This window comes from Streptomyces sp. CC208A (assembly GCF_030010625.1).
Classification (GTDB): domain Bacteria; phylum Actinomycetota; class Actinomycetes; order Streptomycetales; family Streptomycetaceae; genus Streptomyces.
The window spans coordinates 1-57,671 of record NZ_JASCXN010000036.1; the positions used below are offsets into that span (position 1 = coordinate 1).

Below are 57,671 nucleotides of genomic sequence, written 5' to 3' on the forward strand. Positions count from 1 at the left end.
CGACACCACGGACATCGACACCGGCCGAGGGCGGCGAGTCCGTGTGGCGACCGCGGACGGCCGCATCGACAGCGAGCACGCGATGTTCGGCATCCAGCTGAGCCTGCTCGCCTACATGGCCGAGCTGGAACACGCCCTGATCCTGGAGCGCACCCTGGGCGGCCGGGAGAAGAAGCTGGCCGCAGGCGGCTGGCCCGGGGGAGTGGCACCGTTCTGGCTGGCACTGCCGGCACGGGGCTCCAATGAGGCGCCGACCCTGCGGGCTCAGGGGGTGGAACTGCTCGAAGTCGCTGCGTGGCTGATCGCCGACGAGCAGCAGATCGCCGCAGAAGCCGCGCAGAACCTCAACGCTCTCGGGTATGTGACGGCGCGGGGCCTGCCGTGGACGGGGAAAACCTGAGCCGGGTGTTCCGGCAGACGGCCTTGGACGGCTGCATCGTCTTCCGCTTCAGCCGGCAGCCCAGCACTCGTAGGGACCTGAACGCAGCCGACGGGACGCTGACGCGGGCTGTGCCGATTTCCGTGCCGGTGCCGCTCCCCGCGGACCGTGTCCAGCAGGTGCGCCGGGTGCTTGCCCGCCTCTCATCCGAGAGGGGCGAGCAGAAGGACTATTTGCTGTCCGGCCGGGTCGTCTCGCAGTGCGGGCATCGCTACACCGGAGCGCACCGGGAGGATCGCGGCCGTACGGCCTATCGCTGTAACGGACGTCGCTCCGATCCGCCGTGCAGGTGTCGCGAGATCCTGGCCCGCCCGCTGGAGGACATGGTGTGGACCGAGGTCACCAAGCTCCTCGTCGACCGCGTCCGGATTCGGGAAGTGGCTGCGGAGTGGCTGGGTCTGGTTCCAGGCGAGACGCGGGAGCCCGACCAGCGCCTCGCAGCTCTCGATGCGCGAATCGCGCGCAGCCGCCGCGTGAGGAAGAACAAGCTCGTCGCGCTTGCCGCAGCCGTCACGGCAGGAGAGGCCGGCGACGCATGCATCGAGGACGAGCTCCTGGCGGCCCTCGCCGAGATCAGGGACGACTTTGCCGCCAGGGGCCAGCGGCTGCGTCACCTACGTGATGCAGCCGCGGACCGCCTGGCGGTCGCGCGGCAGCAGGAGACCTGGGTGAAGCAAGCCCTGGAGAAAGGCTTGGATTTGGAGTACCGCTTGAACCTGCTGGCCATGGAGCAACGCTTCGAGCTGTTGGACCTGCTCGGCGTCGAGGCGCGGATCGTAACGGACGTGCCTGGCGCGGTGCGGGGTGCGGGATGCCTGTTCCAAGCGTGGTTCGACGAGCATCACCGTGCTGTGCCTCCGCCGCTGACAGATCAGCAGTGGGCCGAGCTGGCCGCATGCTTTCCCCCACCGCGGAAGACGTCGCGTGTGGTGCCCCCGCGGGTGGCCTTCGAAGCGTCGCTGTACAAGGTGCGCCACGGCATCCGGTGGGATGCTCTCCCCGAGCGGGTGCTGAATGGGCAGCGTGCGCAGAGCGTCTACCAGCGTGCCCTCGGGTACCTTCACGGCGGGCATTGGCAGCGCGCGGTGTGCGCGCTGGGGGACTATGGGGGCACCGCGCTGCCGCCACGGTACGTGTTGCCGGACATCGACATCACGTGCACCTTTGATCCGGATCTCATGACCGTGTCCGCAGATGCGTTGATCGAATGATGGCTTGCTGTGCCGGGCCCGGCGCAGTGCGACGCTACCCTCGCTGGGGGCCCATGTCCCCAAGGTGGCATGACTGACAGTCACGCAAAAGTCTCAGAGAGTGAGAGGCGTGATCAATAGAGTCGATCCAGCCACACCATGAGCCGCCATGATGAGACCCACGGCCAGCCTGATCAGCCGGAACTTGCGTCGAGCCAGGCTCCGGAGCATGACCAAACGCTCAGCCTCGGCGTGAAGTTGATGCAGCTCGTCCAAAGATCGGATCCACTCGAGGACAACAGGCGTGGTGTCGATGTCCTCCTCCCTCTGAACGTATGGGTCACATCGCCAGCCGAGTGCCGGGCGTAGGGCCGTCAGTAGCGCAAGGACCGAGGCCATCAGTAACAGGAACGTGACCCCCAAGGGGGCGAGGAGCGGCCAGCCGGCCCGGTGGGCGTTGTTCGACAGTGCGCAGGCCACCGCGGCCGCGAAGAGACCGCCGGCCACTCCGAAGAGCGCGGCCGCTTTGGTGTCCGCCCGCTGTACCTCGACGAACATCTCTGCCGAGCGGAGCCTGAGGGTGTCCAGGGCGCCTGCTGGCGCCTGCCCGTGAACGTGCTGACTCGAATGCACAATGCCTCCAGCAACGGACGTCGTGGTGATGCAGTCACTGTCCCGCCATCACCGAGCCGATGGTGCCCAACGCCTGGCCGTGAGCGTGCGTACCGGGCCACACCAGAAGAACCGACGGCGTAGCAGGGCGGTCGCCGCCACCGACGGCCCGATCCGCGCGCGCCTGCGTGCCGAGACCGGGATGCGGCCTCGGCAGGCTTCAGCAGCAGCGACTCTGCGGCCTCTCCTCGCGATGGTCCGGACAGCGGTGCCAGACACCGCCGGAGAGCAGCAGCGTCTCCCCGCGCCCCAGCCGGTGACCCCGGCCGTCGGCCTCCACCTCCACCGCGCCGTCCGCCATGTGCATGAGCTCGTCGTCGCGGTGCCGGAACTCGCGGTCCGCCTCGTGCTCGCCGGTGAACTCCATCCCATGCAGCTGATAGCGGCCGCGCACCAGTGGTCGGACGCGCGCCTTCCGGTCGAGCCCGCTGTCGTCGTCGGCGTGCACCAGCATCGACCGTGCGGGTCGCGTCGGAGGCTGCGAGAACACGCCACCGGCGGTTCCTTCTGCAGGTCACCCCATTTCCAGGCCCCGGCCGCGTGCTGATGAGCACGGCACCCCCTGGAGTCGACGCTCAGGTCCCACGTGATCGCACCTTCCGCGTCGGCCAGAGACTGGCGCCGGGTGAGGATCCGGTGCCAGGTGCCGTTGCGCTGCCACTGGCGGAACAAGTCGTAGACCCGGCTCCACAGTCTGTACTCGACCCATCACGTGGAGTGCGTCGCCATCCTCGAACCGGCCGCGAAGGGCTTCTGACCTGCGGTTTCGCGCGTGCGCATTATGTGCGTTGTGGACGTTGCGGGCGATATCTTGACGCTGAAGCGACGCTCGTGACGCTCGTTCTGATGGAGCGTCACCTGGCTGATTATGCAGGTCGGGCCGGGCGGAGGGCGCGTTGCCGCGGGCTGTCCTTGCGGGAACTTGGGGAAAATTCGGCTGCTTCCGGGCCCTCAGTAGGTGGGTCCGTAGGGGCTCCAGTGCCCGAGGAAGGGCCTTAGGTCGTCGGCTCGCGGCTCGGGGACGTCGGGCAAGCGGGGCGGCGAGCTCAGCGGGTCGAGGCGCTCGACGGTGGCTGCTGCCCAGCTGATCCATGCCTCGGCTTCGGTTCTGGTCCGCCCCGGAGGCATGGCGTCGACTCGCGTGCGTACAGCGTTCACGTATTCGGTCAGTCGGGTGGCGTGGCGCCATGACGCTTCCTGGGCTTCGAGGTCTCTGACGCGGTACGCCTCGGCGTACCGGATGCGGGCTTCTTCCATGGCGGCTTCCCAGCGGATGCGCTTCTGGCGTGCCGCTTCGATCTCGTCCTGGCGTCTGCGTTCGGCGGCTTCGCCGCGGAGGGTGACCTCTTGGGCGATCTCGGCGAGCTGGTCTTCGAGGGTGCGGCCAGGGGTGTCGGCCCATTCGCTCGCCCGGTGCGGCTGGCCGCCGCTGAGGGCGAAGCGGAGGCGTTCGGACGGGGTGTAGTCGAAGCGGGGGATCCTGATCCAGGAGTTCTTCTTGGCTTCGGCGAGTTCCTTCTCGGTGGCGATGTGCTCGGTCCGGTCCTGCTCCTGGAGGACGAGGAACCCCACTGTCTGGCCCTGTGCGGTGATGGTGAAGTGGGGAGATGCCCTGCGGCGGCGAAGAGACGGGGGTGCGGAGCCGGTCTGTCCTGCCGAACTGGAATGTCCTTCGGCCTCGGCAGCGGTGATCAGTGCCTGGACGAGTCGGAGGGCACGCCCTTGGACGGGCTTCGTGAGGCCCAGTGGCTGTTGTTCGTTCTGCATGGCCCGGACCACGGCGTGGGGCCGCGTGAGTCGGGAGGGAACGGGGACGGGTTCGAGGACGGCGAGGCGCCAGGCGGGGATGTCGACGAGCTTGATCTCGTACCCGCCACGGCACCAACCCCCGTACAGCTCCTTCGTCTCCGGGATCCTTCCGGACCTGCGTGCCGCAGCGACGCGGGACGGCCACTTCTCCAAGTCCGGACCGCTGCCGCTCTTGACGATCCGGCCGCCCGCCTGCGCGAGCTCTTGCAGCAGCTGCTCCGTGAACGTCACGCGAGGCTGTGATGGAGGGCTTGGCTTCCGCCCGGCGGCCGGGGCTTCCTGTGCTCGAGCGGACGGGGGTCGCGGAGCAGCGGCCTGAGTCTTTCGCGGGCGTGACCCGCGGGGAGGGTACGTGCCGTGCGCCAGATAATGCTGGCCGGCGCTCGTCAGAGCGACGCTCCACTGCCCGCCCTTCCGGGAGACCGTGACCAGGCCCCGGTTCTGCAGTGCCTGACACGTGGTCTTGTAGGAGGTGGACTCCCAGACGCCGGCAGGGCACCCGGCTCCCACCCACTCCAGCACTGAGAGCTGCCGCTCATTGACCTGCCGTTCCAATGGCCCGCCTTCGACTCGTGCTTGGTCTCGAGGGGCGGATGTTGTCAGCGTTCGTGGTGAGCGGTGGGTATTTCGCGAAGGATTCGCTCGAAAGAGCGGCCGATTCCGGCACCCCGTGGAGCGTGTGCCACCGGGGAGGGCGGGGAGGGCGCGCGGTGTGTGCGCCCTCCCCTTGTTTTGTCGCGTCAGGCCGTCCGGCCGCGTCGGACCAGGCCGACGATCACGTCCACCGCCAGGAAGGCGAGCAGCGTGCAGCCGAGGACGGGCAGGGCCCAGCATAGTGCGGCGACGGCCGGGATGCCGATGACGAGGGCCGGCAGGGGCAGGCGGCGCCAGGTGCCGCGGGCGGGGGCCTTGCCCAGGAGGGCCGAGCGGTCCTCGCGGGTCGGGCGGCGCTGCCACCACATGCGGTAGCCCCAGAAGGTGATCAGGATCAGGCCGAGGGCCACGGCGGCGAGCACGATCTGGTTGGCGATGCCGAAGAGCACGCCCATGTGGCCCTGGACGCCGAGCTTGGTGAGCTTGGCGAGGAGCGGGTAGTCCGCCCAGTGGGTGTGGGCGGTGACCTCGCCCTTGGCGATGTCCACGGCGACCTGGTCGTAGTGGACGGGCCAGACGTTGTCCTTCTGGGCCACGACCCAGGCGCTGGAGGCGTCGGCGGGCGGCGTGAGTTGGACGGTGCCGCCCAGGCCCGTCCTGCGGGCGGTGGCGAGGGCCGCGTCGAAGGCGGCCGGATCGGGGTCGGCGGGCTCCGCGTGGCCGCCGTGCCCACCGTGTCCGGCGTGCCCCGCGTGTTCGCCGCCCGCCTCCTCGGCCGGCGGCTGCGCGCCGGGCAGCAGGGTGTCCAGCTTCGGCGCGTGGCCCTTGGCAGCGTCGAGCAGCTGTCCGAAGCGCTCGCCGGAGTACTGGGACCAGGTCAGGCCGGTGGCGCTGAGGAAGAGCAGGCCGAGGGCGAGCCAGACGCCCGTCGCGGCGTGGAAGCCGCGCGTCCGCCGTACGCCACGGGCGGTGCGGTCGGGCAGCAGGACGCCCCGCGCGGACTTCGCGCGCCGGCCCCGGCTGCGGCCGAGCCACAGGACGAGGCCGCCCGCGACGAGCACCCACAGCCAGCTCGCGGCGACCTCGGAGTACAGGCGGCCGGTCTCGCCCAGCTGCAGGTTCTTGTGGAGGTCGCCGAGCCAGGTGGTCAGGGGCGTCGATCCCCACGACGTGGTGAGTTCGCCCCTGACCTTCGCGGTGTACGGGTCGACGAACACCGTGCGCTGCTTCTCGCCCAGCTCGGGAACGGACAGCACCACGCGGGTGGTGTCCTCCGGCTCGGCGGGCGTGATGACGGAGGACAGGGTGCCCTCCGGGTGAGCGGCGCGGGCCGCGGCGATCTGCTCGGACAGCGGACGGGGCTGGTCGCCGACCTGTGCGACGCGCAGCTGGTCGCCGTAGACGAGCTGGTCGAGCTGCGGGGCGAAGGTGTAGGCGAGGCCGGTGAGCGCGGCGACGAGAAGGAACGGGGCGACGAACACCCCGGCGTAGAAGTGGAGCCGGACCAGCAGGGCGCGTATCCCCTGCCAGGACCGCCCGGCCGTTGGCTGCCCGGCGGATGACTGCCCGGTGGGCGCCGCCTCCATTGCGGAGGCCGTTCTCTGCGGGTCCTGATCGATGGCTGAAGACATGAGTGTTCCCCAAGCGGTGCGCGCGGCGTCTCGACGCGAGCGCGTACGACGAAGCCGATAAGTGGTGATGGGAGCCGCCACGAGGGCGGGTGTCGTGATCGCGTACGGGCGATCAGGCCGGGATCACCAGGGGAGGGCCTCGTCGCGGGCGGCACCGGGCCAGGAGCACACGGAGCCGGACGTGGCCGGCCGTGAACGGCGCCGGCGCCCGACGCGCGGGCGGTACGGGGCAGGGCGCGAGGACGGCGAGGCCGAGGCGTGGCAGGAGCAGGGCGGCAAGCCGCAGCAGGATCCGTTCCCCGTAGCCGACGCACAGCGCGGTTCCCAGCGTGGCCAGGGCGTGTGCCACCGCCATCGGGGCGGTCATGGCGTGCGCGGAGCCCGAGTGGGCCGTCTCCGCCATCTGCATGTGCATGTGCGCGTGTGCACCGGGCTGGTGCCCGGCCATGGCGTGCCGGTCCTCGCCGCCCGCGAGCGGCATCATCGACAGCCGGTGGAGGGCCAGGTGGAGTCCGAACTGGGTCGCACCCAGGACGGCGGTGGTCACGTCGAAGCGCCGTCTGCGGCCACCGAAGAGGATGGTGCCCAGCACGGTCAGGCCCGTGAAGACGAGTCCGAGTTCTCCTGCGCCCGGCAGCGACCCGCCGGCGGCGACGTGGCTGACCGCGCCCAGAAGCAGGCAGGCGGAAGCGCAGAGCAGACCCTTCGAAGTCCGCGTCAGCCAGCTGTCTCGTCCGTGCACCGGCACAAGGTATCCAGCGTGCGGCGCGCCCCCGGTGTCCCGCCCGAGGTGACGCTCTCCGGAGGGAGAAGACCGAGCCCGTCCGGCGCGCGGTCATCAAGCCTATGGCGGACGGGTGTTGCGATGTACGCCCTACGCGCAGCGGTCCTTCGAGTCCGGGAGCAAGGCATCAGGGTGGGCGGAATCACAGCGGAGATAAAAGGGGTGGAGCGGGTAATTCCGGGTGGTTGCGGACAGGACGTGCAGTCGTGTGGCGGCCCTGTCCGGTTCCCCGGGATGCAGGTGCTTTTCCTCACGTGTTGGGTTGGTTTGGCCGGTCTCGGCTGCTGGGCAGCCTTGACGTGCCGGAACGACCACGAAATCCCGAAACGGCGAGGTGGCGCACATGCCCGCGACGAGTCCGGAACCGATCGCGACCTTCTGTGGAAAGTGTGACTGCGGGTGCCCGCAGCTCTTCGTGGATGCGGATGCCCCCGAGGACAGGCGCGTCCGTATCACCGACGACTTCGGACAGCATGTGCAGATGAGCGAAGAACAGTTCGTCGACCTCGTGGCCCAGGCCAAGGCCGGCGCGCTGGACCGTCTGACTGCCCCCGGGGCTCTCGCCCCGGCTCCGTCCTCGGCCTGACACACGCGGCCTGACGTACGCGTCCGCCGACGGCTCGCCTCCTCGTTCGGAGCCGGGCGGGCCGTCGGCGTTCGCTTCGCGTCACCGCGTGCGGCGGCGCGGCGCCGTGGGGGGCTGCCAGGCGCGCAGTCGGAGGCTGTTGCCGACCACCAGGATTGAGCTCGCCGACATCGCCGCGGCCGCGAGCATCGGGTTGAGCAGGCCCAGCATGGCCAGGGGTACGGTCACCATGTTGTAGCCGAAGGCCCAGGCCAGGTTGGCGCGGATCGTGCCCAGGGCGCGCCGGGCGAGGCGTACCGCATCGGCCAGGGCTTCGATGTCGTCTCGTACGAGTGTCACGTCCGCCGCCCCGATGGCGACATCCGTGCCGCTGCCCAGGGCGATGCCCAGGTCCGCGGCGGCGAGCGCGGCGGCGTCGTTCACCCCGTCGCCGACCACGGCGACCCGGTGTCCCTTCTCGCACAGCGCGCGTACGAGAGCCGCCTTGTCCTCGGGCGTGCAGCGCGCGTGGACCTCCTCGATGCCCAGATCCGCCGCCACGGCCAGGGCGGTTGCCTTCGCGTCGCCGGTGGCCAGGACCGGGCGCACCCCGAGGCGGCGAAGCGCGTCGACGGCGCGGTAGCTTCCGGGGCGTACGGCGTCTCCGATCGCGATCAGAGCCCGGGCCTGCCCGTCGATGCGGACCAGGACGGCGGTGCGCGCGTCGGCCTCGGCCGAGGTCAGCGCGTCGGCGAGGGCAGCGGGCAGCTCGCCCTCCGGAGCGCCGACCTCCACGAGCCGGCCGTCGACCACGCCGCGCGCACCACGGCCCGGGAGCGCGCGGAACTCGGCGACGCCCGGCAACGGCTCCCCAGTGGGCGTCGGCCGGGCGTGCGCGACGATCGCCCTTCCGAGCGGATGCTCGGAGCCCTGCTCGACCGCCCCGGCCAGCCGCAGAACGGCATCCTCGCCGAGCCCGCCCGGCTCGTCGGGGACCGCGGTGACACGGAGGACGGACATCCGACCGGAGGTGAGCGTGCCGGTCTTGTCGAGCACGACGGCGTCGATGTGCCGCAGCCCCTCCAGCGCCTGCGGCCCGCCGACCAGGATCCCGAGCCGGGCGCCCCGGCCGGTCGCGGCCATCAGCGCCGTCGGAGTCGCCAGGCCCAGCGCGCACGGACAGGCCACGACCAGGACGGCCACGCAGGCCGTGACCGCCGCCTGCGGCGCGCTTCCGGTGCCGAGCCAGAACCCGAGGGTGCCGACGGCCAGGGCCAGGACGACCGGGACGAAGACGCCGGCCACCGTGTCGGCCAGCCGCTGCGCACGGGCCTTGCCGGCCTGCGCCTCGGTCACCAGCCGGCCGATGCGGGCGAGCCGTGTGTCGGCGCCGACCGCCGTGGCCCGGACGAGCAGCAGGCCCTCGGTGTTGACCGACCCGCCGATCACCGGAGAACCCGGACCGACCTCGACCGGTTCGCTCTCCCCGGTGACCAGCGAGAGGTCCACGGCGGAGCTGCCCTCAAGTACCTCCCCGTCGGTGGCGAACCGCTCGCCCGGACGCACGACGAACGTCTGCCCCACCCGCAACTCCGCGAGCGGGAGGCGGCGCTCGGCTCCCTTCTCGCGCACCGTGACGTCCTTGACGCTCAACCCGGCCAGCGACCGGAGGGCGGCTCCCGTTCCCCGCCGGGCCCGAGCCTCCAGGACACGGCCCGCCCACACGAACAGCGGTACTCCCACGGCCGCTTCGAGGTAGATGTGCGTCATGCCGTCCGAGGCCGAGGGCGCCAGGGTGAACGGCATCCGCATCCCCGGCTCCCCGGCGCCTCCCAGGAACAGCGCGTACGTGGACCAGCCGAACGAGGCCACCACCCCCAGCGACACCAGGGTGTCCATGGTCGACGCCGCATGACGCACGCCGCGCAACGCACGTACGTGGAACGGCCAGGCCCCCCACACGGCCACCGGCGCGGCCAGCACGAAACACAACCACTGCCAGTTGCGGAACTGCAGGGCCGGGACCATCGAAAGAATCAGCACCGGCACCGCGAGCAGGGCCGTGACTACGAGCCGGTCGTGCTCCCTCTCCGTGCTCTCGGACGCCGTCTCGTCTCCGTCTGGCCTCCGCTCGGCCGGTGGTTCGGGTACGGCGGCGGTGTAGCCGGCCTTCTCGACGGTGGCGACGAGATCCTCGACCGGCACGATGGCCGGATGGCTCACCCGGGCCCGCCCGGTCGCCAGATTGACCGTGGCCGAGACCCCCTCCAACCGGGAGAGCTTCTTCTCGACCCGGCCGACACACGCAGCGCACGTCATCCCGCCCACGACCAGGTCGGTCGTCACCACGTCCGTCACGGGTGCGCCCCCTGGTGGTCGTGCTCCCCGCCGTGGGTGCCTCCGCGCTCGTCGCTGTCACCCGGCGACGTCGACTGTGCACCGGGCCCGATCGGGCCCACAGCGGATCCGAGCGCGTAGGAACCCGCGAACACCAGCGCCAGAAGCAGAAGGAAACCCCACAGGGCGGGAGCCGGCGCGATCCCTCGCAGCGCCGCGACCACGCGCGAGGAGGGTTCTCGGGGCTTGTCCATCGGCCGCCTCTCCGGAGTACGAACGTACGGGTGCCCCGTGGATCGGGACGCTCCTGAAGGAGTCGGAGCGACGGCCGGTCCGGTTCCCGCGATCGGCGGGCCCGCAGTCGCGGCGGGCCCGCCTCCGGCACCGTGCGGCGAGGAGCGTCAGGCGAGGGCGGGCGCCCGTGTGAACCTTCGGCGTGCCCCCGTGTCCACCGTGTCGGCGGACGACGGCCGGGGGGCCTCGTCGCCCCGCAGCAGGGTGATCAGCGAGGTTCGGGCCCGGGCGACACGCGAACGGACCGTGCCGACGGGACAGCCGATGGCCTCGGCGGCCTCCGCGTAGGACAGGCCCAGGAGTTGGGTGAGGACGAAGGCGTCCTTCCGTTCGGCCGGGAGGGCGGCCAGGAGTTCGGACAGGGCCACGCCGTCCTCGAAGCCTGGCAGCCCCTGGGGCTGGGTGAGCTCCGCCTCTCGTTGCCAGTCGTCGCGGTCGGACAGGCGTGGGCGGGCGGCGGCGTGCCGCAGGCTGTCGACCACGGTCCGGCGCGCTATCGACAACAGCCAGGTACGGGCCGAGGAACGCCCCTGGAACCGGGGAAGCGCGGCGATCGCGCGGAGGAAGACCTCTTGGGTGAGGTCGTCGGCCGCCTGGCGGTCGCCGCTGACGTAAGCCACGTACCGCCAGACGTCGCGGTGGAGGGCACGGACGAAGAGTTCGGCCTTGGCCGGATCGCCGTCCCGGGCAGCCAGCGCGAGCAGGGTCGTCGCCGCGTCCGTGCCGGTGTCGGCGTCGGGCGTGTGGGTGGGGTGGGTCGGTCTTGTCGGTCCCTGGTGGTGGGTGTCGTGGGCAGACGTCATCGCCACAAGTCCTTACGAGGCAGGGGAATCCGGCGGCGCGCGAACGGGCGGCGCCGGTGACGGGTGTCGTGCGGCCATGCGGAAGGCATGACCGACGCCCGAGCGACGACGTGCGGACGCACTGGACCGTCGGGCTCGGGAAGCCGGCTGTCAGAGGACAGCGAGTGCCTGCGGGGGACCCCGGGAGATGACGGAATGGGCGAGAAGAAGCCGCCTTGGAGCGCGTTCGTCACCGGCGCGACCCGGCCGGACACGGGGCCGCTGCGGCGGTACGGGGACGATGGCGGCGAGCAGCAGGCGCAACGGCCGGAAGAGCCCCAGCGGCAGCGCCCGCAGCACGCGGAAGACCGCACGCTCGCCGTACGCCATCCACAGCCCGCTCAGGAGCGCGGCGAGGAGGTGCGCCGACAGCATGCCGAGGGAGGAGAACATGCCGGTCATGTCATGTGCAGCGGGCGCCTCGGTCATCGCCGAACCGGTCCGAGCCATGGCCTCGTGGCCCATGGCCATGTGGTGCATGGCCTCGTGTGCCATGTGCGAGTGGTCCACGGCCGTAGGGGCGGTGTCCGCGGGCATGGCGGCGGACGGCTGGGACCACGAGAACGCCGTGTGCAGCAGGCTCTGGACGGCAACCGTCGTCGCCGTGACGGCGAACAGGCCGCGCTCGCGGCCGGCGAGGAACCAGGCGACGGCCACGGTGCCCGCGAACGCGAGCGACAGCGCCCAACCGGGCACAGCCTGCCCCGACATGAGGATGTGGCCGACGGCCGCGAGCAGCACGCAGACGGCCGCGAACATCGCGGCCCGCCCTCCTCGCGAACATCGGCCTGGTGTCATGGCGCGCCCATCCTTGCACCCCTCTCCGGAGGCGTGAGGGCGGGTACGGCCGTGATGAGGCCGCCCCTCGACCTGTCGGGTCATGAGTACGCGACTGTGGCGCGTGCCACAAGAGCGCCTCGGGAACTTCCGGCACGGTCGGGACGACTCCTCCATGGCGACGACGGAAGGCCCGGTCGTCGCGGGGGGAGGAGCGCCACGTGAGGACCGCGGGTACGAAGGCGGCCGTACCGGCCGAGGCACCCCCGGACGCGGTGCGTGGACTGACCGCGCTCCTGACGACCGCCATGGCCTTCTCGATGATGCAGCTCTTCCTGATCGGAGCTCTCGGCCCGCGGCTCGTCGAAGGTCTCGGCATGTCGGAGACGGTCCTCGGCCTGACCACGACGGTCGGGTTCGGCACCGCTGCCGTCCTGTCGCCCTCCGGCGGCCGGATCGTGGACCGCGTCGGCCCCCGCCGTTCGCTCGTGGCCCTCCTCGTGGTGTCGGCGGTGGCGCTCGGGCTCATCGGTGCCGCTCCCGGCCCTGCCCTGCTCCTCGCGGCCGTCGCGCTCGGCGGCCTCCCGCAGGCACTGGCCAACCCCGCGACGAACAAGGCGATCCTGGCCGCGGTGCCGACGCCGAGGCGCGGTGCGGTCACCGGCGCCAAGCAGTCCGGCGTGCAGCTGGGCGCCTTCGCGGCAGGGCTGCCCCTCGCCACAGCGGCGGGTCTCCTCGGCTGGCGGGGTGCGGTGTGGGTGGCCGCCGGCGCGGCGCTCCTCGCGGCCCTGTGGGCCTGGCGGGCGCTGCCGGACGACACTCCCCGGAAGGGCGGTGCCGTCCCGCCCGCGTCAGTGGGGCCCGGCAGCCCCGTGCCCTGGCTCGCGGCCTTCTCGCTCTTCCTGGGGGCGGGCATCGCCTCCGTCAACACGTACCTCGCGCTGTTCGGCGCCCAGCGCCTCGATATGGGACCGGCGACGGCGGGCGCGCTGGTCGCCGTCCTCGGCGTCGCCGGGATCGCCGGCCGGGTCGGCTGGTCCCGGGCCGCCACGCCCGGCCGGGCCCCGTGGCTTCCGGGCCTGCTGTCGGGCGGCGCCGTCGGCGCGGCCGTGCTCCTGGCGGCGGCCGTCCGCGTCGAGGCCCTCGTGTGGGTGGCGGCCGTGGCTGTGGGCGTGTTCGCCGTGTCCGGGAACGCGGTGTCGATGGTGCTCGTGATGCAGCGCTCGGCGCCCGGGCGCACAGGGCAGGACTCGGCGCTGGTCGCCGCAGGCTTCTTCGCCGGATTCGCCGTGGGCCCGCCGCTGTTCGGACTGCTGGCGGAGCGCGGCCGGTACGGCCAGGGCTGGCTGCTCGTGGCGGCGGAGTTCGTCGTTGCGGGGGCCGTCGCCTACGTCTGGGCGCTACAGGACCGTCGTACGAGAACGAGGGTGACGGCATGACCAACGGCGCGTGGGCCGAAGAGGCGCTCGACCTGCTGCTCCAGCGCGTCGCGGAGACAGCCGGCGAGGTGGGGGTGCGCTTCCCGCTGTACGCCGATCCGGCCGACGGCCGCTGGACGACGACCGGACGAGGCTCGTGGACCGGCGGCTTCTGGGCGGGACTGCTGTGGCTGCGCGCCCGGCACACCGGGAGCGACTCCGACCGCGCGGAGGCCGCCGCCTGCACCGTCCGGCTCGCCCCGTGGGCCGAGGCGGACACCGCGACCCGCGGGCTCATCCTCTGGTACGGCACGGCCCTGGCCGTCGGGGACGAGGCAGCCGACGCGCTGCGCGACCGCGCGGCGAAGGCCGCGCTCGCCGCCTGGGACCCGACGCTCGGCCTGGTCCCATGGGGTGCGGCGCTGGGCGGCGCACGTCTGCGGGCACGCGCGGACGGAGTCCCCGGCCTCGTACCCCTGCTGGCCGCTGCCGGACCCGAGGGACAGGCGGCCGGCGCCGCGCACCTCCACCGGCATCTCGACCTGTGCCTGCCCGGCGTCTCCCGTGGCGAGGGCGCCCCACGACCCTGCCCCGCATGGCGACTCGACGAGGCGGACGGCTGGGCGGCGGAACGGGACCCGGCGCCCGGCTGGAGCCGGGGTGAGGCATGGCTCCTCCTCGCCGTCGCCGATGCCCTCCTGCACGCGGACCGGAGTTCGCGAGACTCGGGCCGGCTGTCACGGGCGGCCGCACTGCTCCTCGACCGTTGCGAGTTCCTCACCGGCCCGCCGGTCCCCCAGGCCCAGGCAGGTCATCCCGACGGCATCCTGGACACCTCCGCCGCCGCCATCGCGGTGGTCGCACTGCTGAAGCTCGCACAGGTTCCAAGGGCCGCGTGGACCTCCGCGTGCGCGGCCCGCGCGGAGGCCGTCCTGCACCGGCTCGTGGACGCGCACCTCACCCGGCCGGGCAGCGCCCGCCCGGCGGGCATGCTCCTCGACGGCTGCTACGACGCGCAGGGCGGAACGGCCGTCCGGCACGAACTGGTCTGGGGCGACTTCTTCCTGGCCCTCGGTCTCTCCGCGCTCCTCGGTCGCGTCGACCTCAGGCAGGTGTGACCGCCCCCTGCCGGGACCGCAGCACGCGCCGGGCGACGGAGGAGACGTGCTGCTCGTCCGGTCCGTCGAGGATCCGGGCCGTCCGCCCCGTGCGCAACAGCGCGGGAAGCGGGGTGTCCGGCCCGAGACCGGCCGCGCCGAAGACCTGGACGGCGCGGTCGGCGACCTCCTGCAGCGTGCGCGCGGCGGCCGTCTTCGCCAGACCCACCTCCACATGGGCGTCACGCCCCTCGGCGACCAGGGCCATCGCCTCGTACACGAGCGGACGAGTGGTCCGCAGCGCCAGCAGCGCCTCGAAGACGTGCTGCTGGACGAGCTGCCGGTCCGCGAGCGGTCCGCGTACGCCCTGCCGCTCCACGGCGCGCTCACACATGAGGTCGAAGGCCCGCTGAGCCTGACCGATCCACCGCAACGCCCTCAGGGTGCGGCCCAGTTGGAGGCGCTCACCCGCGACGGCGAGCGCGCGGCCCGCTTCCCCGACGAGATGGTCCTCGTCGACCTCGACGCCGTCGAACTCGATCTCGTACTGGCCGGTCGCACCCAGGACGGGCAGGTCGCGGACGACCCGGAAGCCGGGGGAGCGGGTCGGGACGAGGAGCAGCGACAGGCCGTCGCGGTCCCCGGTCGTCCCACCGGTCCGGGCGAGCACGGTTACCAGGTCCGCGTCCCGCGCGTTCGACACGAACCACTTGCGCCCCGTGACGGTCCAGCCTCCGCCGGTACGCCGCTCCGCACGGGTGGCGGTGAGCAGCGGCTCGGTGCCGGGCGTGTCGGGCTCCGTCATCGCGTAACACGTGCGCAGGTCACCGGAGACCAGGCCGGGGAGGTACGCGGAACGGATCCGCGCGCTCCCGTGGCGGGCCAGCATGGTCACGTCGAGCAGGGACGCCGAGCCGAGCGCGGTCGGACCGTGATCGCTGGCTCCCTCCGCCTCCGCGACCGAGGCGTACACGTCCAACGGCATTCCGCCGCCGCCCAGTTCGGTCGGCAGAGGAAGCGCCCACAGCCCGGCCGCGCGCGCCTCGGTTCGCAGGCGCTCGCGCAGCTCCCGGGCATCCGGTCCTCCGGCGTCGAGCCGCGTCTCGCACGGAACCACCCGGTCGCGGACGAACGCGGAGACCCGTTCCCGCAGCAGGTCGCCGCTCGTTACGTCATGTTCCGTCATGGTATTTCCTCTCCCTCGGGAACTCGACAGAACGCGCGTCCGACTGTCTGCCCAGGGGAGTGGTCGGCCGTACCGGCCGATCGGTTCCCGCCCCTGTGAAACCCGCGTGCGACGGCCACCGCCGCGCCAGGAGAGGAGAGGCATGGCGTCACCAGCCACCACGCACACCGAGGTCCGCCGCCCGCTCGACGCACTGCGATGCGACATCGCCGGACCTCCGGCCCTGACCCGGGTCGTCGCCGACCATCTGCGGCGGCTCGGCGCGCGGCCGGGCGACGGGGAGTCCGAAGGGATAGCCCTCGGCGGGGGCGGGTTCGCCGGCGTCACCGCCCGTACCGCCTGGGGCGTGCCCGGCTCCGGCATCGAGGACGAGGCCACCGCCCAGGCGGTCACCGGAGTGATGGCCGTGCACGGCCGTCGTCACGGTGCCCCGCGCGGGCTCGGTGTCGACTACCTGGCCACGGCCACCGGCGTGCTCACCGTCCAGGGCCTGCTCGCCGGACTCGTCGGCCAGGCCCGTGGCGGCCCCGCTGCACACGTCACCACGTCAGCCGACCGCACCGGACTCCTCACCGTTTCCCAGTACCTCGCCGCCGCCGGGGCCGACGAACCCGAGGCCGTGGAGCTCGCGCCGGGCGGACCGCCGTTCACGTCCGCCGACGGCGTTCTGTTCGAGCTGGAGACGCTCGACCCGGGTGCTTGGGCGGCGTTCTGGCGTGCTCTGGAGGCTCCGGCCGATGCGATACGGGCGGGCTGGCGGCCCTTCCAGTTCCGGTACGCCACCGCCTGCACACCCTTTCCCACCACCCTGCACGAGGTGACCCGGCTCCAGGCGTGGGAGCGGATCCGGCAGGCCGCCGGGCCGTCCGGAGCCGAGGTGTGCCGCCTGCGCACGCTCGGCGAGCGGGTCGCCGAGAACGACGGCGCCGACCCGTGGACGCTGACCGACCTCGGACCGGGGTCCGTGACAGCAGCCCTCGTGACTCCGTCGTCCGGCAGGCCGCTGTCCGGCCTGACCGTCCTCGAAGCGGGGCGGCGTATCCAAGCACCGCTCGCCGCACACCTGTTGGGGCTGCTCGGAGCGCGGGTGATCCGGATCGAGCCGCCGGGCGGCGACCCGCTGCGCGGCATGCCGCCCGCCTGCGACGGGATCTCGGCCCGCTGGCTCGCCCTCAACCGGGGCAAGGAGTCCGTCGAGATCGACATCAAGTCGACGGCAGACCGGCGCCGGCTGCGCGAACTCGCCGCCGACGCCGACGTCTTCCTGCACAACTGGGCCCCGGGGAAGGCGGCCGAGCTGGAACTCGACGCCGAGCAACTGACTGCCGTGAACCCCGCACTCGTCTACGCGTACACCGGCGGCTGGGCCGACCGGATCGCCGACGCCCCCATGGGCACGGACTTCATGGTGCAGGCCCGCACCGGCGTCGGTGAGGCTGTCCACCCGGCCGGCGAACCGCCCGTACCGTCCCTGATGACGCTCCTCGACCTCCTCGGCGGCCTGCACGGAACCGAGGCGATCCTTGCCGGGCTGCTCCTGCGTGAGCGCACAGGGCACGGCGTACGAGTCGACTCGTCCCTCCTCGGGGCAGCCGACACCCTGCTCGCCCCGGCCCTGCACCGGGTCCGTCAGGGGCTCGAACCCCGACCGCCTGCCGGATTCCGACACCCCCTGCGGACCGCCGACGGCTGGATCGCGCCGAGCGACGCGAGCGCGGCCGCGGCCGTCGCGTACGACGTGCGGGGCATGTGCGCCGAGGACGCCCTCGATCAGCTGCGGTCCCAGGGCCTGACGGCCACCGCCGTCACCACCGACCTGCCCACTCTCCATGACGACCCGCGCCTGTCCGGCTCGATCAGCCGGGACGCGCACGGTGCCCCCGCCGTTCCCGACCCCTGGAGCTTCGCGTGACCGTCACCCTGACCGATCTCCTTCCCGCCCGGCTGCGCCGCTCGTGGGCGGTGGACGGCACCTGTCCCGACCTCGACCTCTACAGCCTGTTCAGAGCCCGGCAGATCGCCGACCTGCACCGTACGGCGATCCTCGACGCCAAGGGCAAGCTCTGTTACACGGCCCTGGACCGCAAGGTCCGATGTCTGGCCCAAGGACTGCGGGGGCTGGGCATCGGCGCCGGGGACGTCGTGGCCGTCCAGCTGCCCAACAACCGCAACGCGGTCATCGCCGACCTCGCGCTCGCCGCCCTCGGGGCCGTGGCTCTCCCCTTCCCGGTCGGCCGGGGCGCCGTCGAGGCCGAGTGCCTGTTGCGCCGCGCCGAGGCCGTCGCCGTGATCGTGGCGACCGAGCACCGGGGACGCACGCACGCCGCCGACCTCCTCGCTCTCGCGCCGGCCCTGCCCGCGCTCCGGCACGTCATCGCCGCCGGACCGGGAACCGCGCCCGAAGGAACGATTCCGCTCAGGGAGCTGCTGCGCACCGACCCCACCGGCTTCGTCCCGGCCCGCCCCGACCCCGACAGCGCCGCGCGCATCCTCGTCTCCTCCGGTTCGGAGGCGGAGCCGAAGATGATCGCGTACTCGCACAACGCCCTGGCCGGCGGTCGCGGGAACTTCTTCGCCTCCCTGATGCCCGACGACACCCCGCCCCGCTGCCTCTTCCTCGTCCCGCTCGGCTCGGCCTTCGGTTCGAACGGCACGGCCGTCACCCTCGCCCGCCACGGTGGCACGCTCGTCCTGCTCGACCACTTCACCCCCGAGGCCGCGCTCGCCGCCGTACGGGAACACGCGCCCACGCACATCCTCGGTGTCCCGACGATGATCCGGATGATGCTGGAGGCACTGGAGAAGGAGCAGAGCCCGCTGCCGGCCCCCACCGCACTCGTCCTCGGCGGCGCGCCGCTCGACGAGGCCACCGCCAAGGCGGCGGCCGAGGCGTTCGGCTGCCCCGTGGTCAACCTGTACGGGTCGGCGGACGGGGTCAACTGTCACACCGGACTCCAGCACACCGTGCCGCCCACCGACCGCTCAGGCGTCGTCGCGGGCACGCCCGATCCCCGGGTGGCCGAGATCCGTATCGCCGACCCGGACACGCACGATCCGCTGCCCGACGGGGCGATCGGCGAGATCGTCTCGCGCGGCCCCATGACCCCGCTCTGCTACGTGGCCTCCCCGGACCTCGACGCCCGCTACCGCACGGCCGAGGGCTGGGTGCGCACGGGTGACCTCGGGTTCCTCGACGACGAGGGCGTCCTGCACGTGGTCGGCCGCCTCAAGGACGTGGTGATACGCGGCGGCGCGAACATCAGCCCGGCCGAGGTCGAGCGCGAACTCGTCTCCCACCCGCAGGTGCGGGACGCGGTGTGCGTGGGAGTCCCGGACCCGCTGATGGGCGAGCGGCTGGCCGCCTGCCTGGTGGCGAAGGGCTCACACCTGCCGAGCCTCGCCGAACTCGGCGCGTACCTGACCGGGCGGGGTCTCGACCGGCACAAGCACCCCGAGCACCTGCTCGCACTGCCCGAACTGCCGCTCACCGCCGCCGGGAAGCCCGACCGTGCCGCGCTGCGGCGCCGGATCGCGGAGGAGCGGGGCGCCGGGTTCGTCCAGGCGTGACCACATAGGAGACGACGGAGGGGAGGGCCACGTGTCAGTTGTCCTCCCCTCCGTTCGACCATCCGGTCAGGATCCGGACATGGCCTTCTTCAACTCGGCCGCCGCGTTGCGGTACACCGCGAGGAGGTCCAGGTCCTCGCCCGGGTAGTTCACGATCTCGACCTGCTTCGCTCCCGAGTCGGGCAGGACCGTGCCCGTCGACATATGGGCGTTGTCGAGGACGAAGACGGGCTTCTTCGCCGAGAGGGTGGCCAGTTGGGCGGGGGTGACGGCTTCGGGGCCGTACGTGCCGACCGGTGTGGCGCCCGCGAGGCCGGCCGCCCAGGCGGTGAAGACCTGGGTGACGACGGACGGGCTCTTCCCGCCCGGCCAGGCGGCCTTGAGCTCGCCGTTCAGCTTCTTCACCTCGCCGTCGAGGCGGGTCTTCCACTGGCCGGCGGCGTCCTTCGTCCCGAACAGGTCGCCCAGGCGGGTGACTTCGGCGCCGGCCTTGGCCGGGTCGTTGTCGAGGTTCACCTCGATCAGCTTCGCCTTCGAGCCGGCCGCCTCCTTGATCTTCGCGGCGTACGGCTCGAACGGCGCGTACAGCACGAAGTCCGCCTGCGCGACGGCGGCGAGGTCGGACGGCTTGGGGTCGTAGTCGGGCGCGTGGTGGACGGACTGCGGCACGATCACCGTGACGTCCTCGGCTCCGGCCGCCTTGGCGAAAGCACCCTCCCAGGTCGTCGTGGCGACCACCACCGGCTTGTGCCCGGCGGCCTTGTGGTCCTCCGTTCCCGAGGAGGAGGTGTCCTCGCTCCCGCACGCGGTGAGCAGCGGCAGGGCCGCGCTCAGTGCGAGGAGGGAAGCGATACGGGCGATGCGGGGGGTGCGGACGCGGGTGCGCGCCATGAGCTGTTTCTCCGTTCGGGGATGAGATGTGCGGCGAGGACCACGGCCCCCGCCGTCAGGACCAGGACCGGCCCGGGGGGCCAGTCCAGCCACAGGGCCAGCAGGAAGCCGGTGAGGTTGACCGCGACGCCGATGCCGACCGCCCACAGGGTGATCGACCACAGCGAGCGGCCCAGACGCCGCGCGGCGAGCGCGGGCAGCAGGGTCAGGGCGTCGACGAGCAGGGCACCGGTGAGCTTGATGGCTCCGGCGACCGCCACCGCGACCAGCACGAGCAGCGCGGTGGTCAGGAAACGGACCGGCACGCCCGAGCACTGGGCGAGCTCCCGGTCGTACAGCAGCAGGGCCACCTCCCGGCGCCGCCACAGGAACAGGGCCGGTACGGCCACGGCGAGCGCGCCGAGGACGACGAGGTCGTCCGTGCCGACGGACAGGATCGACCCCCAGAGGAGGGCGAACGCGCCCGAGGCGTTGACGCCGGAGACGGCGAGGACGAGGAGGGCGGCGGCGACGGCCAGGCTCATCAGCAATCCCATCGCGCCCGACAGTCCGTCCGGGGTGCGGGCGAGCGGCGCGACCCCGGCCCCTGCCAGGGCGCAGGCCACGAGCGCGCAGAGCATCGGGTCGAGACCGGTCAGGAGGCCGACGGCGATGCCGAGGAGCGCCACGTGCATCATCGCGAACCGCACCGGCATGATGTCGAGGCCGACGATGACGACGCCGATCACCGGTAGCCCCACGGCCGCCAGGAGCAGGGCGAACCCCGCCCGCTGGACCGGTACGAGCTGGAGCATGGCGCCGAGGTCGGCGGCTGCGAGCGCGTTCACCGCACCTCCCGTAGTCGGCCGGCGGCCATCTCCAGGACCCGGTCGCAGCGTTCGGCGAGCGTGCGGTCGTGGGTGACGACGACGAGGGTGACCGGCAGCGCGGTGAGCACGTCGGCGGCCTCTTCCTGGCCGGCGAAGTCGAGGGCGGCGGTCGGCTCGTCGGCGAGCAGCACCTGTGCTCCGGCGGCCACGCTGCCGATGGCCCGGGCCAGGTACATGCGCTGCAACTGCCCACCGGAGAGCGTGTCCACGGGTCGTCCGGTCAGCGTGCCGACACCCAGCCGCCCCGCGGCCTCGGCTGCCTCGGCGGGTGCGCCACTGCTGCCGAGGAGCTCGTCCCCGCGCAGCGGGAACCGTCCGGCGGCCGGCTTCTGCGGGATCCACGCACACGATCGCCGCCGCCACGCCCATTCGGCGGCCGAGCGCGCCCCGCGCCCGCCGACCTCGATGGTGCCGCTCGTGTGCCGGTGCAGCCCGAGGACCGCGCGCAGCAGCGTCGTCTTCCCGGACCCGTTCGTACCGGTCAGCGCGACGCGTTCACCGGCGGCGATCTCCAGATCCACGCCGACGACGGCCTCGTTGCGGCCGTGCCGGCAGGCGACTCCGCGCATGCGTATGTCCAGTCCGCCCATCCTCTGCCTCTCGCCGCTGTTGTGCCGGTGCGGTGTAGAAGTCGGACGACAGGGGCGCCGGGTTCCCGCGATGTGACCGGGAACCGCGGTGCGGAGGACTTCGAGGCGTCCGGTCGGCAGGTGCGTCCTCCTGCATAGGATGCGCAAATGATTGAATATTGCATCAGGCCCGCGACGGTGGGCGATATCGACGGGGCCCGGGCCGTGATGCTGGACGCCGTCTACCGGGACTTCGAAACGGGCTACGTGCCGCGATGGCACGCCGACATCATCGACCCGGAGCGCTTCTACCTCACCCCGCCGCGGCACACCCTCCTGGTGGCCGTCGATCAGCGGGACGGAACGGTGGTCGCCACGGGTGCGCTGGACGGCCGCGGGCCCGGGCACCCTCCCAACCCGCGCCGCCTGGCCGATCGCTACCCCTCGGGCGAGACCGCCCAGCTGCGGCGGGTGTACGTGCGTCCCGAGCACCGGCGGCGCGGGCTCGCCCGCCGCCTGGTCGCCGAGCTGGTCGCGTTCGCCAAGGTCGACGCCGGCTACCGGTCGGTCTACCTGCACACCGATCCGGCGTCGCCGGGGGCGGAGGCCCTGTGGCGGTCGCTGGGGAGACTGGTGTGCGACGAGCGGATCGAGGAGGCCGGCGGTGGGCAGGGGATCCTGCACTTCGAGATCCCCCTGGTTTAGATGGAAACGATTTTCATGTACTCTGGCCGCCCCTTTGATCGACACCACCGGAAGACGCGAGCGCCAGCCATGACAACCCCCCGCCGCCTGATAGCCGGCCTGCTCCTCACCCCGCTTCTCGCCGGCTGCTTCGCCTCCGGCGGCGACAGCTCACCCGCCGACCCCGCCGGCTCCGGCGACGGCGGCCGACTGCGCGTGGCGCTCGCCTTCACCCCCGCGCGGAACTTCTCCCCGCACAGCCAGGACGCCTTCCACCTGTCCAAGCTGGGCGTCGCCGAGGGCCTGACCCGGCTGGACGCCAACGGCGCCGCGGTCCCCGCGCTGGCCGAGTCGTGGACGAGCGAACCGGGCGGCCGCAGCTGGCTGTTCACGCTGCGGGAAGCGAAGTTCCAGGACGGCGCCGAGCTCACCGCACAGGCGGTGGCCTCCGCCCTCACACACGCTGCCGAGGCGGAACCCGCCCCCGCCGCCCTCGCCGGTGTGAAGCTGACCGCCGCGGCCGTGGGCGACGACCGGGTGCGGATCGGAACCGGCACGGCCGACCCGGCCCTGCCCCTGCGCCTGTCCAACCCCAACCTCGCGGTGTTCTCCCCGAAGGCGTACGAGAAGAAGGGCACCGTGAATCCGGTCGGCACCGCCACCGGCCCCTTCACCCTCACGAGGATCACCGGCGACACGGCAGCCACGCTGGACCGTTTCGACGACTACTGGGGCGGTCGCGCCCAGGCCCCGGGCATCGACGCCACGTTCGTCGCCGACGGCACGGCCCGCGCCAACGCCCTGCGCACCGGCCAGGCAGACATCGCCGAGGCCCTCCCCGTGGCCCAGCTCGCGTCCCTTGACAAGGGCGTGGTCCGTGAGACGACCACCGCCCGTAACACCAGCCTCTACCTGAACACCCGGTCCGGCGTCTTCGCCGACGCGGGGCTGCGCGCCGCGGCTCGCGAGGCGATCGACACCTCCGTCATCGCCAAGGACGTCTACGAGGGCCACGCCGAGGCGGCACAGGGGCTTTACGGTCCCGCCCTGAACTGGGCCGCGAGCAAGCGGCTCCAGCCCACCGGACGCGCCCGCGCCACCGCCCCCGGCGCACGGAGCGTCACCATCGCCACCTACACCGGCCGACCCGAGCTCGCCGAGACCGCCCAGGTCCTGCAGCAGCAGTTGGAGAAGGCCGGCTTCACGGTGAAGCTGGAGGTGCGCGAGTACGCGCGCCTCGAAAGCGACCTGCTGGCCGGGAAGTTCGACGCCGCCGTCGCCTCCCGCAACATGATGCTCGACACCGGCGACCCCGCCACCGTCCTCGGCAGCGATTTCACCTGTGCCGGGACCTACAACCTGTCGCTGCTGTGCGACAAGAGGATCGACCGGGCCGTCGCGGACGCCCAGGCCGTGGCCGACACCGCGAAGCGACAGGACGCGGTCCTGAAGGCGGAGGCGGCCGTCCTCGGCACCGACGCGGTCGTACCGCTCGTCCACCAGAAGGTCGCCACCGGCGTCGCGGCCTCCGTGCAGGGCACGCTGCTCGACCCGTACGAGCGGCAGTTCCTCGGCACGGGGACCCGGCGCTGAACGGCATGTCCGACCGCCTCCGAGGCGGCACGCCCGCCAGCGCCGCCGCCCTGCGCGCCCTCGTGCGGGGCGGCGGGCCCGCGCTGCTGTGGCGGGCCGCCCTTGCCGCCGCCCTGGTGTGCGGAATCGGCCTGCTCCCGTGGCTGTCGCGTACAGACCCCGCCCTGACCGTGCTCAAGGCCCGGTCGGCCGAACAGGACCCCACTCCCGAGGCATTGGCCGCCGTACGCGCCGAACTCGGTCTGGAGGAGGGGCCGCTGCCGCTGCTCGCACGCTGGCTCGTCGGTCTGACGCACGGGGACGCCGGTCGGTCCTGGGTCTCCGGCACCGACGTCCTGCCCTCCGTGGCCGAGGCCCTCGGCGTCTCGCTCCTGTTGATGGCCGGTGCCCTGGCGGTCGCCGCGGGCACGGCCGCCGCGGTGTGTGCCCGCACGCTGTGGCTCGGTTCACGGCGCCGGCTCGGAGAGCGCGCCGCCGGCGGCAGCGCGGCGGCGGTCCTGGCCGCGCTCCCGGAGTTCCTCGTCGCCGCCGTGCTCGCCTCGGTGATCGGCGTGCGGTGGGGCTGGCTCCCCGCCCTCGGCTGGTACGGCCCGCAGTGGATGGTGCTGCCCTCGCTCGCCCTCGGGCTGCCCGCCGGAGCGCTCCTCGGGCGGATGCTGGACGATCTGCTGCCCGGCGCGCTCGCCGCGCCGTGGGCACGGGCCGCCGCCGCCCGGGGCATCCCGCCGCGCTCCGTGATACGGCACGCCCTGCGTGGCTGCGTGCCGGGACTCCTGCCCAACCTCGGCCTGTTCGCCGTCGGCCTGACCGGCGGCTCCGTCGCCGTCGAGCAGATCTTCGACATACCGGGCCTGGGTCGCCTCACCCTGCGCGCCGCCCTGGCCCAGGACCTGCCGGTCCTGCAGACCGGCACGCTCGGCCTGATGCTGCTCGCGGCCGCCGCCGGAGCTCTGGCGCGGTTCTCCGCCCGGCTGCTGCTCGGCCCCGCGCTGCGCGACGGTGCCCTGATCTCCCCGCACCGGCCCGCGAGGGCGGCGTCACGCACCCCGCCCCTGCTGTACGGGGCACTGCTCGCCGCCCTCATGGCCACCGGCCTGCCCCGCGACCCGCTCGCCCTGCACCCCGGTGCCCGCCTCCAGACCCCGTCTCCGGCGCATCCCTTCGGCACCGACGCGCTCGGCCGGGACATCCTGGCCCGCATCGCGCACGGCGCCCTCACGACCCTCGGTACCGCCCTCGTGGTGAGCGCCGCCGCCCTCGTGGCCGGAGTCCTGCTGGGCCTGCTGCCCCGGCTGTCCGCACCCGTCGTCGACACCGTCAACGCGCTGCCGCCCGTGCTCGCGGGTCTCCTCGTCGCCGGAGTCGCCGGCGGCGGACCCTGGACCCCCGCCCTCGCCGTGGCCGCCGTCGCCTGGTCACCGCTGGCCACCCACACCTCCTCGCTCCTCCGACAGGAACGCGCCGCCACCCACCTGACCGCCAGTCGGGCCCTCGGCGCCGGCCCGTGGCACGTCCTCACCCGCACCCTGCTCCCGGCCGTCGTGCCGCCCGTGACCCGTCACGCCCTGCTCCGGCTTCCCGGCATCGCCCTGTCGCTGGCCGCCCTCGGCTTCCTCGGCCTGGGCGCCCAGCCACCGTCCCCCGACTGGGGCCTGCTGCTCGCCGAGAACCATCCGTACGTCGAGCGCGCTCCGTGGGCAGTCCTGGCCCCGGCCGCCGTGCTCGCCCTGCTCGGCGCGCTCGCGGTCACGGCCGCGAACGCGGCAGGGCGGACGGCGCCCCGGGCGAAGGGCGGCGGAGGACGCGTGCCCGGGCCGCGAAGGCGGACCGCGGCACGCCCGGCGCCCGCGGTAGCCACCGCCGCGACCGCACCGGACACACGCGTGACCCCACCTCCATCCGCCGTGACCACACCCGCCCCCTGACGGGAACCCGATGCCCCACCTCCTCTCCCGCGTTCTGCCCCGCCGAGCAGCGCGCGCGGCGAAGTCCTCCCGCGAGCGCACCTGGAAGCACCTGCCGCCGTTGCTGCGCCTGCTCATCCTGACCCAACTGGCCTTCAACGTCGGATTCTTCGCCGTGCTGCCGTTCCTCGCCGAGCACCTGGGCACCGCCATCGGCATGGCGGGCTGGACGGTCGGCCTCGTCCTCGGCCTGCGCACCTTCAGCCAGCAGGGCCTGTTCGTGGTCGGCGGATGGCTCGTGGACCGCTACGGCGTCCGCCCGCTCGTCCTGACCGGCTGCGGTCTGCGGATCGCCGGGTTCGGCTGGCTCGGATTCGCCGAGGCGACCTGGTCCGTGATCGGCGCGGTGCTGCTGATCGGCTTCGCCGCCGCCCTGTTCTCCCCCGCGGTGGAGTCCGAGGCGGCCCGGCAGGCCGTCCTCTGGGAGGAGGCGGGCCACGGCTCGCGTACTCGGGTGCTGGCACTGTTCAGCGCGGCCGGGCAGGCGGGCGCCTTCGTCGGTCCGCTCCTCGGCGGCCTGCTGCTGGCGGTGGACTTCCGCACCGCGTGCCTCGCCGGTGCCGCGGTCTTCGTCCTCGTCCTCGCCGGCCACGCGCGGCTGATGCCGCAGCACATCCCCGGAAGGGTCCGCACCCGGGAAGGGGGCGGTGCCCGCCTGGTGCTGCGCAACCGCCGCTTCCTCGCCCTGTGCTGCGCGTACGGCGCCTACCTGCTCGCCTACAACCAGCTCTACCTCGCCCTTCCGGACGAGGTGGAGCGGGCCACCGGTTCCCAGACGCCCCTGTCGTGGCTGTTCGCCCTGTCGTCGCTGCTCGTCGTGTGCGCCCAGCTCCCGGTGACCCGCTGGGCGGGTGACCGACTGGACCTGCGCCGCTCCATGGCCGCCGGACTGCTGCTGATCGCCGGGGGATTCACGGTCGTGGCCGCCGCGCTTCCGGCGGACCGGACGGGCCTCGTCGGACTGCTGCCCGCCGCGGGGTACGTCGTCCTGCTCACCCTCGGTCAGATGCTGGTCGTGCCCGCCGCCCGCGCCTGGGTGCCCGACCTCGCCGAGGACGGCCGGCTCGGCCTCTACACCGGGGCACTGTCGTCCGTATCCGGCCTCATCGTCCTCGTCGGCAGCTCGGCCACCGGTGCCCTCCTCGACCTGGGGCTCCCGCCCGCCGTCCCCTGGCTGGCCCTCGCCGCCGTTCCCGCACTCGCGGTGGCGCTGATACCGCCTCCCACCGACGCGGTGCGCGCCGCGCGGCAGCCGTGAACGGCCCTCTGGCTGCCGCGACTCCCCGCCACAGAGGTGCTTTTGCCGCGCCTGCCGGTCAGCCGCTGTGCTTGAAGCCCTTGCCGGTGCGGTCCAGCGGGTCGGCGGGCAGGGAGAGGAAGCGGGCGCGCAACGCGTCCCACGCGTGGAGCCGGGTGAAGTCGGGGGTGTCGAGGATCTCCTGGCGGTCGGTGAGGAAGGGGTTGGGCAGCAGGACGGTCATCATCTGCTCGTCGCGGCCGTTGAACAGGCGGATGCCCCAGCTCACCGGGGAGCCGTCGGAGCCGATGCTGCGGTAGAGCTCGGCGCGGGCGCAGCGGCGGATGCGGCCGAGTTCGGGGCCGGAGGCGGTGTGCTCGCCGATGCACAGGTGGAAGTGCCACGCGCCGAAGTCGATGGTGGCGTACCCGTCGTTCATGGTGATGGCGGTGGGGGCGTTCGGGGCGCCGACCTCCCAGGCGGCGCCTTCGATGATGGGCCCGAAGTGGATGTGCTCCCAGTGGTCGGTGAAGACGGTGGTGACGAGGTCGAGGAGGGTGGCCTCGTCGACCGGGAGGGGCCAGACGTGCTGGGTGCCGCCGCCGGGGGTCTCGACGACGGTGGGCTCGGTGGTGGCGGTCATGAGGTCTTCTCCTTGGGGTTGAGGACGCAGTCGCCGCAGGTGCCCGCGCCCGGCACGCGGTAGTACAGGCAGCAGCTGCGGCGGTGGAAGGCGAGCGGTCCTGGAGGAGCGGCGCGGTACGTGCCGGTGCCCGCCAGCGGCGGCCGGTCCAGCAGCGCGCGGACGAGGGGTACGACGGGGAGGAAGAAGGGGGACGGCGCCCTGGTCAGCAGGACGCGGTGGGCTCCGATCAGCGCCGAGGCGGCGTTGCCGCGCAGGGTGTGCGGGGATACGCCCGTCACGTGCCGTACGGCGTCGGCCCAGGGGGCCAGGTTCTGGGCGGTGACGGTGTGGTGCAGGGCGGGGAGCGGTTCCTGGTCGACCTCGCTCAGGTCGGGGAGCCACAGGTCGAGGGGGCCGGAGGTGGGCAGGCGCCACCACAGCCGGGCGGGCGCCAGGTCGGGGACGCGGCCGGTGAGCGTGGCGCAGGCCAGGGCGATCGACCAGAGCCGGGAGGCGGTGCCCAGGTGCAGGGTGGACGCGGCCACCCTGGGCTGGTCGGCGCCCAGTCGCCCGGCGACGGTCCGTACGCACTCCTCCAACGCGCCCGGGTCGGTGTACAGGTCGGTCAGCGGCCGGAAGCCCCTGGCATCGGGGCGATGGCCGGTGGTCAGTGCGAAGTAGGGACCGATCGTGGAGATCCGCGCCAGGACGTCGGGGGTGAGGGGCGTGGTCACCACGTCCGTACCGTCCGTGTGAGCTCGTGGAAGCCTCGGACGGGGACGGTCCGTCCGTCCGTTCCGGTGAGGGTGAGCCGGTCCGCGCCGTCCCAGCTCACCTTCCCGCCGACGTGTGGGTCACCTTGATCCGCGACGGCCAGTCCTTCCCGGGCGAGGGCGCGTTCGAGGAGTGGGAGCACGTCGGCCGGCGCGTCCACCGCGACGGTGGCGCGTGCGGTGCGGCGCAGGCCGAAGGTCCCGGATGCCGGGTCGAAGGCGAGGTGGTCGGCGTCGAAGGCGGCGGCGACGGTGCCGCTGCGGATCAGGTCCTCGGGTGCTCCGGCGTGGACGCGGGAGTCGCGGTCGACGAGCCAGACCGCGTCGGCCACCCGCAGGGCCAGCTCCAGATCGTGCGTACTGACCACCACGGTCAGGCCCTTGTCCCGGGCGAGGTCGCGCAGCAGCACGGTGAGCGCCACGCGTGAGGGGACATCGAGGAAGGCGGTGGGCTCGTCGAGGAGGACGACCTCGGGTTCCTGGGCGAGGGCTCGGGCGGTCAGGACGCGCTGGCGTTCGCCGTCGGAGAGCTCGGCGGCCGGCCGGTCTGCCAGGTGTCCCGCGCCGACCGCCTTCAACGACCACTCGATGGCGGCGTGATCGGCCGCGCTGAGGCGGCCGGTGAATCCGGTGTGCGGGTGGCGGCCGAGCCCGGCCAGTTCCCGCACGGACAGCAGCCCGGGGTCCACCCGGTCGGTCAGGACCACCGCCAGTCGCCGGGCGAGCGCAGTCGGCGACGTCCGTGCGAGATCGGCGCCGCCGATCCGGATCCGTCCGTCGAGCGGCGGAAGGAGCCCGCACAGGGTCCGCAGCAGCGTGGACTTGCCCGCGCCGTTGGGGCCGAGCAGGACGGTCAGTTCGCCGGCCCGTGCTTCGAGGTCGAGCCCCGCGAGCACGGCCCGCCCTGCTCCACGCCCGCGGGGGGACCGGGTACGGTAGCCGACGGCGAGTCCCTGCGTGACCAGGCCGCTGAAGCGGCCCGCCCCGCCGGTCGTGTCCGCGCGGGGTTCGGTCATGGTGTCGGTCACGAGGCCACTCCTTGTACGCCGCGACGGCTGCGGATCAGGAACGCGATGACGACGGGCGCGCCGAACAGCGAGGTGATGGCGTTCAGCGGCAGCACGGCATCCGTGCCGGGCGGCTGGCTCAGCAGCGCGCACGCCAGCGCGAGGAACGCCCCGGCGAGCATCGACGCGGGGATCAGCGCCCGGTGGTCCGAGGTCCCCAGGGCCACCCGCGTCAGATGGGGGACGGCCAGGCCCAGGAAGGCGACCGGGCCGCAGAACGCGGTGGCCGCGCCCGCCAGCAGCGAGGTGGCGAACAGGGCGAGATCGCGGCTGCGCCGCACGTTCAGGCCCATGGTGCGGGCGTAGTCCTCGCCGAGCAGCAGGGCGTTGAGGCGTTTGGCGGTCAGCAGCGCGACCAGCAGGCCCGCACCGACGACGGGCAGCATGACCTGGAGGTCCGGCCAGGTCGTGCCGCCGAAGCTGCCCAGGCTCCACACGACGAACTGCTGGGCGCGCTCGGGCCGGGCGTAGACGAGCATCACGCCGACCACCGCGGTGACCGCCGAGCCGATCATGACGCCGATGACGAGCAGGGTGACGGCCGACCGCACCCATCGCGAGAGCAGCAGCACGAGGGCCAGGACGGCGGCGGCGCCGAGCGAGCCGGCGATGACGACGCCCACCCGCCCGAGGCCGGCCAGGTCTCCGGTGAAGCTGCCGGCGACCCCACCGGTGCCGACCACCACGGCGGCGACACCCATGCTGGCTCCCGAGCTCACCCCGAGGGAGAACGGGTCGGCGAGCGCGTTGCGGAACAGGGTCTGCATCTGTACGCCGGCCACCGCGAGCGCGGCGCCGACGGCGGTGGCGGTCAGCGCGCGCGGCAGCCGGACCTGTTCGACGATCACGGTCCACCGCGGGTCCTCGGCAGTGCCGCCGAACAACACCCGCACCACCTCGGCGACCGGCACGGGATGGGAGCCGGTGGCGATGGTGAGGACGAACAGCAGGGTGGACCCGGCCGCGAGGGCGAGGACGACGGCGAGGCGCCGCCGCACCGGCCGCGGGATGCCCGCGGCCGGTGCCGACACGGTTGTCTGATGTGTGGTCACGCCTTGGGCACCAGCTGGTAGAAGGTGAAGGTGTGGCCCTTGGCCTGGTCCGGGTGCATCAGCGCGAACAGGTCGGCGAGGACCAGGTCCGGGCGCAGCACACCGCGCTCGAAGTAGTCGTTGCCGCCGCCGGGACCGAGCGCCTTCTGGTTCGTCCACACGGCGCCGCCGGACACGGCCTTCAGCTGCCCGTACCGGCTGTCGGCCTTGATCGCGTCGGCGGTGGACTTCCACTGCTGGTCCGCGATCCAGATCGGGGCCTGGCCACCCTTGGCGTACACGGCCTCGAAGTTGAGCTGCATGCCGCCGGTGCCCGCTTCACCGGCCCACGGGTAGGTGCCGCCCGCGTCCTTGATCAGCCGTGCGGCGTAGCTGCCGCCGGCGGGCATGTTCCACGTGCCCTGGTACATCGTGCCGGGCAGCACCTCGACGGGCTTGCCCGCCTCGGCCGCCCGCGCGCCCTTCTCCGCGACCTTCCGGTAGTCGCCCTCGATGATGTCGAACACCTCGCCCGCCCGCTTCTCCGCACCCGTGAGCGCGGCCATCGCCTTGACCCACTCGGCGCGCCCGAGCGGACTGGCCTCCAGCCACTCTGCGTTGGCGACCACGGCGACGCCCGCCTGACGCAGCTTCGGGTACTGGGGGTCGTCGGTGCCCTGGGTCATCAGCACGTCCGGCTTGGCGCCGATGACCGTCTCGGCGTTGAGGGTGCGGTCCTTGGCGTACTCGGTGACCTTGCCCGCCTTCACCCGCTCGATCACCTCGGCGGATGAGATGGCCGTGGCACTGGCGACACCGGTCAGCACGTCCAGGGTGCCGGTCTCGGTCAGCAGCGGCAGGTGGGTGGTCGAAGCGGAGTACAGGCTCTTGACCGGAACCGTGACCTGCTGCGCGGACGCCAGCTCACCCGTCAGCTTCGGCTTCGGAGCGCCGCACTTGACCAGGACGTACGACTCGGGCTTCCCCTTGGGGAAGGGCTCCTTGACGGTGAGGACCTGGTAGCTCTTCTCGTACCGGAGCGTGAAGTTCTGGGCGTGCTTCACCGTCGACTTGACCGGGAAGTAGTCCTCGGCCGGGTCGAAGTCCTTGATGCACCCTTCACCCTCGGCCCGCGCCTTGGTGTCGGCGGTGGTGCCGGCGTCACCACCGCACGCGGTGAGCGTGAGGGCGACGGTGAGGAAGGCCGCCGCGGCTGCCTGACGGCGGCCGGGCATGACGGATCGTACGGACAAGGTGACTCCTGGTGGCGTGCGTGGGCAGCGCGTACCGGCATTCCGGTGCGCGGATGCGGTGTACGAGAAAGAACCCGCTGGGGTCGTCAGAACCTGAGGGAACGGGCCTGTGCGTGAAGCCGGGTAGGCCGGTTCGGCCGAAGCGCGGGCAGCAAGGGCAACACGGAGCTGCCACCGCACGAACGCAGGCACATGGGTGCCACCGCCTCTCCTGGGGAAATCCGCCCCGTACATCGAGGTGCGACGGCGTGAGTCTCCTGACTCGGGATCACAGCTTCTCCGGCCTTCCCACCCCCCGATGGGGCGGTGGCCATGGGTGGAGTCGCTCCCCCTACACAGTGGCGGTACCGTGCCGGAATCTCACCGGCTTCCTCGTTCCGCCGTCGCTTGACGGACGGAAGCATCGCAGAACACGTCGCCGTCACGCCAGACTTGCCCCTGTGCGTTCAGCCACAGGACGTGGAGGTACGGGCTGGTGGCTCGCCCGGTTCGGCCGCGGTCGGCTCCCCGGGGAGGAAGGTCACCTGCGGCGCGCCGGTGCGGGGATGAACGGTCACCTCGCTCGTCACGCCGTACACCTCGGACAGCAGCCGCGGGGTGAGGACCTCCACCGGTGGGCCCGAGGCGGTGACCCTGCCGTCCTTGAGGACGTAGAGGCGATCGCAGTAGTACGCGGCGAGGTTGAGGTCGTGCAGGGCGACCACGACCGTGGCGGGCAGCTTCCGCAGGGTGCCGAGGACGTCCAGCTGGTGGCGGATGTCCAGGTGGTTCGTCGGCTCGTCCAGGACGAGGAGGGACGGCTGCTGGGCGAGGGCGCGGGCGATGAGGACGCGTTGGCGTTCGCCGCCGGAGAGCCGGTCGAAGGGGCGGTGGGCCAGATCGGTGGCGTCCACCGCGTCCAGAGCCCGCCCGATCAGTTCGGCGTCCTCGGCGGTGTCCCCGTCGAGCAGCCGCTTGTGCGGGGTCCGGCCCATGGCGACGACCTCACGTACGGAGAGGTCGAAGTCGGCGCCGGACTCCTGCACCACGGCGGCCACGGTCCGGGCCAGTTGCCGTACGGGCAGCGACCAGGCGTCGGTGCCGTCGACCCGGACGTGACCGGTCGCGGGGCGCAGGACGCGGTAGACGGCGCGCAGCAGGCTGGACTTGCCGCTGCCGTTGGGGCCGACGAGGCCGATGACCTCGCCGGGGCGGGCGGTCAGGGACACGTCCGCGACCAGGCGGTGCGCACCGGCGGTGAGGGTGACTCCGTCGACGACGAGTTCGGTGGCGCTCATGCCCCTCCTCGGTCGGTGGTCCTTCGGGCGTTGCGGCGCATCAGCCACAGGAAGAACGGTCCGCCGCACAGGGCCGTGAGCACGCCGACGGGGATCTCCACGGGGGCGGCGACGACGCGTGCGGCGATGTCGGCCCAGATGAGGAAGACGGCGCCGCCGAGCGCGGCGGTCGGCAGAACGCGGCGGTGGTCGCCGCCGACAGCGAGGCGGACGACGTGCGGCAGCATCAGGCCGACGAAGCCGATCGGTCCGCACGCCGCGACCAGGATGCCGGTGACGAGCGAGAGCAGGACGAACATGCGGGCGCGGAAGCGGGCCACGTCCAGGCCCATCGTGGTGGCGGCCTCCTCACCGGCCAGCAGCAGATTCAGGTTGCGCGCCTGCACCAGGAGGACGGCGATGCCCAGGAGCAGGGCGGCGCTGGGCAGCCACAGGGTGTCCCAGTTGACGCCACCGAGGCCGCCGAGGGTCCAGGCGAGGACCGCGCGGGCCTCGTTGCCCCGGTCGGTGGTGAGCAGCAGCAGGTCCAGTACGGCGGTGAGCACGGCGGCGATGGCCACGCCGGACAGGACCAGCCGGGCCGAGGTGATCCTGCCGCCGGTGCGGGCCGTGGCGTAGACGAGCAGCAGCGCTCCGAGCGCGCCCGCGAACGCGGCGGCCGACAGCGACACCGGCCCGAACCAGGTCACCCCGAACACGATCACCACGACGGCGCCCAGCGACGCCCCGGAGGAGACTCCGAGCAGGTAGGGCTCGGCGAGCGGGTTGCGGATCAGGGCCTGCAGGGCGGTGCCCACCACCGCGAGACCGGCGCCGGCCACGGCCCCGAGCAGCACGCGGGGCGCGCGGACGTCCAGCACGATGGTCTCGCGCGCCCGCGACCAGTCCGGTTCCGCCCAGTCGGCGCCCAGCGCGTGGGTGACGATGCCCCACACCTGGCCGGGTGGCACCTGGACCGAGCCGATCGCCAGGCCCGCCGTGGCGGACGCCACCAGCAGCACGGCCAGAATCACGAGGGTGACGGTGAGACCGGCAGGGCCGGCCCGCCCGTCCTCGTCTCCGCCCGGTCGCGCGGCCCGCCCGGGGGCGGCGTCGAGGACCGGGGCCGTCAACGGAAGCTCTCGGGCTGGATGCCGCGGGCCATGTCCTCCACCGCGTACGCGGACCGGACGCCGACGAGGGTGGCGGTCAGCGGCAGGACGACGAACCGCTTGTTCCTGATGGCGGGCACGTCCTTCAGAGCGGACTGGCCGAGCAGGAACTTCTTCTTCTGCTCGATGCTTCCGGCGCCCTCGTAGTCGTAGATCGCGATGACCTCGGGCTTGCGGTCGACGACCTGCTCCCAGGAGACGTCGCCGAAGACGTCGTCGAGGTCGGCGAAGACGTTCGTGCCGCCGGCCAGCCGGATCAGTTCGGTGCCCAGGCTCTTGCCGCCGGCGGTGAAGGCGGTCTTGTCACCGCTGTCGTACACGAAGACGGGCACCGGGGGCTTGCCCTTCACGGCCGTGGAGGCTTTCTCGACCCGCGCCCGGAGGTCGGAGACCAGCTTGTCCGCCCGGTCGGAGACGCCGAAGATCTTGCCGACGGTGCGGATCTCCTCGTACGTGTCCTCCATCGTCACCCGCTTCTTCCCGCAGTACTCGCGGTTCAGATGGGTGTTGATGCCCGCGTCCCGGAACGCCTTGCGGGAGCGGCCTTGCTTCTCGTCGAAGGCGCTGCCGTAGCCGCCGTAGACGAGGTCCGGCTCGGCGTCCAGGACGGTCTCGAAGGACGGTTCCTTCTTGGCCAGCTCCGGGATCGAGTCGTAGTCCTTCTTCAGGTCGGGCAGGACGGCGGAGTCGGGGAAGGCGGTGCCGACCATGCGGTCCTTCAGCCCGAGGGAGAGCATGAGTTCCGCCGGGTGCTGGTGGATGGTGACGACGCGGGCGGGCGCCTCGTCGTACGTCGTCTTCACACCGCAGTTGTCGATGGTGACGGGAAAGTTCCCGGCCGAAGGGGCTGCGGCCTTCGGGTCCCGGGCGGTGTCCTGCGACGAGCCGCAGCCGACGGTCAGCAGGGCCGCCGCCGAAAGGGCGACGGCCGTGGCCGCGGCACGAAGGGCTCGGCGTCGGCGGGCAGGGGTGAACAGCTGGGAACGGTCGTACAAGTGAAGCCTCCTGGGGAGTCCGCGCTCCTCGGATCGGGCCCGCGACAGGCCAGTGTCCTGACTCCCGGATCGACGCTCCCCTTGCCTTCCCACGCGTGGCGCAGTGGCATGTCGAAGGGTGCACTCCCCGGTCACAGTGGCGGGACCGTGCCGGAATCGCACCGGCTTCCTGTCTCCCGTCGCGGCGATGACCTGGTGATACTACGATCCGTCGCGCCCAGGGCAAAAGGGCGTGCGGGCATCGCCGCACGCCCCCGCCGTTCTCCGTCACGCCTCGCGGACAGCCCGCAGCACCAGCCGCTCGGCGTTCTCGTCGTAGGGGCGGCCGTCGAATCCGCCGAAGACCTCCACCCGCCCGAACCCCGCCTCCTCGACCATCCGCCGCAGCTCGACGGCGCTGTACACGAACCACACCAGGGTGGCCCGCGTCACCCGTTCACCCCGGACCAGGACCCAGTCGCTGCGCAGCCGCGCCCAGTCGTCCAGCACGGTGTCGGTCTGCACCATGACGTCCTCACCCCGCCGCACCACCTTCGGCGGGGTGACCTTGCGGGCCAGCAGTTCCTTGCCGGCCAGGTCCAGGACGAGGGTGCCGCCGGGGGCCAGGCAGGCGTACATGGTGCGCAGCACGCGGGCGTTGTCGGCGGGGTCCTCGAAGTACCCGAACGACGTGAACATGTTGAGGACGACGTCGAAGGCGCCCGGTGCCCGGTAGTCGCGTGCGTCGGCCCGCACGTACGTGACCCGGGTGCCCGTGTCGGCCGCGTGCTTGCGTGCCCGGTCCAGCATGGCGGGGCTCAGGTCGACCCCGGTGACGTCGTGGCCGCGCCGGGCGAGCGGGACCGTGAACACGCCGGGGCCGCAGCACAGGTCCAGCACCCGGGCTCCTGCGGGGAAGGCCAGCAGGGGAGAGGTGGCGAGCAACTCCTCGGCCTGCGCGTGGCGCTGCTCGGAGAAGAGGAAGTCGTGGAACTCGGTCCAGAAGTCGTCGTCCTGGAACCCGCCCGTCCGTGTCATGCGGTCTCAGTGCTCCTTCGTCGTGGTCAGCGTGGGGTGGCGACGGCCGTCGTCTTCGCGCGTGCGCAGTGCCGAGAGCAGGGGTGGCAGCAGCAGGCACTGCGCCGCGGCCAGCAGCCAGAACCAGCCGGTGCTCCCGGCCCGTGAGGTGAGGTCGTAGACCTGTCCGCCGAGTACGCCGCTGGCACAGGCGCCGAGTCCCGCGGCCAGCCGTTGCTGGCCGAAGACGACGGCGTCCGAGCGCGGGCTGCGGCGCAGGGCCTCCAGGTCGTTCTTCAGGAACAGGACGATGTCGCCCAGGGTGATCAGGGCTCCGCCCGCCAGCAGGGCCGGCCGGGTGCCGACCGCCAGGACGGCCATCCCCGAGGCCAGGCCCGCGAAGCCGACCCCGAGGGCCGTCGCGTAGGGCATGCGCCGGATGAGTCCGGACGCGAGCGGCTGGACGACGATGACCAGGGCGAAGCAGAGCAACAGGACCACGCTGTAGAAGGAGCTGGACGCCCGCTCGACGGCGTACACCGCCAGGAAGTGCTGGAAGTGGAAGTAGAGGTAGAAGGCCAGCGCGTTGGCGGCGAACGGCAGGACCGCCACCCCGGCGAGCAGGCCCCGCCCGCCTGACCCCGGCCCCGGCTCCGCTTCGGCCTTCGCGGCGGGAAGCCGGGCGTGGCCGGCGGTGACGAGGACGAACAGCGCGGTGACGGCGACGAACAGCCAGCCGGGGGTGGTGAGCACGAACGGCCCGGCGATGAGGGGGCCCACCGCCATGCCCGCGTTGAGGGCCGCGTTGCCCGCCGACAGGAACGCGGGGCGGCGCCCTTCGTCCACGCCGTTCACCAGGTACGCCTTGTTGGCGGGCAGGTACAGTGCGGCACCGCAGCATGTCAGGACCAGGGCCCCGACGGCCAGCGGCGGCCAGCGCAAGGCGGCCAGCAGCCCGACGAACCCGGCCGTACGGATGACCAGCGCCCACAGCATCGTGCGGCGCAGCCCGAACCGGTCCGCCAGAGCACCGCCCACGATCCCCCCGGAGAACTGCACGAGGGACGCCACGGCGAGTACGACACCGACCGTGCCGAGTCCCATGCCGAGGCGTTCGTGCAGGAACACCGACATGAACGGCAGGACCATGAAGCTGCCGAGCGGGATCACGAACGAGCTGAGCAGCAGGAAGCGCAGCGGGCCGTCGAGCGTGGACAGCGTGGCCCGCAGACCGTTCCCGCCCGGTGCGTGGTCAGCCACCGGCGTCCCCGGCCTGCGGGAACGGCTTCGTGAGCACCCGTACGGCGTTGGCGGCGGCCACCGCGTGGTGCGTGGCCAGCTCGGCGGTCTCGCCCTCGGCGTAGACGATGCCGGCATAACCGCGACTGTCCGCCAAGTGCTCGACTGCGTCGCCGACGGACCTCACCGGATACCAGGCCGGTGACCCCGGCATGCCGGCGAAGCGGTCAAGACCGGCGACGCCGGTGTAGATCCCGGAGGCGGCCGGGTACCCCAGGACGAAGGCGACCGCCGGGCCGCCGGGCAGATCCGCGTCCAGGAGACGGGGACGGCGGCCGAGCGCGGTCTCGATCATCGCCTCGTACACGTTGACGCCGAGCGCCCGGCACATCCCCTCGCCCACGAGGGCGCCCCCGATCCGGGGGTTGATCTCCACGACCTCCGGACCGTCGGTGGTCAGGACGAACTCCACGTGCGCGAAGCGGTCCGTGTAGCCGATCGCCGCGAGCACGTCGCCGAGCCACCGCTCCAGCCCGGACCGCCGTGTCTCGGGGAAGGCCACCGGGAACGCGGTGATCTCCTCCCGGAAGTACGGCTCCGGTGACATCAGCCGGCTGGAGACGCCCAGCAGCCGTGTCCGCCCGGCCCAGGTGAGGGTCTCGGCGCTGTACACCGGGCCGCTGAAGTACGGCTCCGCGAACAGCCGCCCTTTCAACTCCCGCCCGGCCGCCTCGTCCAGGGCCGACTCCAGTTCCGGCTCGTCACGCACCAGCCAGACGTTCTGGCTTCCGGTGCCCGCCGTGTCCTTCAGCACGGCGGGCAGCCCGGACTCCTTGAGCAGCACGTCACCCAGTTCCGCCCCGGGCGCCTCCACGGCACGCCCTCGCGTCAGCCCGGCGTCGTGCAGCAGATTGCGTACGGCGGCTTTGTCCCGGGTCAGCCGCAGCACGGCCGGATCGAGGCCCGGCAGGCCGAGACGGTCGGTGAGTTCCGCGCCGGCCAGGGTCCAGGTGTCGGTGGAGCTGATCAGTCCGCGCAGTTCCGGTGTCCGGCGCAGGAGGGCCGTGAGTCCTTCCACGTCGAAGGTGTCGGTGACGACGACGTCGAGGGCGTCCGCCGGAAGCCGCTTCAACTCATGGGCGTAATAAGCGAGGTCGCGGGTGAGCAGGGTGAGCCGTTCGCCGAGTGCGTCGGCGGCGCGCACCAGGTGTCCGAGGCCGAAGGTGAGTGACTCCAGGCAGACGACGGTCATGCGGCTCGCTCCTCCCGGTGGGCCGGGCGGGCGGTGCGCCGCCACGCCATCCTGGACCAGGGCATGGACATCTCCTCGGGGTCGGCGACCTCCACCGGCTTCAGTGCGGCGGGGTCCAGGGCTTCGGTGTGCCGGGCGAAGACGCGTTCGACGTAGCGGTGTCCGGTGTCGGCGCCGACCACCAGGTGCAGCCGGTCGGGATGGCGGCGGGCCTCGTACGCGGCGGCCAGGTATCCGGCGCCGGTGGACAGCCCCGCGAAGACGGCGTGGTCGCGCAGCAGGGTGACGGTGCCGGACATGGCGTGGGTGAAGTCGAGCCAGTGCACGGCGTCGTAGAGGTGGTGTCGGACGTTGTCGAAGTCGATCGACGATCCGATGCCCGCGATGATCGCCTCGGGGTCGTGGTGGTCCTGGCTGCCGAAGGTGACGCTGCCGAACGGCTGGACGCCGACCAGCCGCACCGAGGGGTCGGTGCCGCGCAGGCGTTCCACCAGGCCGCCCGTCGAGGCCCCGGAGCCCACTCCTCCGACGACGGTCAGCGCGGCCCGGGGGAACGCGGCCGTGATCCGGTCGGCGACTTCGTGGTAGCCGAGGTAGTGGACGTCGTCGTGGTACTGGCGCATCCAGTGCCAGTCGGGACGGCCGGCGAGGATCTCCCGCACCCGCCGCACCCGTAACTCCTGGTCCAGCTTGAGGTTCTTGGACGGCCTGACCTGTTCCACGGTGGCGCCGAGGACCTCCAGCTGGGCGCGGGTGGTGGTGTCCACGGTGGTGGACGCGACGATGTGGCAGCGCATGTCGTGGCGGTGGCAGGCGAGGGCGAGGGCGTAGGCGTAGATGCCGCTGGAGCTGTCGATCAGGGTCTGACCCGGACGGATCGTGCCTCGTTCCAGCAGGTGGCGGACGGCGGCGAGCGCGGAGTAGATCTTCATGGACTCGAACCTGAGCAGGACGAGGCCGTCGGTGAGCCGGACGAGATCGGGAACCTTCAGGGCGTCGGCGATATGGGGGTGGATCACCCGTAGCCTCCTTGGGCGAAGGAACACTGGTGGCCGAGCGAGTGGAAGAAGGCGGACAGTTCGGACTTGAGGTCGGCGTCGGGGCGGCGGGGAAAGAGGTAGCCGATCAGGCAGCCCGTGTGGGCGACGAAGACGCCGTCGGCGCCGAACCGTTCCTGGTGGGCGAGCATGCCGGCGAACGTGGTCTTGGGCAGCACGCTCTGCGACAGGACGGCGCTGGCGGTGGCAGCCCGTGCGACGGCGGCCGGATCACCGGAGGCGAAGCCCTTCAGCAGGTCGGTCAGGCACCGCTCGTACTCCTCTCCGTGCCGCTGGTAGTGGTCCAGCAGCAGGTCGGTGACGGCGGCGGTGTCCACCGTGCCGGGCTCGGTGATGTACGCGGTGTGGAAGCCGAGGCCCGTGCCCAGGGGCCGCACCACCCGGTGCCGGCCACTGAGGTACAGGGCGAACTCGTCGAGGAAGACACTGTCCGCCCGCTCGATCACCGCCAGGATCCCGAGCATCACGTCCTGGTCGTACGGCAGGTCGAAGATCCGGAACAGGCAGCGCAGCGTCGCCACGATGTCGGCGGTCGAACTCGCCATCCCGACGCCCGCGCGCAGGTCGGAGTGGGCGCTCCAACGGCCCGGCGGCAGCGTCAGCCCGAAGTGTTCGAGGAAGAGCCGGGCCGCGACCGCGGACTTCTCGCCGAGCGGCGGCGGACCGGGCGGATCCGTCCCGTGGGTGAAGTGCACCCAGGAGTGCCGGTCCACGGGAAACGACACGACGGCGATGTCGAGATCGGGACCTGCCCGCAGCGGACCCTGGTACAACTCGCCCAGGGTGCCGTGGCAGACACCGGAAACGGTACCGCTCGTCACGAACCCCTCCTCCTGTCCGCGTCCTGAATGCGACAGGGGAGGAGCCACCGCGCGGGGCGTGCCCCGCGGATGTCCCGTCCGTACCGCCGACCCAGTCCTCGAGGTCACCGTGCACCACCCGTACGACGCGTACGGGCGCAGTGGCAGGTCTTCGGACTCGTGGGCTCGCCCACCGGGACACAGGTCACCGGCGGGCACCTACCGGCCGTCGCTTCCCCAGCCCCGATTCGACTCGGGCTCAGTGCTGTTGACGGCTTTCGTTCCCACTCACCGCTGCGGGACAGTCCCGGATTCCCACCGGGTTCCCTCTTGCGTCGCGCCGCCAGGACCTGGTCGGACAGGAGGCGCGAACCGACTGCGGCCATCAGCGTAGGGTGGCTCACGCCGTCGCGGCAGAGGGCGCAGCGGCAGTTGTCCGGATGCGATCGGTCGGATGGCGCGTCGGAGTCCGGAGGCACTTCGCCCGCTCGGACGGCACTCTGGCCGAATGCGTCCTGCGCCTTTCCTGCCGACCCCGTCACACTGGTACGTCGACGTGACCCGCCCCTCCCTTCGGAGGTTCGCGCCCGAAAGGCCCAGATGCTGCCCGAGACGACCCCTTGGGACGACGGCCCGACGTCCCTAACGCCCGCCCGTGACAAGCGTCCGCCCGACCGGGTCGTCCTGCGCGCCGACCTGCGGGCCGCGCTGCCCGACGCGGGCGCCGCCGTCCTGGTCACGGCGGCCGTCTTCACGTTCCTGTACGCCCGCATGGAGTCGGGGGACTCGGCGACGATCGCGGTCATGCCGTTCATGGACGACGCCGGCACCTACTGGATGTACTTGCTCAGCCAGGCGTTCGGCTGGTCGGCCCTGCTGTGGGCCTGGGGCACGGTCATGCTCGGTCTGTTGCTGTCGGGGCCGCGTCCCGCCCGGATTCCGGTGTCCCGGCAGGTGCTGGAACGCTGGCACCGCACCACCAGCCTGACCACGATGGCCCTGATGTTCGCCCACGCGCTGATGTTCGCCGCCGAACTGGTGCGCTACGAAGTCCGGATGACGTGGGTGGAGCGGCTGTGGGCGGGGTTCGCGGACACCTTCGTGCCCGGCTGGTACGACTCCGGCACCGGCCGGATCGCCATCCCGCTGGGGCAGGGCGCTCTGTATCTGGCCATCCCCCTGGGCCTGTTGTTCTACGTCCGGCACCGCATCGGCGCGAACACCTGGCGCAGGCTGCACCGTTTCGTCATCGTCGTCTACGTGCTGAGCGTGTGGCACACCCTGCTGTACGGCACCAATGTCTGGTACGGCGAGTGGCCGCGCACCGTGCTGTGGCTGCTGCAGCTCCCGGTCGCGATCCTGCTGCTGGCCCGGCTGCTGCGCCCCGCCCGGCGGGCGGAGCGGTTGGGCACACCGACACGGCGCGTGGACGGTTCGCTGCCGGCCTGGGTGGTGCGGGCCGCCGGGCGGGCGACTGCCGCAGCCGTCGTGGTGGGGCTCGTCGTCGTGGTGGCGTCCGGCCGTGACGGTGGCCGGGAACGCCCGGCCGAGCCACCCGCGACGAGCCCGCACGCACACGAGCCCGAGTGATCCGGTCCTCGGCCGCCGGCCGACGAAGGCCGGCACGGGGACCCGACGGCGGGGAACCGGCCGATGGCATGATGGCCCGCGACAGGGCGACGACGGTCCGAGGAAGCCGGTGCGAATCCGGCGCGGTCCCGCCACTGTGATCGGTGAGCGGATCCCGAACAGGCCACTGCCCCGCGAAGGGCGGGAAGGCCGGGACGAGCTGTGACCCGAGAGCCAGGAGACTCACGTCGTCGCCTCCTCGACGCAGACCCCGGGGCGGATCTCCCCGGAAGAGAGGGGTGTTTCGGCGTGCCCGAGACGACGGACGACGAGACGCACGGCACCGAGGTGACCACGCGGCCGGTCGGTGACGTGCCATGCCGGGTCGTCGTGTGCCGCGACTGCTGCTGCGGCACTTCCAAGGTGACCGGCGTCGACCACGCGGCACAGACCGCGCGTCTGCGGGCGGAGGCGCCGGTGCGCGTCTCCGCCTGCCTGGACGTGTGCGACCAGGCCAACGTGATCGTCGTGCAGCCCTCCTCCGCCGGGCGGGCGGCCGGAGCCCGGCCGGTGTGGTTGGGGCTGGTCAACGACCCGGAGGCGACGGAGGACATCGCCGCCTGGGTCCGTGCGGGCGGCCCCGGCGTCGCGCCCCGGCCGGCAATTCTCGACCTGTACGGCTTCGCCCCGCCGCGCCGTCGTACGGCTTCCTGAGCGGTGAGGGCCGCCATGGTTCAGAGCGGCAGCGGGGCGAGTCCGCGGGCGGGGTGGCGCGGGCCGAGGAAGACGACGATGCCCTTGCCGTCGGGGGAGGGGTACGTCGCCTGGGTCCAGCCCTGGCGGCGGTAGAAGGCCATCGCCCGGGGCGCCTGGACGGAGGTGAGCAGCCACGAGCGGCCTTCGGGGGCGCCTGCGGTGACCGCGTCCAGCAGTTCTGCGGCGAGCCCACTGCCGTGCGCGCCGGGCCGGACGGCGAGTTCGTCCACCTCGAAGGCGCCGCACAGCCAGTCGTGTGTCCGCCGCGGGCCGAGGCCCGAGGCGGCCTGCGGATAGCAGCGGTCCGTGGGGAAGGGCGGGAGGGTGGTCCACCCGCAGGCGAAGCCGACCACGTCTCCGCCTGCCACGGCCACCGCGGCCGTGAAACCCGGACGCCGGGCGTCACGGGGGAGCCGCTTGGCGAACTCGGCGGCCTTCTCCTCGTCCTCGTTCCAGGGCGGTGCGCAGAAGGCGTCGGCGTAGACCGAGCGCAGCGCGCCGGTGTGGGCGAGGACGTCTCCGCCGTGCAGCACGTGGACGGCGGGGGTCGGCGGAGCGCTCACAGAACCCTTCCCTTCATGCGACTATCTATTTATTGCAAGTAGCCCGCAATAAGGCCCCGGGGATCTCCGCAAGGGGGTGCGCGGCAGCGGTGGGCCGGGACGCACATGGCGCCCCGGCCCCAGGAGACCCCGCGGTCAGGAGAGCGGCAGTTCGCCCCGGACCGTACGGGCGCCGGCGACCAGGTTCTCCAGGGAGGCCCGGGTCTCGGGCCACGCGCGCGTCTTCAGGCCGCAGTCAGGATTGACCCACAGCCGGTCGGCCGGGATGGCCTTCAGGCCCGTGCGGAGCAGCGCGGCGGCCTCCTCGGCGCTGGGCACGCGCGGGGAGTGGATGTCGTACACACCGGGGCCGGCCTCGCGCGGGTAGCCGTGGGCGGCGAGTTCGCGGGCGACCTGCATGTGGGAGCGGGCGGCCTCCAGGCTGATGACGTCGGCGTCGAGGTCGTCGATCGCCCGGACGATGTCACCGAACTCGGCGTAGCACATGTGGGTGTGGATCTGGGTGTCCGGGCGGACCCCGGCGGTGGTGAGCCGGAAGGCCTCCGTCGCCCACGCCAGGTAGGCGGGGCGGTCCGTGGCCCGCAGCGGAAGCGTCTCGCGCAGGGCGGGCTCGTCCACCTGGATCACCGACGTGCCCGCCGCCTCCAGGTCGTTCACTTCGTCCCGCAGGGCGAGCGCGACCTGGCGGGCGGTGTCGCCGAGCGGCTGGTCGTCGCGGACGAAGGACCAGGCGAGCATGGTGACCGGGCCGGTGAGCATGCCCTTGACCGGCTTCTCGGTGAGCGACTGGGCGTACGTGGTCCAGCGCACCGTCATCGGCTCGGGGCGGGAGATGTCGCCGGCCAGGATCGGCGGGCGGACGTAGCGGGTGCCATAGGACTGGACCCAGCCGTGCTGGGTGGCGAGGTAGCCGGTGAGCTGTTCGGCGAAGTACTGGACCATGTCGTTGCGTTCGGGTTCACCGTGCACCAGGACGTCCAGACCTGTCTTCTCCTGGAAGGAGATGACGTCCTGGATCTCCGCCCTGATCCGCTCCTCGTAGCCGTCCGTGTCGATGCGTCCGGCGCGCAGGTCGGCGCGGGCGGCCCGGATCTCGCCGGTCTGGGGAAACGAACCGATGGTGGTGGTGGGCAGCAGCGGCAGCCCCAGGTGGGCGCGCTGGGCGGCGGCCCGTTCGGCGTACGGCTGGGAGCGGCGGGCGTACGCGTCCGTCACGGCCTGGGCGCGGGCTCGTACGGCGGGGTCGTGGGTGATCGGTGAGCCCGCTCGCGAGGCCAGGTCGGCGCGGTTGGCGGCGAGTTCGGCGGTGATGGCGTCGGTGCCGTGCGCGAGGCCCTTGGCGAGGGTGACGATCTCGGAGGTCTTCTGCCGGGCGAACGCGAGCCAGCGCAGGATCTGCGGATCGATGTCCCGTTCGACCGTGTTGTCCAGCGGCACGTGGAGCAGGGAGCACGAGGCGGAGACGTCGACCTGGTCGGCGAGGCCGAGCAGGGTGCCGAGGACGGACAGGGACTTCGACAGGTCGTTGATCCAGATGTTGCGGCCGTCGACGACGCCGGCGACCAGGCGCTTGCCGGGGAGCCCGCCGACGGCGGCGAGCGCGTCGAGGTTGGCGGCGGCCGGCCCGGTGAAGTCGATGGCGAGGCCGTCGACGGGAGCCTTGGCGAGGACGGGCAGGGCGTCGCCGAGCCGGTCGAAGTAGGAGGCGACGAGCACCTTCGGCCGGTCGCTGAGCGCGCCGAGCTTCCTGTAGGCATCTGCGACGGCGTCGAGGTCGGCCGGCGTACGGTCCTGGACCAGGGCGGGCTCGTCGAGCTGGACCCACTCCGCGCCGGCGGCACGCAGATCGGCGAGGACCTCCGCGTACACGGGAAGGAGCCGGTCGAGCAGGGTCAGCGGATCGAAGCCCGCGAACACGCCCGGCGCCGGCTTGGCCAGCAACAGGTAGGTGACGGGTCCTACCAGGACCGGCCGTGCCGTCAGGCCGAGCGTGAGGGCTTCGCGCAGTTCGGTGACCTGCTTGGTGGAGTCGGCGGTGAAGGCGGTGTCCGGGCCGAGTTCCGGCACGAGGTAGTGGTAGTTGGTGTCGAACCACTTCGTCATCTCCAGCGGAGCGACGTCCTGCGTGCCCCGGGCCATGGCGAAGTAACCGGCGAGCGGGTCCGCGGCGACGGCGTCCCGGTGCCGTTCCGGAACCACGCCGACCATGACGGAGGTGTCGAGGACGTGGTCGTAGAGCGAGAAGTCGCCGGTGGGCACCTCGTGGACACCCGCTCCGGCGAGCTGCTGCCAGTGGCCGCGGCGCAGTCGGGCGGCCTCGGCACGCAGGGCGTCGGCGGTGACGCGGCCCTTCCAGTAGCCCTCGATCGCCTTCTTGAGTTCCCGGCCCTGACCCTGGCGGGGGTAGCCGTACACGGTGGCCCGTGCCGCCGCGGCTGCGGACTTCGTGGTCACGGAGATCTCCTTCGCGAGATGAATCCCTGAGATCCCGGCGACGGGACGAGAGCGCGAAGGGGTGACGGACCGGACGGCACGAGCGTGCACCTCGTGGCACGGTCGTCCGCCTGGTGTGTATGCCGACCCGCCCTCGAGGTCACCGGGATGTCCGCGCGCGGAACGGTCCGCGTGCGGGCAGCGGGCAGGTCTTCGGACTCGCGGGCGCGCCCTCCTCGTGGAGGACTCCTACTGGCCGTCGCTTCCCAGGACCGGTACGTCGGTCCCAGTGCTGTGTGACGGCGGTCGTTCCCGCTCACCGCTGCGGGGCAGTCCCGGATTCCCACCGGGTTCCCTCTTACGACGCATCCCGCCTGGCGGACGGGGCGAACCAGCTGCACCAACCACCTTAAGGGGCCTGCCCGTCCCGCGACGGCAGATATCCATGATGCGGACGATCAGAGCTGACACCGATGATGCGATCTGCCGGCGCAGGTCCGGATGCCTTACGTGAAGGAGGGCGGGAAGCGCCACACCGCTTCCCGCCCTCATCTACGTGGAGTTCCGGGCCCTCACCCGGCGCTCCGTGCCGCGCCCAGGGTCGTCATCCTGAGCCACCGGGTCTCTCCTCCCGGTCGTACACGTGGAACCCGCGCCCGCTCTTACGGCCGAGCAGCCCGGCCTCCACCATCCGCAGGAGCAGCGGCGGGGGCGCGTACAGCGGTTCCTTGAACTCCTCGTACAAGGACTCGGCAATGGAGGTGACGGTGTCGAGTCCGATGAGGTCGGCGAGCCGGAGGGGCCCCATGGGGTGCGCGCAGCCCAGTTCCATGCCGTGGTCGACGTCGGCGGCCGAGGCGAAGCCGGACTCGGTCATGCGGATGGCCGACAGGAGATAGGGGACGAGGAGGGCGTTGACGACGAAGCCGGACCGGTCGGCGGACCGGATGACCGTCTTGCCCAGGACGGCCGTGGCGAAGTCCGTCACCTTCCCCGCCGTGGTCTCCGAGGTGTGCAGGGTCGTGACGACCTCCACGAGCGGCAGCACGGGCACGGGGTTGAAGAAGTGCAGCCCGACCACGTGGTCGGCACGGCTGGTGGCCATGCCCAGGCGCATGACGGGGAGGGAGGAGGTGTTGGTGGCGAGGATCGCGTCAGGGTCGGCGACGATCTTGTCAAGGGCGGCGAAGACCTCGGTCTTGGCCGCCGCGTTCTCGGTGACGGCCTCGACGACCAGCTGCCGGTTCGCCAGATCGGCGAGTTCCGCGGTGACGCTGATCCGGTCGAGAGCCGCCTCGGCGGACAGGCGGTCGAGCTTGCCCCGGTGCACCGCCCGTTCGAGCGAGACGGCGATCCGCTCGCGGGCGGCCCGCGCCGCCGCGCGGGTCGCCTCGCACAGGACGGTGTCGAGCCCGGCCCGGGCGCAGACCTCCGCGATGCCGGCCCCCATCTGCCCGCCGCCCACGACGCCCACGCGCTGGATGTCCTCGCTCACGCCCGCTGCTCCGATGTCCGGACGAGGTGACGCTCGTACGCCGACGGGGTGAAGAAGGACGGCAGTTCGGTGGCGAGGGCGGACTCCTCGAACAGCTCCCGCACCTTGTCGACGGCCGTCCACGGGTGCTCGGCGCCGAGCGCGGCGAGCTCGTCCTCCAGGATCCGCAGGACGGTTTCGCGGTCGATCACCCGGTGGCGGAGCCACTGCCAGATCTGGACGCGGGCGATCTCGGCGGTGGCCGCGTCCTCCATGAGCCCGTACAGGGCGACGGCGCCCTGGCCGCACAGCCAGGCGTCGAAGTACCGCAGGGCGACGGCGATGTTGGTCCGCACGCCCTCCTTGGTCGGCGGGCCGCTGATCCGTCGGACGGAGAGCAGGTCGGCCGCCGTGGTAGCCACGTCCTCGCGGGTCCGGTGGATCTGGTCGGGCCGGTCGTCGAGGACGGCGTCGAAGACCTCGCGGCAGGTCGCCACGAGTCCGGGATGGGCCACCCAGGAGCCGTCGAAGCCGTCCTCGGCCTCGCGTTCCTTGTCGAGCCGCACCTTGGCGAGAGCGGCGGCGTTCGCCTCCGGGTCCTTGCTCGGCACGTGGGCGGCCATGCCGCCGATGGCGTGGGTACCGCGCCGGTGGCAGGTGCGCACCAGGAGCTCGGTGTACGCCCGCATGAAGGGGGCGGACATGGTGACCTTGGCGCGGTCGGGGAGGAGGAAGTCGGTGCGGTGGCCGAAGGTCTTGATCAGGCTGAACAGGTAGTCCCAGCGGCCGGCGTTGAGGCCCGCGCTGTGCTCGCGCAGCTCGTAGAGGATCTCCTCCATCTCGAACGCCGCGGTGATCGTCTCGATGAGGACGGTGGCGCGCACGGTGCCGCGGGGGATGCCGAGCAGCTCCTGGGCGAGGACGAACACGTCGTTCCACAGCCGGGCCTCATAAGCGTTCTCCAGCTTGGGCAGGTAGAAGTACGGGCCGAGACCGGCGTCGATCTGCCGCCGCGCGCAGTGGAAGAAGTACAGGCCGAAGTCGACCAGCGAGGCCGGCACCGGGCCGCCGTCGAACTCCAGATGCCGCTCCTCAAGATGCCAGCCGCGCGGCCGGACCACGATCGTGGCGAGGTCCTCGCCGAGGCGGTACTCCTTGCCCTCCGGTGTCGTGAAGTCGAGGCGGCGCTCTACGGCGTCGAGCAGGGTGAGCTGGCCACCGATCACGTTCTCCCAGGTCGGCGATGTGGCGTCCTCGAAGTCGGCCATCCACACGCGGGCACCGGAGTTGAGCGCGTTGACGGCCATGCGGCGGTCGGGCGGACCGGTGATCTCGACCCGGCGATCGGTGAGCCCCGGAGCGGGCGGGGCGACCTGCCAGGCGAGGTCGGAACGTACGGCTGACGTGGTGATGGGGAAGTCCAGCGGCATGCCGGTGGCGAGCCGGATGGCCCGGCGACGGCGCTCCTTCAGAAGCCACAGGCGCCGCTCGCCGAACGCGTCGACGAGCCGGCCGACGAAGTCCAGAGCGGAAGGGGTGAGGATCTCGTCGTGCCGGTCGCCCGGGGCGGCGAGGACGCGGACGTGGCGGGGTGGGGCGCTGGTGGACATCGGGGATCTCCTGAGCGGGAAGCGGGAGGGTGGAACGGAGGCGGGCGGGACGTGGCACCCGCCTCCGTCCGGCGGTGGGGCGCCCGGGCGGACGCCGAAGGGATGCCTAGTGGAACTGCTCTTCCTCGGTGGAGCCGGTCAGCGCGGTGGTGGAGGAGGCGGGGTTGACGGCGGTGGAGACCAGGTCGAAGTAGCCGGTGCCGACCTCGCGCTGGTGCTTGACCGCGGTGAAGCCCTGGGCCTGGGCGGCGAACTCGCGCTCCTGGAGGTCGACGTATGCGGTCATGCCGTGCTCGGCGTAGCCGCGGGCCAGGTCGAACATGCCATGGTTGAGGGAGTGGAAGCCGGCCAGCGTGATGAACTGGAACTTGTAGCCCATGGCGCCGAGTTCGCGCTGGAACTTGGCGATCTGGTCGTCGTCCAGAGCCGCCTTCCAGTTGAAGGACGGCGAACAGTTGTACGCGAGCATCTGATCCGGGTAACGGGCGTGGATCGCCTCGGCGAACTCACGGGCCTGGGCGAGGTCCGGGGTGCCGGTCTCGACCCAGATGAGGTCGGCGTACGGGGCGTAGGCGAGACCGCGAGCGATGACCGGGGCCATCCCGTTGCGGACGCGGTAGAAGCCCTCCGCGGTGCGCTCGCCAGTGACGAACTCGGCGTCGCGCTCGTCGACGTCGCTGGTCAGCAGGTTCGCGGCGAGGGCGTCCGTGCGGGCGATGATCAGGGTGGGCACGTCGGCGATGTCGGCGGCGAGACGGGCCGCGTTGAGCGTGCGGATGTGCTGGGAGGTGGGGACGAGCACCTTGCCGCCGAGGTGACCGCACTTCTTCTCGGAAGCCAGCTGGTCCTCGTAGTGGATGCCCGCCGCACCGGCCGCGATCATCGCCTTGGTCAGCTCGAACGCGTTCAGCGGGCCGCCGAAGCCGGCCTCGGCGTCGGCGACGATCGGGGCCAGCCAGTCGGTGGTGTCCGTGCCGCCCTCGGCGGTGGCGATCTGGTCGGCGCGCAGCAGCGCGTTGTTGATCCGACGGACCACCTGCGGAACGGAGTTGACCGGGTAGAGGCTCTGGTCGGGGTACGTGTGACCGGCCTGGTTGGCGTCGGCGGCGACCTGCCAGCCGGACAGGTAGATCGCCTGGAGCCCGGCCTTGACCTGCTGCACCGCCTGCCCGCCGGTCAGCGCGCCGAGCGCATGGACGTAGTCCAGCTCGTGCAGCTGCCGCCACAGCCGCTCGGCGCCCCGCCGGGCCAGGGTGTGCTCCTCGCGCACACTGCCGGACAGGCGCAGTACGTCCTCGGCGGAGTACGTGCGTTCGATGCCCTTCCAGCGCGGGTCCGTCGCCCAGCGTCGCGCCAGCTCGTCGGCGGTCTGTGTCCCTGCCTGCGCCATGGTGGTCTCTCCTGTACGGTGTCGAACTCTGCGAAGGTGCGAGTGGGTGTGGACGGCCCGCCGGAAAGCGGCCGGATACGACCGGGTCCCTGCGACGTCAGGGCATGAGCCGCGCCCCGATCTCCTTCTCCTGCCTGCCTAGTCGGCGGGCCGTGGTTCGACTCTGGCACTGGCACTCAGTGCCATCAACCGTGTCCGGATGCCAAGTTCTGCGAAGTTTTCACGCGACTTTGCGAAGTCTGCGAATTCCCTCTGCTCTATGGTGGTGGCCGTCACCAACCCGGGAGGAGAGCGGTCGTGAGCAAGATCTATGCCGGGGCGCGGCTGCGGCGGCTGCGCGAGGACCGCAGGATGGGTCAGGGCGAGCTGGCCAAGGCGCTCAGGATCTCGCCCAGCTACCTCAACCAGCTGGAGAGCGACAAGAGACCGCTCACCGTCTCCGTCCTGCTCCGCGTCACCGAGGCGTTCGGCGTCGACCCCGAGTTCTTCTCGGAACGGGACACCGTCCGCCTCCTCGCCGACCTGCGCGAGTCCTTGGCCGACGACCTCGACCGGTCCGCGCTGTCCGCCGCCGACCTGAAGGAACTCGCCTCGCGCCTTCCTCACGTGGCCGCCCTCCTCCTGGACCTCAGCCGGCGACACCGCACCCTGACCGAACGCCTCGCCGTACTGACCGCGGGACGAGGAGACGGCGACCAGGCCCCGGACACGGTGCGCACGCCGCACGAGGAGATCCGCGAGTTCTTCTACCGGCGCCGCAACTACCTCCATGACGCCGACCGGGCCGCGGAAGACCTCGCGTACGAGATCGGCGTCCGCCCGGGCGAGGTACGGCGGGTCCTGGCGGATCGACTCGACGAGCGCCACGGCGTGCGCGTGCTCGGCGATGCCGAACGACAGCTCCACCGCTACGAGCCGGAGACCCGGACCCTGCACCTCTCACCCCGGCTGCGCCCCGGCCAGCAGGCGTTCCGGATGGCCACCCAGCTCGCCCTCCTGGAGCACGACGACCTGCTGCGCGCGTACGCCTCGGAGGACTACGAGGAGGGTTCGACGACCTGGTCGCTGGCCCGCATCGGCGTCGCCCATCACTTCGCCGCCGCCCTGGTCCTGCCGTACCGGGCCTTCCACACCGCCGCGGAGGAGACCCGCTACGACATCGAGCGCCTCGCCGACCGATTCGGCGTCGGCTACGAGACGGTCTGCCACCGCCTGAGCACCCTCCAGCGCCCCCGTCTGCGCGGGGTCCCGTTCTCCTTCGTCCGCGTCGACCGGGCCGGCAACATGTCCAAGCGGCAGTCCGCCACCGGCTTCCACTTCTCCCGCGCCGGCGGCACCTGTCCCCTCTGGAACGTGTACGAGGCGTTCGCCGCGCCCGGCCGGATCCACGTCCAGGTGGCCGCCATGCCCGACGGGCAGCGCTACCTGTGGACCGCCCGCACCGTCACCCGGCACCGGGGAGGCTGGGGCGAACCGGGCAAGACCTTCGCCATCGGCCTCGGCTGCGAGGTCCGCCACGCCTCCCGCGTCGTCTACTCCGACGGCCTCGACCTCGGCAACAAGGCCGCCGCCACGCCGATCGGCATGGGCTGCCGCGTCTGCGAACGCCTCGACTGCCCGCAGCGGGCGCTGCCGCCGCTCGGCCGCACACTCGCCGTGGACGAGAACGCCGGCACGTTCGTGCCCTACGCGGTGGAGGACACCCGATCGGGGTGACGCGACAGGTCAGGACAGGCCGAGGGGCACGACGTCGAGCGCCGGCACGGGGCGCGGGCTGCCGTCGGCGTCGATCGCGACGAAGGTGAGGAACGCGGTCGCGACCTCGGTGGCCGGTCCTGAGTTGTTCCACCGCTCGGCGGTGACCCGGACCCCGACGGTCATGGAGGTCCGCCCGGCCCTTTCGAGCCCGGCCTCGACACTGAGCAGGTCGCCGGCCCGTACGGGAGCGAGGAAGGTCATCCGGTCGACCGACACGGTGACGGCCGGGCCGTCGGCGTGGCGTCCTGCGGCGGCCGCAGCCGCGTCGTCGATGAGCTTCATCATCACGCCGCCGTGGATGGTGCCGTACAGGTTGGTGTCGTGGTCGCTCATGATGTGGGCGAGGACCACCCGGGAGTCGTCCGGCGTCTTGGTCGTGCGGGCGGGGCTGGTGACGGTGGGATCGGCCACGTCAACTCTCCTTCGCGAGTCGCGGCAGGGCGATTCCGTACGGTCGGGATCACCGCCGTACGGGCAGCGGGCAGGTCTTCGGACTCGCGGGCGCGCCCTCCTCGTGGAGGACTCCTACTGGCCGTCGCTTCCCAGGTCCGGTACGTCGGTCCCAGTGCTGTGTGACGGCGGTCGTTCCCGCTCACCGCTGCGGGGCAGTCCCGGATTCCCACCGGGTTCCCTCTTACGACGCATCCCGCCTGGCGGACGGGGCGAACCAGCTGCACCAACCACCCTACGGCAGAGAGGTCACGTCCTGTTGTTGAGGAAGCCGACGACCATGGCGATCTACCAGCCCAGCCGGGAGAGGGTGGCCATCGGCCGCCGACCAGCAGCGCCGCCGGCCGCCGTCTTCAGCCGACGGTCGGAGCGAGGCGGTGTGACAGGACGGTCGCGGCCGCTCTGTTCAAGGCGATGACGAGGACGGACGGAGCCCTCCGGAGGGAGGGCGAGGCATGGCGAAGACCTGGTTGGCGTCGGCACGGGCTGCGAGCCCGGCCGGCTGGACGCCACGCCATCAGGGTCGGTCTCGGCGTGAGGAAGACCTGGGGCGCCACGCGCCAGAGGTTGCACGTAGGGCCCGTAGCGCACGTCATGCACCTTGATCTTGAGAGTGTGAGCTCGGAGGATCTCGGGCTGGATACCGCGGGCCAGGTCCTCCACAGCGTACGCGGACCGTAGGCCGACGAGGGTGGCGGTCAGCGGCAGGCCTACGAACCGCTGGTTCCTGAGTGCGGGTAGGTCCTTCAGGGCGGGCTGACCGAGCACCCGTTGGTGGAGTCCGACACCCCAGAGAAGGAGAAAACGCCCATTCCGCTACTCAGTGCAGAGCCCGCCCCCGAGGCTCTATTGAAAACGAGTGTCATAATCGTATAGAAGTGCAGGGTGCTCATTCCTCGACAGGTGCTGGAGCGCCCGGAGACGGCCGCACCACGGCCCTTCGCGCTCACCGCACTCCGGCATCCCCTCGTCTCCACGCTTCTGGCGGATCACCGTGCCCTGCTGGCGGACCTCCTGGACGGCCTGGGGTCTCCGCTGCACGTCGTACTGCCCGAGGTCTTCGAGGAGAACGTCGTCAGGCTTCGCCGGGCGTTCGCCGAGACGGGCGCCGACGCCGAGATCCTCTTCGCCAAGAAGGCGAACAAGGCCGACTGTTACGTCAGTTCGGCCGCCACGCTGGGGGTCGGGGTCGATGTCGCCAGTACCCCCGAACTGGTCAGGGCGCTGGCCGGCGGGGTGCCCGGACACCGGATCGGAGTCTCCGGACCCGAGAAGGACGACGCGCTGCACGCTCTCGCCGTCCAGCATGGCTGCCTGGTCGCCGTCGACTCGACGAGCGAACTCCGCCGGCTCGCCGAGACCGCCCAGCTCGCGCGGAGGCAGGCCGCGGTGCTGCTGCGGTCCCGGACCGCGGGTCAACCGGCGAGCCGCTTCGGCATGTCCGACGCCGAGCGCGCCGCAGCCGTCGGTCTCTGCGCGGAACTCGCGGAACACATCAGCCTCCGAGGCTTCTCCTTCCACCTCAACGGCTACTCCGGCGCGGAACGCGCGACGGCGGCGAACGAGATGATCGAGCACTGCCTCGACGCCCGGCGGCGCGGCTCGCCGACCGCCGAACTGGTCGACATCGGCGGCGGACTGCCCGTCCGCTACGTGGAGCCCCGGCTCTGGAACGAGTTCCTCGCACAGAACGAACCGGCCCACTACCACGCCGCCAAGGACTTCCAGGACTTCTACCCGTACGGCGGCCAGCCCGCCGACCAAGCGGTCCGCGCGATCATGACGCACCCGGTCGGCGGTGGCGAAAGCCTGGCCGTGAAGGCCGCGCGCCACGGCGTCCGGTTCGTCGTGGAGCCCGGCCGGGCCCTGCTGGACCAGGCGGGTTTCACCCTCTTCCGCGTACAACAGGTGGACGACCGGCGGGAGTCCGACGGGTACGCGATCGTCACCGTCGCCGGAAGCAGCTTCAGCCTCTCCGAGCAGTGGTTCAACAGCGACTACCTCCCCGACCCGCTGCTCCTCTCCCCAGGGCCCGCTGCCGACCACGTCTTCCCGGCCTGCGTCGCGGGCTCGACCTGCCTGGAGAGCGACATGGTCACCTGGCGGAAGATCGGCTTCCCGAGGCCCGTACGGCGAGGTGACCACCTCGTCTACCTCAACACCGCCGGATACCAGATGGACTCGAACGAGTCGCCGTTCCACGACGCCCCCCTGCCGTCGAAGGTCGTCGTCCGGCTGGGCGAGGGCGGGACCGCCCCGCGTTGGCGGCTGGACGGAATCCGATGAGACCGCGAAGCAGACCGAGAACACCCCCTACGAAGGAAAAGACCCGCATGCCCTCGAGTTACGCCCCGCCCGGACAGCTGTGGCTGTTGCCGCAAGCGGAACAGGAAGGACTGGCCCTCGACCACCGGCAGGTGATCGCGGTCGTCGAGCAGGCCTACCGCGCGCTGCGTGAAGGCGGTTCGGACAACCCGGTCAAGACGATCATCGACGATCCCGGCCACCGCTCGCTCAGCTACTCGATGGTGGCCAGGGACGGCGGCAGCGGCACCGTCTGCTTCAAGGCGGTCTACGAGTTCGACCCGCGCCGCAGCCGGGACAGCTACCGCTTCCACTCGTTCGTCTTCCTCGTCGACGACACCACCGGGTCCCCCATCGCGCTCATGGACGTGGTGAAGCTCGGCCCCCTGCGGTCCTCGGCCACCACCGCCCTGTTCGCCCGCGCCGCGTGTCCCGACGCGCGGACCGCCCTCGTCGTCGGCACCGGCGTCCAGGGGCAGGCGGCCCTGCCGATGCTGGTGGCGGCGATGCCGGAGCTGGAGCGTCTGCAGGTGTTCGGCACGTATCCCGAGGGTTTGCGCGCCGTCCAGCAGAGTGTCGACGGCCGCGAGGTCGAGATCGTCAAGGTTCTGCGGAAGGCCGCCGGCCAGGCGGACATCGTGATCGGCGCCGCCGGCCTGTCGGCCTCGGAGGAGGTCCGGCGCGACTGGCTGAAGCCGGGCTCGGTCGCCGTCCTGCTCGGGTACGGCGTGCACGCCGACGTGTGCCACGGCGCGGACTACCGGATCGCCACCGACACCGCCCAGATGCATGCCACCTGCGACGACCTGCGGGGCGAGGACGGCAGCCTGCCGTCGGTCGACGCCCAGCTGCCGGACGTCCTGCTCGGCCTGGCACCCGCCCGCCGCCGACCGGAGGACGTGGTCTTCGCCTACAACAGCGGCATGGCGGTCACCGACGCCGCGCTCGGCCGGTACATAGCCGACCTCGCGCGAGCGGACGGGCGCGGAGAAAAGGTCAACTTCTGGTGAGCACCGACACGACCGACACGACCGACACGACCAGTACGGGGCCGGCGGGAGTGTCCGGCGGCGCCTGGTGGGTCAGGAACTCGGGCGCGCTGCTGAAGCTCGCCTTCCCGTTGATCCTGACCAACTTCGCCTATGTCGCGCTGACCACGGTCGACATCGTCATGCTGGGCAGGCTCGGCACGGTGGAGATCGCCGCCGCCGGTCTGGCCATCGCGCTCTTCAACCAGCTGCGCACGACCGGCACCGGCCTGGTGACCGGCGTCAGCAACCTGGTCGCCGAAGCCCGGGTGCGCGACGACCGCGAACGCGTCGGCGCGCTGCTGTTCGCGGGCTTCTTCTGGGCGACCGTGTGCGGTGTGGTGTTCTGCGCGGCGCTGCTGCTGATCGGCCCGCTGCTCGTCCTGCTGGGCCAGGACCCGACGGTGGTCGACAAGGCCGGCGAGTTCCTGACCGTCCTGGCGCCGGGGATGCTGCCCTGCCTGTGGTTCCAGAACCTGCGGCATTTCACCACCGGTCTCAAGCGGCCCGGTCCGCTGCTGGCCATCACGCTGGCCTCGGTCGGCGTCACCATCGGCCTGAACTACATCCTGATCTACGGCAAGTTCGGCCTGCCCGCGTTCGGATTCGTGGGCGTCGCGATCGCCACGGTCACGGTGTTCCTGCTGTCCTTCCTGGCGTTCGTCGCGGTGATCCTGCGCGACGGCACCCTCCGCTCGTACCTCACCTCGCCCCACGCTCGGCGCTGGGACGGCGACGCGGTCCGGTCGGTCTGGCGCCTCGGCCTGCCGATCTCGGGGACGTACGCCTCGGAGGCCGGGTTCTTCAGCGTGCTCACCCTGGTCATCGGCTCCCTGGGCGTCGAGGCCCTGGCCGCGCAGACGGTGCTCAACCAGATCGTCTACATCGTCTTCATGATCTCCGCCGGCGTCTCCCACGCGGCGTCGATCCTCATCAGCGAGGCCGACGGCCGCCAGGACTACCGGGAAGCCCGCGGGCTCGGGCTGCTCGGCACGGCCTGGGGCGTGGTCGCGACGCTGCTGGTCGCCGTCGTGTACCTGGTGGTGCCGGAGGCGATCGTGTCCCTGTTCGTCTCCGCGGAGCACGCCGACAACGCGGACATCATCGCGCTGACCGTCACCGGACTGCTCATCGCCGCCCTCATGCAGGTCTTCGACGCGACCCAGAACATCGGCAACGGAATCCTGCGCGGCATCGGCGACACGGCCGGGCCCTTCCGGATCTCCCTCGTCGGGTACTGGCTGATCGGTCTGCCCGCGGGCTACCTGCTCGGGGTCACCGCCGACTGGGGCGTCGAGGGCGTCTGGACCGGACAGACCATCGGCCTCGCCGCCACCGCCGCCCTCCTCCTGGTCGCCTTCCTGCGCCGCGCCGACCGGCTCCACCGGGAGAAGTCCGGCGCACCCGCCACGGAACCGGAGCCGTCATGAACCCCGTTCTCACGCCGACCCCTTCCACCTCCCTGATACGGCGGGAGGTCGCGGGGCTACCGCTCTACGACCCCGGCGCCGACCCGGACGAGGTGGCCACCCTCAGCGGCTCCGGCCGCGTCATCAAACTCTCCAACAACGAGAACCCGTTCGGCGTCTCCCCGGCGGTCGCCGAAGCCGTGCGGAAGGCCCTCGCCGACGGCGTCTCCCGCTACCCCGACCCCACCGGGCGGCGGCTCGCCGAAGCCGTCGGGAGGAGTCTGGACGTGCCGCCCGACCGGATCGTGCTCGGCAACGGTTCGGAGAACATCCTGGAGCTGCTCTGCCAGGCCGTCCTCGACCCCGGTGACCTGGTGGTCACGCAGGCGCCCGGTTTCAGC

At 72.2% G+C, this 57,671-nt stretch carries 48 protein-coding genes, 2 pseudogenes and 6 riboswitches (1 of these 56 running past the window's edge); of the genes and pseudogenes, 18 read left to right on the plus strand and 32 right to left on the minus strand.

Annotated elements, in window-relative coordinates; genetic code table 11:
• Nucleotides 1–400: recombinase family protein (locus QK442_RS29860; RefSeq protein WP_282697212.1), on the plus strand; the 400-nt coding region annotated here is incomplete at its 5' end.
• Complete coding sequence (locus QK442_RS29865; RefSeq protein WP_282697213.1) at nt 382–1,650, plus strand: transposase; 1,269 nt, start codon at nt 382–384, stop codon at nt 1,648–1,650. The genes QK442_RS29860 and QK442_RS29865, both read left to right, overlap by 19 nt.
• A 93-nt stretch (nt 1,651–1,743) precedes the next feature.
• Here the strand turns inward: QK442_RS29865 and QK442_RS29870 are convergent, their stop codons facing one another.
• From QK442_RS29870 to QK442_RS29895, 6 genes and pseudogenes are all read right to left on the minus strand, one after another.
• Complete coding sequence (locus QK442_RS29870) at nt 1,744–2,187, minus strand: hypothetical protein (protein ID WP_282697214.1); 444 nt, start codon at nt 2,185–2,187, stop codon at nt 1,744–1,746.
• 274 nt (nt 2,188–2,461) lie between these two features.
• The gene (locus tag QK442_RS29875) at nt 2,462–2,791 is read right to left on the minus strand and encodes a hypothetical protein (protein ID WP_282697215.1); all 330 of its coding nucleotides are present in this window, start codon (nt 2,789–2,791) and stop codon (nt 2,462–2,464) included.
• A 38-nt stretch (nt 2,792–2,829) separates the two neighbouring features.
• A pseudogene (locus QK442_RS29880) lies at nt 2,830–2,982 on the minus strand (IS5/IS1182 family transposase); the annotation flags it as partial.
• Nucleotides 2,983–3,252: 270 nt separating this feature from the next.
• A complete protein-coding gene (locus QK442_RS29885; protein WP_282697216.1) occupies nt 3,253–4,341 on the minus strand; it encodes a hypothetical protein in 1,089 nt (362 codons plus the stop codon).
• Nucleotides 4,342–4,850: 509 nt separating this feature from the next.
• Nucleotides 4,851–6,290, minus strand: a complete 1,440-nt coding sequence (locus QK442_RS29890) for a PepSY domain-containing protein (protein ID WP_282697272.1) — start codon at nt 6,288–6,290, stop codon at nt 4,851–4,853.
• A gap of 157 nt (nt 6,291–6,447) precedes the next feature.
• The gene (locus tag QK442_RS29895) at nt 6,448–7,077 is read right to left on the minus strand and encodes a hypothetical protein (RefSeq protein WP_282697217.1); all 630 of its coding nucleotides are present in this window, start codon (nt 7,075–7,077) and stop codon (nt 6,448–6,450) included.
• A 385-nt stretch (nt 7,078–7,462) separates the two neighbouring features.
• On the opposite strand from QK442_RS29895, the gene QK442_RS29900 reads away from it, so the two are divergent.
• On the plus strand, nt 7,463–7,705 hold the full coding sequence (locus QK442_RS29900) for a hypothetical protein (RefSeq protein ID WP_282697218.1): 243 nt from the start codon (nt 7,463–7,465) through the stop codon (nt 7,703–7,705).
• An 81-nt stretch (nt 7,706–7,786) separates the two neighbouring features.
• Here the strand turns inward: QK442_RS29900 and QK442_RS29905 are convergent, their stop codons facing one another.
• The 3 genes from QK442_RS29905 to QK442_RS29915 form a co-directional block, all read right to left on the minus strand.
• Nucleotides 7,787–10,003, minus strand: coding sequence for a heavy metal translocating P-type ATPase (locus tag QK442_RS29905; protein ID WP_282697273.1), 2,217 nt, complete (start codon nt 10,001–10,003; stop codon nt 7,787–7,789).
• Nucleotides 10,004–10,422: 419 nt separating this feature from the next.
• Nucleotides 10,423–11,124, minus strand: a complete 702-nt coding sequence (locus QK442_RS29910) for a sigma-70 family RNA polymerase sigma factor (protein WP_282697219.1) — start codon at nt 11,122–11,124, stop codon at nt 10,423–10,425.
• A 144-nt stretch (nt 11,125–11,268) separates the two neighbouring features.
• Nucleotides 11,269–11,916, minus strand: a complete 648-nt coding sequence (locus QK442_RS29915) for a hypothetical protein (protein ID WP_282697220.1) — start codon at nt 11,914–11,916, stop codon at nt 11,269–11,271.
• Between the two features lie 239 nt (nt 11,917–12,155).
• Here QK442_RS29915 and QK442_RS29920 point away from each other — a divergent pair, with 239 nt between their 5' ends.
• Together QK442_RS29920 and QK442_RS29925 are read left to right on the plus strand one after the other, a co-directional pair.
• On the plus strand, nt 12,156–13,373 hold the full coding sequence (locus tag QK442_RS29920; RefSeq protein WP_282697221.1) for an MFS transporter: 1,218 nt from the start codon (nt 12,156–12,158) through the stop codon (nt 13,371–13,373).
• A complete protein-coding gene (locus tag QK442_RS29925; protein WP_282697222.1) occupies nt 13,370–14,470 on the plus strand; it encodes a sugar ABC transporter permease in 1,101 nt (366 codons plus the stop codon). The genes QK442_RS29920 and QK442_RS29925 overlap by 4 nt, the downstream gene beginning before the upstream one ends.
• Here QK442_RS29925 and QK442_RS29930 read toward each other — a convergent pair.
• Entirely contained in the window at nt 14,457–15,635 is a 1,179-nt protein-coding gene (locus QK442_RS29930; protein WP_282697223.1) for an acyl-CoA dehydrogenase family protein, read from the minus strand. The two genes, QK442_RS29925 and QK442_RS29930, sit on opposite strands and share 14 nt — an antisense overlap.
• 142 nt (nt 15,636–15,777) lie before the next feature.
• Here QK442_RS29930 and QK442_RS29935 point away from each other — a divergent pair, with 142 nt between their 5' ends.
• Nucleotides 15,778–17,547, plus strand: a complete 1,770-nt coding sequence (locus tag QK442_RS29935; protein ID WP_282697224.1) for a CoA transferase — start codon at nt 15,778–15,780, stop codon at nt 17,545–17,547.
• Nucleotides 17,544–19,202: a class I adenylate-forming enzyme family protein gene (locus tag QK442_RS29940; protein ID WP_282697225.1), complete on the plus strand. Its 1,659-nt coding sequence runs from the start codon at nt 17,544–17,546 to the stop codon at nt 19,200–19,202. Before QK442_RS29935 ends, QK442_RS29940 begins: the two co-directional genes overlap by 4 nt.
• 66 nt (nt 19,203–19,268) lie before the next feature.
• Here QK442_RS29940 and QK442_RS29945 read toward each other — a convergent pair whose 3' ends face one another.
• From QK442_RS29945 to QK442_RS29955, 3 genes are read right to left on the minus strand one after another with little or no spacing between them, the layout of a single operon-like run.
• Nucleotides 19,269–20,093, minus strand: coding sequence for a zinc ABC transporter substrate-binding protein (locus QK442_RS29945; RefSeq protein WP_282697226.1), 825 nt, complete (start codon nt 20,091–20,093; stop codon nt 19,269–19,271).
• Nucleotides 20,033–20,920: a metal ABC transporter permease gene (locus QK442_RS29950; RefSeq protein ID WP_282697227.1), complete on the minus strand. Its 888-nt coding sequence runs from the start codon at nt 20,918–20,920 to the stop codon at nt 20,033–20,035. The genes QK442_RS29945 and QK442_RS29950 overlap by 61 nt, the downstream gene beginning before the upstream one ends.
• Nucleotides 20,917–21,552 carry an ATP-binding cassette domain-containing protein gene (locus QK442_RS29955; RefSeq protein ID WP_282697228.1) on the minus strand — a complete coding sequence of 212 codons (636 nt, stop codon included), beginning with the start codon at nt 21,550–21,552 and terminating at the stop codon, nt 20,917–20,919. Before QK442_RS29955 ends, QK442_RS29950 begins: the two co-directional genes overlap by 4 nt.
• 147 nt (nt 21,553–21,699) lie before the next feature.
• Here QK442_RS29955 and QK442_RS29960 point away from each other — a divergent pair, with 147 nt between their 5' ends.
• The 4 genes from QK442_RS29960 (at nt 21,700) to QK442_RS29975 (ending at nt 27,030) form a co-directional block, all read left to right on the plus strand.
• Complete coding sequence (locus QK442_RS29960; RefSeq protein ID WP_282697229.1) at nt 21,700–22,236, plus strand: GNAT family N-acetyltransferase; 537 nt, start codon at nt 21,700–21,702, stop codon at nt 22,234–22,236.
• Nucleotides 22,237–22,305: 69 nt separating this feature from the next.
• Nucleotides 22,306–23,808 carry an ABC transporter substrate-binding protein gene (locus tag QK442_RS29965; RefSeq protein WP_282697230.1) on the plus strand — a complete coding sequence of 501 codons (1,503 nt, stop codon included), beginning with the start codon at nt 22,306–22,308 and terminating at the stop codon, nt 23,806–23,808.
• A 5-nt stretch (nt 23,809–23,813) separates the two neighbouring features.
• Nucleotides 23,814–25,733 (plus strand): ABC transporter permease subunit, encoded by a 1,920-nt coding sequence (locus tag QK442_RS29970; RefSeq protein WP_282697231.1) that lies wholly within the window; start codon nt 23,814–23,816, stop codon nt 25,731–25,733.
• A gap of 10 nt (nt 25,734–25,743) precedes the next feature.
• Nucleotides 25,744–27,030, plus strand: coding sequence for an MFS transporter (locus QK442_RS29975; RefSeq protein WP_282697232.1), 1,287 nt, complete (start codon nt 25,744–25,746; stop codon nt 27,028–27,030).
• A gap of 58 nt (nt 27,031–27,088) precedes the next feature.
• On the opposite strand, the gene QK442_RS29980 is transcribed toward QK442_RS29975, so the two are convergent.
• The 13 genes from QK442_RS29980 to QK442_RS30040 all read right to left on the minus strand — a co-directional run bounded on the left by QK442_RS29980 (nt 27,089) and on the right by QK442_RS30040 (nt 40,547).
• Nucleotides 27,089–27,652: a hypothetical protein gene (locus tag QK442_RS29980; RefSeq protein ID WP_282697233.1), complete on the minus strand. Its 564-nt coding sequence runs from the start codon at nt 27,650–27,652 to the stop codon at nt 27,089–27,091.
• Complete coding sequence (locus QK442_RS29985) at nt 27,649–28,371, minus strand: (2Fe-2S)-binding protein (protein ID WP_282697234.1); 723 nt, start codon at nt 28,369–28,371, stop codon at nt 27,649–27,651. The genes QK442_RS29980 and QK442_RS29985 overlap by 4 nt, the downstream gene beginning before the upstream one ends.
• The gene (locus QK442_RS29990) at nt 28,365–29,435 is read right to left on the minus strand and encodes an ABC transporter ATP-binding protein (RefSeq protein WP_282697235.1); all 1,071 of its coding nucleotides are present in this window, start codon (nt 29,433–29,435) and stop codon (nt 28,365–28,367) included. Before QK442_RS29990 ends, QK442_RS29985 begins: the two co-directional genes overlap by 7 nt.
• Nucleotides 29,432–30,526, minus strand: coding sequence for an iron ABC transporter permease (locus QK442_RS29995; protein ID WP_282697236.1), 1,095 nt, complete (start codon nt 30,524–30,526; stop codon nt 29,432–29,434). Before QK442_RS29995 ends, QK442_RS29990 begins: the two co-directional genes overlap by 4 nt.
• A complete protein-coding gene (locus tag QK442_RS30000) occupies nt 30,523–31,758 on the minus strand; it encodes an ABC transporter substrate-binding protein (protein ID WP_282697237.1) in 1,236 nt (411 codons plus the stop codon). The genes QK442_RS29995 and QK442_RS30000 overlap by 4 nt, the downstream gene beginning before the upstream one ends.
• Before the next feature lie 229 nt (nt 31,759–31,987).
• Nucleotides 31,988–32,182: riboswitch (cobalamin riboswitch) on the minus strand.
• 22 nt (nt 32,183–32,204) lie between these two features.
• On the minus strand, nt 32,205–33,035 hold the full coding sequence (locus QK442_RS30005; RefSeq protein ID WP_282697238.1) for an ABC transporter ATP-binding protein: 831 nt from the start codon (nt 33,033–33,035) through the stop codon (nt 32,205–32,207).
• Entirely contained in the window at nt 33,032–34,147 is a 1,116-nt protein-coding gene (locus QK442_RS30010) for an iron ABC transporter permease (protein WP_282697239.1), read from the minus strand. The genes QK442_RS30005 and QK442_RS30010 overlap by 4 nt, the downstream gene beginning before the upstream one ends.
• The gene (locus QK442_RS30015) at nt 34,144–35,181 is read right to left on the minus strand and encodes an ABC transporter substrate-binding protein (protein WP_282697240.1); all 1,038 of its coding nucleotides are present in this window, start codon (nt 35,179–35,181) and stop codon (nt 34,144–34,146) included. Before QK442_RS30015 ends, QK442_RS30010 begins: the two co-directional genes overlap by 4 nt.
• A 29-nt stretch (nt 35,182–35,210) precedes the next feature.
• A riboswitch (cobalamin riboswitch) is annotated at nt 35,211–35,392 on the minus strand.
• 56 nt (nt 35,393–35,448) lie between these two features.
• Nucleotides 35,449–36,198 (minus strand): class I SAM-dependent methyltransferase, encoded by a 750-nt coding sequence (locus tag QK442_RS30020; RefSeq protein ID WP_282697241.1) that lies wholly within the window; start codon nt 36,196–36,198, stop codon nt 35,449–35,451.
• 6 nt (nt 36,199–36,204) lie between these two features.
• Entirely contained in the window at nt 36,205–37,437 is a 1,233-nt protein-coding gene (locus QK442_RS30025; RefSeq protein WP_282697242.1) for an MFS transporter, read from the minus strand.
• Nucleotides 37,430–38,668 carry an ATP-grasp domain-containing protein gene (locus QK442_RS30030; protein WP_282697243.1) on the minus strand — a complete coding sequence of 413 codons (1,239 nt, stop codon included), beginning with the start codon at nt 38,666–38,668 and terminating at the stop codon, nt 37,430–37,432. The genes QK442_RS30025 and QK442_RS30030 overlap by 8 nt, the downstream gene beginning before the upstream one ends.
• Nucleotides 38,665–39,687 carry a cysteine synthase family protein gene (locus QK442_RS30035; protein ID WP_282697244.1) on the minus strand — a complete coding sequence of 341 codons (1,023 nt, stop codon included), beginning with the start codon at nt 39,685–39,687 and terminating at the stop codon, nt 38,665–38,667. The genes QK442_RS30030 and QK442_RS30035 overlap by 4 nt, the downstream gene beginning before the upstream one ends.
• Entirely contained in the window at nt 39,684–40,547 is an 864-nt protein-coding gene (locus tag QK442_RS30040; protein WP_282697245.1) for a hypothetical protein, read from the minus strand. Before QK442_RS30040 ends, QK442_RS30035 begins: the two co-directional genes overlap by 4 nt.
• Before the next feature lie 124 nt (nt 40,548–40,671).
• A riboswitch (cobalamin riboswitch) is annotated at nt 40,672–40,889 on the minus strand.
• A 237-nt stretch (nt 40,890–41,126) separates the two neighbouring features.
• Between QK442_RS30040 and QK442_RS30045 the strand changes: the two genes are divergently transcribed.
• Together QK442_RS30045 and QK442_RS30050 are read left to right on the plus strand one after the other, a co-directional pair.
• On the plus strand, nt 41,127–42,116 hold the full coding sequence (locus QK442_RS30045) for a ferric reductase-like transmembrane domain-containing protein (protein WP_282697246.1): 990 nt from the start codon (nt 41,127–41,129) through the stop codon (nt 42,114–42,116).
• 99 nt (nt 42,117–42,215) lie between these two features.
• A riboswitch (cobalamin riboswitch) is annotated at nt 42,216–42,340 on the plus strand.
• 127 nt (nt 42,341–42,467) lie between these two features.
• A complete protein-coding gene (locus QK442_RS30050) occupies nt 42,468–42,809 on the plus strand; it encodes a (2Fe-2S) ferredoxin domain-containing protein (RefSeq protein ID WP_282697274.1) in 342 nt (113 codons plus the stop codon).
• Nucleotides 42,810–42,829: 20 nt separating this feature from the next.
• Here QK442_RS30050 and QK442_RS30055 read toward each other — a convergent pair whose 3' ends face one another.
• The 5 genes from QK442_RS30055 to aceA all read right to left on the minus strand — a co-directional run bounded on the left by QK442_RS30055 (nt 42,830) and on the right by aceA (nt 50,321).
• The gene (locus QK442_RS30055; protein WP_282697247.1) at nt 42,830–43,414 is read right to left on the minus strand and encodes a GNAT family N-acetyltransferase; all 585 of its coding nucleotides are present in this window, start codon (nt 43,412–43,414) and stop codon (nt 42,830–42,832) included.
• Between the two features lie 135 nt (nt 43,415–43,549).
• Nucleotides 43,550–45,868: a 5-methyltetrahydropteroyltriglutamate--homocysteine S-methyltransferase gene (metE, locus tag QK442_RS30060; protein ID WP_282697248.1), complete on the minus strand. Its 2,319-nt coding sequence runs from the start codon at nt 45,866–45,868 to the stop codon at nt 43,550–43,552.
• A gap of 165 nt (nt 45,869–46,033) precedes the next feature.
• Nucleotides 46,034–46,258: riboswitch (cobalamin riboswitch) on the minus strand.
• A gap of 193 nt (nt 46,259–46,451) precedes the next feature.
• On the minus strand, nt 46,452–47,342 hold the full coding sequence (locus tag QK442_RS30065; protein ID WP_282697249.1) for a 3-hydroxybutyryl-CoA dehydrogenase: 891 nt from the start codon (nt 47,340–47,342) through the stop codon (nt 46,452–46,454).
• Complete coding sequence (gene aceB / locus QK442_RS30070; RefSeq protein ID WP_282697250.1) at nt 47,339–48,931, minus strand: malate synthase A; 1,593 nt, start codon at nt 48,929–48,931, stop codon at nt 47,339–47,341. Before aceB ends, QK442_RS30065 begins: the two co-directional genes overlap by 4 nt.
• Before the next feature lie 106 nt (nt 48,932–49,037).
• Nucleotides 49,038–50,321, minus strand: coding sequence for an isocitrate lyase (gene aceA, locus QK442_RS30075; RefSeq protein ID WP_282697251.1), 1,284 nt, complete (start codon nt 50,319–50,321; stop codon nt 49,038–49,040).
• Nucleotides 50,322–50,618: 297 nt separating this feature from the next.
• On the opposite strand from aceA, the gene QK442_RS30080 reads away from it, so the two are divergent.
• Nucleotides 50,619–52,037, plus strand: coding sequence for a short-chain fatty acyl-CoA regulator family protein (locus tag QK442_RS30080; RefSeq protein ID WP_282697252.1), 1,419 nt, complete (start codon nt 50,619–50,621; stop codon nt 52,035–52,037).
• A 24-nt stretch (nt 52,038–52,061) separates the two neighbouring features.
• Here the strand turns inward: QK442_RS30080 and QK442_RS30085 are convergent.
• Nucleotides 52,062–52,490, minus strand: a pseudogene (locus tag QK442_RS30085) (acyl-CoA thioesterase); the annotation flags it as partial.
• A 51-nt stretch (nt 52,491–52,541) separates the two neighbouring features.
• Nucleotides 52,542–52,766, minus strand: a riboswitch (cobalamin riboswitch).
• Between the two features lie 648 nt (nt 52,767–53,414).
• Here QK442_RS30085 and QK442_RS30090 point away from each other — a divergent pair.
• The 4 genes in view from QK442_RS30090 to hisC are tightly spaced (at most 47 nt apart) and all read left to right on the plus strand, a layout consistent with a single transcriptional unit that may run on beyond the window.
• The gene (locus QK442_RS30090) at nt 53,415–54,815 is read left to right on the plus strand and encodes an alanine racemase (RefSeq protein ID WP_282697253.1); all 1,401 of its coding nucleotides are present in this window, start codon (nt 53,415–53,417) and stop codon (nt 54,813–54,815) included.
• Nucleotides 54,816–54,862: 47 nt separating this feature from the next.
• Nucleotides 54,863–55,843: an ornithine cyclodeaminase gene (locus QK442_RS30095; protein WP_282697254.1), complete on the plus strand. Its 981-nt coding sequence runs from the start codon at nt 54,863–54,865 to the stop codon at nt 55,841–55,843.
• Nucleotides 55,840–57,291 (plus strand): MATE family efflux transporter, encoded by a 1,452-nt coding sequence (locus QK442_RS30100; protein ID WP_282697255.1) that lies wholly within the window; start codon nt 55,840–55,842, stop codon nt 57,289–57,291. The genes QK442_RS30095 and QK442_RS30100 overlap by 4 nt, the downstream gene beginning before the upstream one ends.
• Nucleotides 57,288–57,671, plus strand: partial view of a histidinol-phosphate transaminase gene (gene hisC / locus QK442_RS30105; RefSeq protein ID WP_282697256.1) — the start only. Its footprint extends 759 nt past the window's final position; only the first 384 of its 1,143 coding nucleotides appear in the window; its start codon is at nt 57,288–57,290; its stop codon lies off the right edge, out of view. Before QK442_RS30100 ends, hisC begins: the two co-directional genes overlap by 4 nt.

Excerpts from the sequence above, each read along its gene's own strand:
- QK442_RS29975 (WP_282697232.1), top strand. The coding sequence starts at position 25,744 with ATGCCCCACCTCCTCTCCCGCGTTCTGCCCCGCCGAGCAGCGCGCGCG.
- QK442_RS29970 (WP_282697231.1), top strand. The coding sequence starts at position 23,814 with ATGTCCGACCGCCTCCGAGGCGGCACGCCCGCCAGCGCCGCCGCCCTG.
- QK442_RS30045 (WP_282697246.1), top strand. The coding sequence starts at position 41,127 with ATGCTGCCCGAGACGACCCCTTGGGACGACGGCCCGACGTCCCTAACG.
- QK442_RS29960 (WP_282697229.1), top strand. The coding sequence starts at position 21,700 with ATGATTGAATATTGCATCAGGCCCGCGACGGTGGGCGATATCGACGGG.
- aceB (WP_282697250.1), bottom strand. The coding sequence starts at position 48,931 with ATGTCCACCAGCGCCCCACCCCGCCACGTCCGCGTCCTCGCCGCCCCG.
- QK442_RS30020 (WP_282697241.1), bottom strand. The coding sequence starts at position 36,198 with ATGACACGGACGGGCGGGTTCCAGGACGACGACTTCTGGACCGAGTTC.
- QK442_RS29980 (WP_282697233.1), bottom strand. The coding sequence starts at position 27,652 with ATGACCGCCACCACCGAGCCCACCGTCGTCGAGACCCCCGGCGGCGGC.
- aceA (WP_282697251.1), bottom strand. The coding sequence starts at position 50,321 with ATGGCGCAGGCAGGGACACAGACCGCCGACGAGCTGGCGCGACGCTGG.
- QK442_RS29965 (WP_282697230.1), top strand. The coding sequence starts at position 22,306 with ATGACAACCCCCCGCCGCCTGATAGCCGGCCTGCTCCTCACCCCGCTT.
- QK442_RS30095 (WP_282697254.1), top strand. The coding sequence starts at position 54,863 with ATGCCCTCGAGTTACGCCCCGCCCGGACAGCTGTGGCTGTTGCCGCAA.
- QK442_RS29925 (WP_282697222.1), top strand. The coding sequence starts at position 13,370 with ATGACCAACGGCGCGTGGGCCGAAGAGGCGCTCGACCTGCTGCTCCAG.
- QK442_RS29870 (WP_282697214.1), bottom strand. The coding sequence starts at position 2,187 with ATGTTCGTCGAGGTACAGCGGGCGGACACCAAAGCGGCCGCGCTCTTC.
- QK442_RS30005 (WP_282697238.1), bottom strand. The coding sequence starts at position 33,035 with ATGAGCGCCACCGAACTCGTCGTCGACGGAGTCACCCTCACCGCCGGT.
- QK442_RS29905 (WP_282697273.1), bottom strand. The coding sequence starts at position 10,003 with ATGACGTGCGCTGCGTGTGTCGGCCGGGTCGAGAAGAAGCTCTCCCGG.
- QK442_RS29955 (WP_282697228.1), bottom strand. The coding sequence starts at position 21,552 with ATGGGCGGACTGGACATACGCATGCGCGGAGTCGCCTGCCGGCACGGC.
- QK442_RS29915 (WP_282697220.1), bottom strand. The coding sequence starts at position 11,916 with ATGTTCGCGGCCGTCTGCGTGCTGCTCGCGGCCGTCGGCCACATCCTC.
- QK442_RS29890 (WP_282697272.1), bottom strand. The coding sequence starts at position 6,290 with ATGGAGGCGGCGCCCACCGGGCAGTCATCCGCCGGGCAGCCAACGGCC.
- QK442_RS29900 (WP_282697218.1), top strand. The coding sequence starts at position 7,463 with ATGCCCGCGACGAGTCCGGAACCGATCGCGACCTTCTGTGGAAAGTGT.
- QK442_RS29930 (WP_282697223.1), bottom strand. The coding sequence starts at position 15,635 with ATGACGGAACATGACGTAACGAGCGGCGACCTGCTGCGGGAACGGGTC.
- QK442_RS30030 (WP_282697243.1), bottom strand. The coding sequence starts at position 38,668 with ATGACCGTCGTCTGCCTGGAGTCACTCACCTTCGGCCTCGGACACCTG.
- QK442_RS29935 (WP_282697224.1), top strand. The coding sequence starts at position 15,778 with ATGGCGTCACCAGCCACCACGCACACCGAGGTCCGCCGCCCGCTCGAC.
- QK442_RS29945 (WP_282697226.1), bottom strand. The coding sequence starts at position 20,093 with ATGGCGCGCACCCGCGTCCGCACCCCCCGCATCGCCCGTATCGCTTCC.